General features: G+C 50.9%; 50 protein-coding genes, 4 tRNA genes and 1 pseudogene (2 of these 55 running past the window's edge). 45 read left to right on the top strand and 10 right to left on the bottom strand.

Going from position 1 to position 57,671, the window contains the following annotated elements; genetic code table 11:
• The 3 genes in view from C2M34_RS09205 to C2M34_RS09195 are tightly spaced (at most 9 nt apart) and all read left to right on the top strand, a layout consistent with a single transcriptional unit that may run on beyond the window.
• Nucleotides 1-65, top strand: partial view of a YdbH domain-containing protein gene (locus C2M34_RS09205; protein ID WP_158681410.1) — the final stretch only. 2,371 nt of this gene lie to the left of the window's left edge; the window shows 65 of its 2,436 coding nt (coding positions 2,372-2,436); its start codon lies beyond the left edge, outside the window; the stop codon is at nt 63-65.
• 4 nt (nt 66-69) lie between these two features.
• Entirely contained in the window at nt 70-255 is a 186-nt protein-coding gene (locus tag C2M34_RS09200; RefSeq protein ID WP_425416044.1) for a YnbE family lipoprotein, read from the top strand.
• A gap of 9 nt (nt 256-264) precedes the next feature.
• On the top strand, nt 265-585 hold the full coding sequence (locus tag C2M34_RS09195; protein ID WP_105200832.1) for a YdbL family protein: 321 nt from the start codon (nt 265-267) through the stop codon (nt 583-585).
• A gap of 271 nt (nt 586-856) precedes the next feature.
• On the opposite strand, the gene C2M34_RS09190 is transcribed toward C2M34_RS09195, so the two are convergent.
• The gene (locus C2M34_RS09190) at nt 857-1,813 is read right to left on the bottom strand and encodes a methylenetetrahydrofolate reductase (protein ID WP_105200831.1); all 957 of its coding nucleotides are present in this window, start codon (nt 1,811-1,813) and stop codon (nt 857-859) included.
• A 474-nt stretch (nt 1,814-2,287) separates the two neighbouring features.
• Here C2M34_RS09190 and C2M34_RS09185 point away from each other — a divergent pair, with 474 nt between their 5' ends.
• On the top strand, nt 2,288-5,161 hold the full coding sequence (locus C2M34_RS09185; protein WP_105258591.1) for a M16 family metallopeptidase: 2,874 nt from the start codon (nt 2,288-2,290) through the stop codon (nt 5,159-5,161).
• Between the two features lie 51 nt (nt 5,162-5,212).
• Here C2M34_RS09185 and srmB read toward each other — a convergent pair whose 3' ends face one another.
• Nucleotides 5,213-6,445: an ATP-dependent RNA helicase SrmB gene (srmB, locus tag C2M34_RS09180; RefSeq protein ID WP_105200870.1), complete on the bottom strand. Its 1,233-nt coding sequence runs from the start codon at nt 6,443-6,445 to the stop codon at nt 5,213-5,215.
• A gap of 38 nt (nt 6,446-6,483) precedes the next feature.
• Here srmB and C2M34_RS09175 point away from each other — a divergent pair, with 38 nt between their 5' ends.
• Together C2M34_RS09175 and C2M34_RS09170 are read left to right on the top strand one after the other, a co-directional pair.
• Complete coding sequence (locus tag C2M34_RS09175) at nt 6,484-6,714, top strand: hypothetical protein (protein WP_158681409.1); 231 nt, start codon at nt 6,484-6,486, stop codon at nt 6,712-6,714.
• Between the two features lie 32 nt (nt 6,715-6,746).
• Nucleotides 6,747-7,208, top strand: coding sequence for a hypothetical protein (locus tag C2M34_RS09170; RefSeq protein ID WP_105258589.1), 462 nt, complete (start codon nt 6,747-6,749; stop codon nt 7,206-7,208).
• A gap of 21 nt (nt 7,209-7,229) precedes the next feature.
• Here the strand turns inward: C2M34_RS09170 and fldB are convergent, their stop codons facing one another.
• Complete coding sequence (gene fldB, locus C2M34_RS09165; RefSeq protein ID WP_105200829.1) at nt 7,230-7,748, bottom strand: flavodoxin FldB; 519 nt, start codon at nt 7,746-7,748, stop codon at nt 7,230-7,232.
• Nucleotides 7,749-7,839: 91 nt separating this feature from the next.
• Between fldB and xerD the strand changes: the two genes are divergently transcribed.
• The 20 genes from xerD to C2M34_RS09065 all read left to right on the top strand — a co-directional run bounded on the left by xerD (nt 7,840) and on the right by C2M34_RS09065 (nt 27,412).
• The gene (gene xerD, locus C2M34_RS09160; protein ID WP_105200828.1) at nt 7,840-8,754 is read left to right on the top strand and encodes a site-specific tyrosine recombinase XerD; all 915 of its coding nucleotides are present in this window, start codon (nt 7,840-7,842) and stop codon (nt 8,752-8,754) included.
• A 112-nt stretch (nt 8,755-8,866) separates the two neighbouring features.
• Nucleotides 8,867-9,604: a bifunctional protein-disulfide isomerase/oxidoreductase DsbC gene (gene dsbC, locus C2M34_RS09155; RefSeq protein ID WP_105200827.1), complete on the top strand. Its 738-nt coding sequence runs from the start codon at nt 8,867-8,869 to the stop codon at nt 9,602-9,604.
• Nucleotides 9,605-9,858: 254 nt separating this feature from the next.
• On the top strand, nt 9,859-11,592 hold the full coding sequence (gene recJ, locus C2M34_RS09150) for a single-stranded-DNA-specific exonuclease RecJ (RefSeq protein ID WP_233997969.1): 1,734 nt from the start codon (nt 9,859-9,861) through the stop codon (nt 11,590-11,592).
• A gap of 147 nt (nt 11,593-11,739) precedes the next feature.
• A protein-coding gene (gene prfB, locus C2M34_RS09145; RefSeq protein WP_105258588.1) for a peptide chain release factor 2 occupies nt 11,740-12,838 on the top strand; the annotation gives its coding sequence in 2 pieces (ribosomal slippage) (nt 11,740-11,814 and nt 11,816-12,838; 1,098 coding nt in all).
• Between the two features lie 28 nt (nt 12,839-12,866).
• Nucleotides 12,867-14,402 carry a lysine--tRNA ligase gene (gene lysS, locus C2M34_RS09140; protein ID WP_105200825.1) on the top strand — a complete coding sequence of 512 codons (1,536 nt, stop codon included), beginning with the start codon at nt 12,867-12,869 and terminating at the stop codon, nt 14,400-14,402.
• Between the two features lie 295 nt (nt 14,403-14,697).
• Nucleotides 14,698-14,886 carry a hypothetical protein gene (locus tag C2M34_RS09135; protein ID WP_105258587.1) on the top strand — a complete coding sequence of 63 codons (189 nt, stop codon included), beginning with the start codon at nt 14,698-14,700 and terminating at the stop codon, nt 14,884-14,886.
• Nucleotides 14,887-15,062: 176 nt separating this feature from the next.
• Nucleotides 15,063-15,155 (top strand) — tRNA-Ser (locus C2M34_RS09130).
• A 37-nt stretch (nt 15,156-15,192) separates the two neighbouring features.
• Nucleotides 15,193-15,269 (top strand) — tRNA-Arg (locus C2M34_RS09125).
• A 47-nt stretch (nt 15,270-15,316) separates the two neighbouring features.
• Nucleotides 15,317-15,393: transfer RNA gene (locus C2M34_RS09120), tRNA-Arg, on the top strand.
• A 43-nt stretch (nt 15,394-15,436) separates the two neighbouring features.
• Nucleotides 15,437-15,513: transfer RNA gene (locus C2M34_RS09115), tRNA-Arg, on the top strand.
• 505 nt (nt 15,514-16,018) lie between these two features.
• Complete coding sequence (locus C2M34_RS09110) at nt 16,019-16,486, top strand: Sbal_3080 family lipoprotein (RefSeq protein ID WP_234398782.1); 468 nt, start codon at nt 16,019-16,021, stop codon at nt 16,484-16,486.
• A 1,256-nt stretch (nt 16,487-17,742) separates the two neighbouring features.
• A complete protein-coding gene (locus C2M34_RS09105; protein WP_105258585.1) occupies nt 17,743-18,201 on the top strand; it encodes a hypothetical protein in 459 nt (152 codons plus the stop codon).
• Nucleotides 18,194-18,547: a threonyl-tRNA synthetase gene (locus C2M34_RS09100; protein ID WP_105258584.1), complete on the top strand. Its 354-nt coding sequence runs from the start codon at nt 18,194-18,196 to the stop codon at nt 18,545-18,547. The genes C2M34_RS09105 and C2M34_RS09100 overlap by 8 nt, the downstream gene beginning before the upstream one ends.
• 929 nt (nt 18,548-19,476) lie before the next feature.
• Nucleotides 19,477-20,892, top strand: coding sequence for an SH3 domain-containing protein (locus C2M34_RS09095; protein ID WP_105258583.1), 1,416 nt, complete (start codon nt 19,477-19,479; stop codon nt 20,890-20,892).
• The gene (locus C2M34_RS09090) at nt 20,889-21,998 is read left to right on the top strand and encodes a dipeptide epimerase (RefSeq protein ID WP_105200820.1); all 1,110 of its coding nucleotides are present in this window, start codon (nt 20,889-20,891) and stop codon (nt 21,996-21,998) included. Before C2M34_RS09095 ends, C2M34_RS09090 begins: the two co-directional genes overlap by 4 nt.
• The gene (locus tag C2M34_RS09085; protein ID WP_233997968.1) at nt 21,995-22,762 is read left to right on the top strand and encodes a L,D-transpeptidase family protein; all 768 of its coding nucleotides are present in this window, start codon (nt 21,995-21,997) and stop codon (nt 22,760-22,762) included. The genes C2M34_RS09090 and C2M34_RS09085 overlap by 4 nt, the downstream gene beginning before the upstream one ends.
• An 18-nt stretch (nt 22,763-22,780) precedes the next feature.
• Nucleotides 22,781-24,439 (top strand): sodium:solute symporter, encoded by a 1,659-nt coding sequence (locus tag C2M34_RS09080; RefSeq protein ID WP_105258604.1) that lies wholly within the window; start codon nt 22,781-22,783, stop codon nt 24,437-24,439.
• Entirely contained in the window at nt 24,432-25,292 is an 861-nt protein-coding gene (locus C2M34_RS09075; protein WP_158681408.1) for a BadF/BadG/BcrA/BcrD ATPase family protein, read from the top strand. The genes C2M34_RS09080 and C2M34_RS09075 overlap by 8 nt, the downstream gene beginning before the upstream one ends.
• 13 nt (nt 25,293-25,305) lie before the next feature.
• Nucleotides 25,306-26,250, top strand: a complete 945-nt coding sequence (murQ, locus tag C2M34_RS09070) for an N-acetylmuramic acid 6-phosphate etherase (protein WP_105258581.1) — start codon at nt 25,306-25,308, stop codon at nt 26,248-26,250.
• Nucleotides 26,243-27,412 carry an exo-beta-N-acetylmuramidase NamZ family protein gene (locus tag C2M34_RS09065; RefSeq protein ID WP_105258580.1) on the top strand — a complete coding sequence of 390 codons (1,170 nt, stop codon included), beginning with the start codon at nt 26,243-26,245 and terminating at the stop codon, nt 27,410-27,412. Before murQ ends, C2M34_RS09065 begins: the two co-directional genes overlap by 8 nt.
• A 52-nt stretch (nt 27,413-27,464) precedes the next feature.
• Here C2M34_RS09065 and C2M34_RS09060 read toward each other — a convergent pair whose 3' ends face one another.
• Entirely contained in the window at nt 27,465-28,310 is an 846-nt protein-coding gene (locus C2M34_RS09060) for a MurR/RpiR family transcriptional regulator (RefSeq protein ID WP_105258579.1), read from the bottom strand.
• Between the two features lie 361 nt (nt 28,311-28,671).
• On the opposite strand from C2M34_RS09060, the gene pbp4b reads away from it, so the two are divergent.
• Nucleotides 28,672-31,125, top strand: coding sequence for a penicillin binding protein PBP4B (pbp4b, locus tag C2M34_RS09055; protein WP_105258578.1), 2,454 nt, complete (start codon nt 28,672-28,674; stop codon nt 31,123-31,125).
• 196 nt (nt 31,126-31,321) lie between these two features.
• Here pbp4b and C2M34_RS09050 read toward each other — a convergent pair whose 3' ends face one another.
• A complete protein-coding gene (locus C2M34_RS09050; protein WP_105258577.1) occupies nt 31,322-34,339 on the bottom strand; it encodes a carboxypeptidase regulatory-like domain-containing protein in 3,018 nt (1,005 codons plus the stop codon).
• Between the two features lie 293 nt (nt 34,340-34,632).
• Complete coding sequence (lysA, locus tag C2M34_RS09045; protein WP_234398780.1) at nt 34,633-35,856, bottom strand: diaminopimelate decarboxylase; 1,224 nt, start codon at nt 35,854-35,856, stop codon at nt 34,633-34,635.
• Nucleotides 35,857-35,986: 130 nt separating this feature from the next.
• Here lysA and C2M34_RS09040 point away from each other — a divergent pair, with 130 nt between their 5' ends.
• The 3 genes from C2M34_RS09040 (at nt 35,987) to C2M34_RS09030 (ending at nt 39,335) form a co-directional block, all read left to right on the top strand.
• Nucleotides 35,987-37,366 carry a Na+/H+ antiporter NhaC family protein gene (locus tag C2M34_RS09040; RefSeq protein ID WP_105200811.1) on the top strand — a complete coding sequence of 460 codons (1,380 nt, stop codon included), beginning with the start codon at nt 35,987-35,989 and terminating at the stop codon, nt 37,364-37,366.
• A 94-nt stretch (nt 37,367-37,460) separates the two neighbouring features.
• Entirely contained in the window at nt 37,461-37,967 is a 507-nt protein-coding gene (locus tag C2M34_RS09035; RefSeq protein WP_105213747.1) for a DUF3087 domain-containing protein, read from the top strand.
• A 174-nt stretch (nt 37,968-38,141) separates the two neighbouring features.
• Nucleotides 38,142-39,335: an NRAMP family divalent metal transporter gene (locus C2M34_RS09030; protein ID WP_105258603.1), complete on the top strand. Its 1,194-nt coding sequence runs from the start codon at nt 38,142-38,144 to the stop codon at nt 39,333-39,335.
• Between the two features lie 2 nt (nt 39,336-39,337).
• Here the strand turns inward: C2M34_RS09030 and C2M34_RS09025 are convergent.
• Together C2M34_RS09025 and C2M34_RS09020 are read right to left on the bottom strand one after the other, a co-directional pair.
• Nucleotides 39,338-40,536, bottom strand: a pseudogene (locus C2M34_RS09025) (vWA domain-containing protein).
• Nucleotides 40,536-41,381 carry an AAA family ATPase gene (locus C2M34_RS09020; protein ID WP_105200809.1) on the bottom strand — a complete coding sequence of 282 codons (846 nt, stop codon included), beginning with the start codon at nt 41,379-41,381 and terminating at the stop codon, nt 40,536-40,538. Before C2M34_RS09020 ends, C2M34_RS09025 begins: the two are co-directional and overlap by 1 nt.
• Nucleotides 41,382-41,522: 141 nt before the next feature.
• Between C2M34_RS09020 and C2M34_RS09015 the strand changes: the two genes are divergently transcribed.
• The 11 genes from C2M34_RS09015 to rpoS all read left to right on the top strand — a co-directional run bounded on the left by C2M34_RS09015 (nt 41,523) and on the right by rpoS (nt 49,154).
• Complete coding sequence (locus tag C2M34_RS09015; protein ID WP_105213745.1) at nt 41,523-41,999, top strand: DUF2947 family protein; 477 nt, start codon at nt 41,523-41,525, stop codon at nt 41,997-41,999.
• 79 nt (nt 42,000-42,078) lie between these two features.
• Nucleotides 42,079-42,735, top strand: a complete 657-nt coding sequence (locus C2M34_RS09010; protein WP_233999506.1) for a hypothetical protein — start codon at nt 42,079-42,081, stop codon at nt 42,733-42,735.
• Nucleotides 42,735-43,025 (top strand): cell division protein FtsB, encoded by a 291-nt coding sequence (gene ftsB / locus C2M34_RS09005; RefSeq protein ID WP_105200806.1) that lies wholly within the window; start codon nt 42,735-42,737, stop codon nt 43,023-43,025. The genes C2M34_RS09010 and ftsB overlap by 1 nt, the downstream gene beginning before the upstream one ends.
• Before the next feature lie 17 nt (nt 43,026-43,042).
• A complete protein-coding gene (gene ispD, locus C2M34_RS09000; protein ID WP_105258575.1) occupies nt 43,043-43,741 on the top strand; it encodes a 2-C-methyl-D-erythritol 4-phosphate cytidylyltransferase in 699 nt (232 codons plus the stop codon).
• The gene (ispF, locus tag C2M34_RS08995) at nt 43,738-44,217 is read left to right on the top strand and encodes a 2-C-methyl-D-erythritol 2,4-cyclodiphosphate synthase (protein ID WP_105200804.1); all 480 of its coding nucleotides are present in this window, start codon (nt 43,738-43,740) and stop codon (nt 44,215-44,217) included. Before ispD ends, ispF begins: the two co-directional genes overlap by 4 nt.
• Nucleotides 44,214-45,320 carry a tRNA pseudouridine(13) synthase TruD gene (gene truD / locus C2M34_RS08990; RefSeq protein ID WP_105258574.1) on the top strand — a complete coding sequence of 369 codons (1,107 nt, stop codon included), beginning with the start codon at nt 44,214-44,216 and terminating at the stop codon, nt 45,318-45,320. The genes ispF and truD overlap by 4 nt, the downstream gene beginning before the upstream one ends.
• Nucleotides 45,298-46,056 carry a 5'/3'-nucleotidase SurE gene (gene surE, locus C2M34_RS08985; protein ID WP_105200802.1) on the top strand — a complete coding sequence of 253 codons (759 nt, stop codon included), beginning with the start codon at nt 45,298-45,300 and terminating at the stop codon, nt 46,054-46,056. The genes truD and surE overlap by 23 nt, the downstream gene beginning before the upstream one ends.
• On the top strand, nt 46,046-46,684 hold the full coding sequence (locus C2M34_RS08980; RefSeq protein ID WP_105200801.1) for a protein-L-isoaspartate(D-aspartate) O-methyltransferase: 639 nt from the start codon (nt 46,046-46,048) through the stop codon (nt 46,682-46,684). Before surE ends, C2M34_RS08980 begins: the two co-directional genes overlap by 11 nt.
• A gap of 9 nt (nt 46,685-46,693) precedes the next feature.
• Entirely contained in the window at nt 46,694-47,272 is a 579-nt protein-coding gene (locus tag C2M34_RS08975) for a YqaA family protein (protein ID WP_105213741.1), read from the top strand.
• An 18-nt stretch (nt 47,273-47,290) separates the two neighbouring features.
• Nucleotides 47,291-48,112, top strand: coding sequence for a peptidoglycan DD-metalloendopeptidase family protein (locus tag C2M34_RS08970; RefSeq protein ID WP_105258573.1), 822 nt, complete (start codon nt 47,291-47,293; stop codon nt 48,110-48,112).
• 64 nt (nt 48,113-48,176) lie between these two features.
• A complete protein-coding gene (gene rpoS, locus C2M34_RS08965) occupies nt 48,177-49,154 on the top strand; it encodes an RNA polymerase sigma factor RpoS (RefSeq protein ID WP_105258572.1) in 978 nt (325 codons plus the stop codon).
• Nucleotides 49,155-49,226: 72 nt separating this feature from the next.
• Here the strand turns inward: rpoS and mutS are convergent, their stop codons facing one another.
• Nucleotides 49,227-51,821 carry a DNA mismatch repair protein MutS gene (gene mutS / locus C2M34_RS08960; protein WP_105258571.1) on the bottom strand — a complete coding sequence of 865 codons (2,595 nt, stop codon included), beginning with the start codon at nt 51,819-51,821 and terminating at the stop codon, nt 49,227-49,229.
• A 24-nt stretch (nt 51,822-51,845) separates the two neighbouring features.
• Between mutS and C2M34_RS08955 the strand changes: the two genes are divergently transcribed.
• Together C2M34_RS08955 and recA are read left to right on the top strand one after the other, a co-directional pair.
• Entirely contained in the window at nt 51,846-52,352 is a 507-nt protein-coding gene (locus tag C2M34_RS08955) for a CinA family protein (RefSeq protein WP_105258570.1), read from the top strand.
• A gap of 93 nt (nt 52,353-52,445) precedes the next feature.
• Nucleotides 52,446-53,495: a recombinase RecA gene (gene recA / locus C2M34_RS08950; protein WP_105190628.1), complete on the top strand. Its 1,050-nt coding sequence runs from the start codon at nt 52,446-52,448 to the stop codon at nt 53,493-53,495.
• Between the two features lie 129 nt (nt 53,496-53,624).
• Here the strand turns inward: recA and C2M34_RS08945 are convergent, their stop codons facing one another.
• Complete coding sequence (locus C2M34_RS08945; protein ID WP_105200866.1) at nt 53,625-54,782, bottom strand: DcaP family trimeric outer membrane transporter; 1,158 nt, start codon at nt 54,780-54,782, stop codon at nt 53,625-53,627.
• Nucleotides 54,783-55,086: 304 nt separating this feature from the next.
• On the opposite strand from C2M34_RS08945, the gene acs reads away from it, so the two are divergent.
• Both acs and C2M34_RS08935 read left to right on the top strand, forming a co-directional pair.
• Nucleotides 55,087-57,027, top strand: coding sequence for an acetate--CoA ligase (gene acs / locus C2M34_RS08940; protein WP_105200795.1), 1,941 nt, complete (start codon nt 55,087-55,089; stop codon nt 57,025-57,027).
• A gap of 92 nt (nt 57,028-57,119) precedes the next feature.
• Nucleotides 57,120-57,671, top strand: partial view of a response regulator transcription factor gene (locus tag C2M34_RS08935; RefSeq protein WP_105200794.1) — the 5' portion only. Its footprint extends 102 nt past the window's final position; the window shows 552 of its 654 coding nt (coding positions 1-552); it begins with the start codon at nt 57,120-57,122; its stop codon lies off the right edge, out of view.

Raw genomic sequence — 57,671 nt, 5'->3', positions numbered from 1 at the left:
GAGCGCTGCGCTTAAGTGACGAAATCACCAAAAGAGTAGAGCGAGAGTATCAAGCGAAGGAGTAAAGCAATGAGTACGCGAATGCTGGTGGCCTTGGTCGGCGCGTTAACCTTAATGGGATGTACCCATAAGGTCGAGGTGGAAAGTAAAGAGCCGATCACCATCAACCTAAATGTTAAAGTGGATCATGAAATCCGCGTTAAAGTAGACAAAGAGCTCGATGAGCTTTTCGGTGACGACAGCGAGCTATTTTAGGAGGTGAATATGAAACTAGTTAAATGGACCATGTTACTCAGTGCGACCATGTTGGCCTTTAGTGCTTGGGCGCTAACCTTAGATCAGGCTAAGGATCAGGGCATCGTCGGTGAAACCAGTACTGGTTACCTGGAGTTGGTGCACACCTCTGCCGAGGCGCAGCAGTTGATCACCGAGATCAATGCTAAGCGAAAGGCCAAATACCTGGCCATGGCCAAGAAAAACGGCATTAGCCTAAGTCAGGTTGAAGCTCTGGCCGGTGCTAAAGCCATTGAAAAGACTGCCGCCGGACACATGGTTAAGGTCGATGGCCAGTGGCGTAAAAAGTAACAACCAAGCACCTATAAAAAATAAAAAAAAACAGCGCTATGCAGAACATGGCGCTGTTTTTTTATGGGCAAAAGAAGGTTACCAATTCACTTAAATAGCTAATCATTCTAGCGGGCTAAATATCATGCTAACTGTGTTGGAATTTTTCTATGTAGAATAACTACATAAGAAAAATCCCGCCTTGTTATCATATCATTTATCCAGCGCTATCTCTGATCACATACTTAACAGAATTGGTATGATGGGTAAATCGCTAATGTTAGCTTACGGCTTAAGCGATAAGGCGCTCGGCCAGGCTCAGCTCCATGGTTGCTTTAAGCAAACGGTAAAGATTAATCGACGCATCGATCTCTTCTTTACGGTTGGTTAAAGACTCAATATTCAAGCCTAAAGGTACGCCTAAATGGGCACAGCTGCGCAGAATTAAATCCAGGTTCTCGCGGCAAATCCGCACCGATTCACTTAGGGTGTTGTCTGCATCGAGCATGCGCCACTTGGTCGCTTCGGGCACGGAAATGCCTAACCACTCCATAAAGTCCAAGGTGGTTTCACCGCCGCAGGGCGTAAAGGTCAGAATAATACGTTGCGGTGTCAGACCTTGCTGGCGACAACTGCGGGCATAACTGGTGATCAAATCTATGGTCGCTTGCGCATTGTAGACAGCTTGCGAGATAAAGAACTTACAACCTTGCTCTGTCTTCGTCAGCAGACGCTCGTGTTCATTACCCTTGCTGGCATGGCGCTCGGCTATGGTTACACCACCTAAAAAGAAATCATGGTCGTGTGCATCAATATGGGTATAAGCATCATTTAGGCTTAGTTTAACTTCACCGGTTGAGGATGGGCTGCCGACCAACACCAGGTTATTAAGTTTATATTCCTGATAGGTGGTATCTAACCACTGATTAAACTCACCGGCGCTGCGCTGGGCAACGCTCTTATAAGTGATCACATCGAGTTGCGACAAGCGACGTAGTAAGCCACTGTAATGACGTGGGTCTATGGTTTCTTTAAACGGGAAAGGGCGAGGTACATTGGTGCGACTGCTTTCATCCTGAATGTCATAAACGATAACACCGTCGTATTCGATTTCATGCAAGCGACCCAATAGCTTCTCGGCAATGGCTTGCAGCTTACCATCGTCCGTACCTGTCTTCGGTGGTGTAGTGCCGATAAGGTATACCCCTTGGCGGGGGTCTTCAATTTTCTCTTGCAGTGTTAGCGCCATGATCCTCATTCCCATATGCGGTTAATGGAATCACTATAACAGCCATTTAGACGTCTAAACAGCTTTTTTCTGGTGAAACTTACTCATGAATGTTGAATTTCATTCATGTTGCCTTGTAGGTCGGCCTTCCAGGCCGACAAATATGCACCATTCTCACCTTGTCGGCGCACAGCACTGACCTACAAATGACTTTCTCAACTGCGGTCTCCAAATTAAGATCTTGTCGCGTTGGCGACGGCAACCAAAGAGGGAGTTCATAACCATCGTGCATATAATTCGTCCATGAAGCTGGGTTCCTGTCGGCATCCCTGCCTCCACCTCCGAGCGCTGCGAAGCGGGGCTTCGGTCACTCGTCGCCCCTTTGACACATTTGTTTACAGCAAAATGAGCCGTCGGTTACGCGCATTGGGTGAATTTATTGCATAATGGATTGGATCAAAAATCAGATAACAATCAGACTTAAAGGATAGGAAGATGAAACTATCGGTTATTGCCTCAGGCATTGCCCTGGCGCTTGCGCTAGGCGGATGTCAAAGCACGCAGACAACGCAAACAAGTACCGCTGCGGCAACGGCGCAACAGAACAATAAAGTATTTGCCCAGGACTATGTATTAGAAGAGCTAGACAATGGTCTGCGGGTGATGGTGGTAAAAACCGATTATCCCGATGTGGTGTCGCTGCAGATCCCTGTTTCTGTAGGTTCACGTAACGAGGTAGAAGAAGGCAAAACAGGTTTTGCTCACTTCTTCGAGCACATGATGTTTAAGGGCTCGGAAAAATTCCCGGAAGATGTCTACGCCGATATCATGAAAAACTCAGGTGTTGATAACCGCGCATACACCACCAATGATTACACCAACTACCACCTTAATTTCTCTAAGCAGCATTTAGACAAGGTGCTGGAAATCAAGGCCGATGTCTTTCAAAACCTCAGGTACAGCGAAGAGCAGTTCCGCACCGAGGCGCTGACGGTTAAGGGCGAATACCTTAAGAACAATGCCAGCCCAATTCGCAAACTGTTGGCGGCGGTGCGCAAAGAAGCCTTCGATAAGCACACCTATGAGCACACCACCATGGGCTTCTTTGAAGATATCGAAGCCATGCCGGATCAAAGTGAATACGGCCAAACCTTCTTTAAACGTTTCTACAAGCCAGAGTATGTGTCTCTAGTTATCGTCGGCGATGTTGACCCTAAAGAAACCATTGCCATGGTGAAAAAGCACTGGGGTAACTGGCAGCGTGGCGACTATCAGGCCGATATTCCGGTGGAGCCAAAGCAAGCAGCACCGCGTTATGTGCATGAGCAGTATGAGGGCTTACCGGGTCACTGGCTGTTGGTTTCTTACAAGGGCACCGAGTGGAACCCCAATACCAAGGACCGCGCCGCATTGGATCTGCTGTCACAGCTTTACTTCTCTGAAAACTCAGAGCTATACCAACAGCTGGTGGTAGAAAAGCAGATTGCCTCGCAAATGTTTACCTACAACCCGGAAACCAAAGATCCGGGCTTATTGCATGTATTCGTTAAGGTGGATGACGAAGAGAACCTGGCAGTGGTGCGTGATGCCATTAATCAAACCTATGCCCAGGCGCGCACCGAGCTGGTAGATGAAGGCAAGTTGGCGGCATTGAAATCAAATGCTAAATACAGCTTTATTAACAGCCTGGACTCATCGCAGGCGATCGCATCAACGCTTGCCAGCTATATGCACTTCGAGCGCGACCCTGAGGTGATCAACGCCCTGTATCAAAGTGCCGACAGTGTCAGTGCTGAAGATATTCGTGCCATTGCTAATAAGTACTTCACCGACAACAACCGCACTACGGTCACCATGTCGGCCAAGGATGCAGTCGCAGGTTTTGACGCCGAAGTGCAGCTTGATACCTTGGTAACTGATATCAACAATAAGCCGACAGAGCAGCTATTTACCGTGCTGGATAAAACCAACAGCTCGCCACTGGTTGACGTAAACTGGTTATTCTACACCGGCGCTGCGGCCGACCCTGAAGGTAAAAAGGGTGTGGCGGCCTTAACTGCGGCCATGCTGGCCAAGGGCGGCAGCCAGTCGATGAGCTACAAGGAAATTCAAAAAGCCCTTTACCCAATTGCCGGCAGCTTTGCTTATCAAATCGATAAGGAAATGATCTCACTGCATGGTCGCATCCACAAGGATAACGCCGAGCAGTGGTATGAGCTGGTCAGCGACCAACTGCTAGACCCGGGCTTCCGTGAAGACGACTTCGCTCGTTTAAAGAAAGAGTTGATCGACGGCATTGAGTCTGGCCTTAAAGCCTCTAACGATGAAGAGTTAGGTAAAGAGGTGCTCTACGCCGAGCTGTATCAGGGCCACCCTTATGGCGCCTACAACTACGGTGACTTGTCTGACTTAGAAGCCTTGACCCTGGATGATGTTAAAGCTTTCTACGCGAAGAACTTCACTCAGCGTAATCTGCATCTGGGCCTTATTGGTGCCGTGCCTGAAAAGGTGAAAGCGCAGATGATGAGTGACCTGCAAGGGTTGCCAGCCGGTGATCAAGCCCGCCTAGATATCCCGGATGCGCCTGCACTGAGCGGCCATCATGCCACCATTATTGAAAAGAGTGCTAAGTCGACCGCCGTGTCTTTTGGTTTCCCAATTGAGACTACGCGTTCAAGCAAAGACTGGACGGCGTTGTGGTTGGTTCGTTCCTTCCTGGGTGAGCACCGTAACTCAAATGCCAAGCTGTATGAGCGTATTCGCCAGGTGCGTGGTATGAACTATGGTGACTACGCCTACATCGAGTACTTCCCGCGCGGCATGTTCCAAACCAAGCCGGATGCTAACCTAGGTCGCTCCGAGCAGATCTTCCAGGTCTGGTTGCGTCCGCTGCGCTCAAATAACGATGCCCACTTTGCTACCCGTACCGCACTGCGCGAGCTGGATAAGCTGATCAGCCAGGGTATGAGCGAGGCAGACTTTAACGCTACCCGTAACTTCCTGACTAACTTTTTGCCGCAGTTGGTGGCAAGCCAAAACCGTCAGCTAGGTTACGCCTTAGACAGCCAGTTCTATGGCACTGATAACTTCGCCGACTATGTGCGCTCACAGCTGGAAACACTCACTGTGGCGGATGTAAACCGCGTTATTCGCGGGAACCTGCAAACAGATAATATTCATTATGTGTTTGTCAGTGGTGATGGTGAAGATATGAAGGCGCGTTTAGCGAACGAGCAGGTTTCACCGCTTAAATACAACACCGAAAAACCAGCGGAACTAGTGGCCGAAGATAAACAAATCGAAAGCTACAAGCTGGCTATTCCAAGCAAAAACATCAAGGTTGTGCCTTTGGAAGAAGTGTTTAAGTAATTAGAACCGAGACAATAAAAAGCCGCTCAATCGAGCGGCTTTTTTAATGGGTTATTTCTTTTTTGCCTTGGACTTGGCTTTTTTGCGTTTGGCCTTCATCTTTTCCGGATCTTTTTTCTTCTTCGGCGGCAGCTTGGCTTCTTTGTGCTGCGGCTCCAGACCTTTGATCTTACGACGCTTTAGCACCTGATCCGTGTAGCGTTCGATTTTACCTAACATGGCCACTTCATGGGCTTCAACCAAGGAGATGGCGGTGCCTTTTTTACCGGCGCGGGCAGTACGGCCAATGCGGTGTACATAGACATCGGCGCTGCGTGGCATATCGAAGTTGAACACATGGCTGATGTCGTTAACATCAATACCACGGGCGGCAACATCTGTGGCAATCAAGATCTTGGTGCGACCGCTGTGGAAGCTGGCCATGGCCGCCATACGTTTATCCTGTGGCATTTCACCGCGCAACCAGGTGGTCTTGATATCATGAGTGAATAACTCGCCAACCAGCTTTTCCAGGCGCTCACGGGTTTTCACAAAGACAATGGCTTTTTCAACACTCTCTTGCTGTAGCAAGTTCACCAAGAGCTTGAGTTTATGGTCGTAATCATCGGCCAGGTGCACCCATTGCAAAATCTTACCGCGCTCAGAACGTGAAGGCGATGCCTCCAGTTGTGCCGGCTCGTTTAAGATGCGCTCGGAGAACTTGGCGACGCTGTCACCTTCAAGGGTGGCAGAGAAAAGCATACATTGACGGCGGTTTTTCGCTTCTTCACAAATGCGCAGCATTTCCTTACGAAAACCCATGTCCAGCATGCGGTCCGCTTCGTCCAAAATCAGCAGCTCTACATCTTCGGCGTGGAAGTTTTCTGTGTCCAGATATTCCATCAGGCGCCCCGGTGTGGCGATCAGGATATCGTTATTCTTTTCAAAGATCTCTTTATGCGTGCCGTAGTTGATACCGCCGGTAACCACACCGATTTTTAAATGTGTGTCTGCCGCCAGCTTTTCGCATTGCTCATGTACCTGGTAGGCCAGCTCACGGGTTGGGGTCATGATCAAGACGCGGGCGAAACCTGGGTTACGACGCGGATGGTCCAACAGGTACTGAATGGCGGGGATCAAAAACGCCGCGGTTTTGCCGGTGCCGGTCGGGGCGCAGGCAAGGACATCACGGCCTTCCAGCGCTTCTGGAATAGCCAGTTGCTGAATGCTGGTGGGCTTAGTAAAACCTAGGCTGTCAATGGCGTTGAGTAGCGCGGTATCAAGATCAAAATCGGCAAATTGCATAAAGGAGTCAAAATGATGGACAATTAAGGCAATTATACGTGGCACATGCTCAAACACAAAGGTCTAAAGTGGCAGGTTTTCAGTTTAAACAGTTTTCTATCGCGCAATGCAGCACCGCCATGAAGGTTTCCACCGACGGTATTATGCTCGGAGCCTGGGCGGAGCTGGGCTCGGCGCAGCAAATATTGGATGTTGGCACGGGCACCGGATTGCTGGCATTAATGTGTAAGCAGCGTGCGCCCCACTCTGATGTGCGAGCCCTGATATAGAGCCGGATGCCTGCGCCCAGGCAAGGAGTAATGTGGCGGCAAGTCCCTGGCCGGAGATAGAAATAACGCAGGGCGATGCCCAGCATTTTGACAGTGAGAGCAAGTTTGATCTGCTGATCAGTAATCCGCCTTATTTTGATAACGCCTTAAAAGCACAAGACGATAAGCGTAATCTGGCGCGTCATACCGACAGTCTGCCGTTTTCGGCGCTGATAGACCTATGGCAAAGGGTAGGCCATGTAAACACTGAGTTGGCGGTGATCCTTCCTCGTGAGCAAGGACAAGAGTTAGTAAAGTTAGCTGAGCAGGCGGGCGGGCATTTACGGCGCCTGTGCGAAGTAAAAAGCACCGAGCGCAAAGAAGTCAGTCGTTGGCTAATGCAATTTAGCTGGCAAGCGGGGGTGTGTGAAAAGCAGCTGCTGGTGATCCACGCAGGCGACGATTACAGTGAGGACTATCGCCACCTGTGCCGTGAATTTTATTTACGCTTCTAAAGTTTACAAAGCCTAAGTAGCTTACAGCTCGGCGTATTCGGTCATGATCTGCTCCACCCAGGTGGCAATACGATCATCGCTTTTTTCGTACTGACTGTCTTCATCCAGGGCCAGACCGACAAAGTGTGAGCCATCTTCTGTCAGCGCCTTAGAGGCTTCAAACTCATATTCATCGCTGTTGGGCCAGTAACCGATAAATTGCACCCCTTGTGGCGCGATTTCATCATGGAGCATGCCCAGCGCATCCTGGAACCACTGGCCATAGCCTTGTTGGTCCCCCATACCGAGCAGGGCTACCACCTTGCCCGCCAGGTTTACATCCTTGATATCATCCCAGTGCGACTCCCAGTCTTCCTGAATTTCGCCGAAGTCCCAGGTGGAAATACCAAAAATGACAAAATCATAATTTTCGGCTGTTTTCAGCGGTTCATCTTTAATATTAAAGAGATCAACAACGTCTGCACCGATAATGTCGCGGACTTTTTCCGCCGCTATTTCTGTGTAGCAGGTGGTCGAACCGTAAAATAAACCAATCTTCATTGTTTTCACATCGCTTGTCATTGATAGGGCGAAGTCTAACGTATCGTGCCCCGAGTATCTATCTGATATGATGCAATTAACCTAAATCTGCATGGCCATTGATGTGAGTAAGCAGCCGCCAAACCCGGATAACCTAGAGCATATTGAGCAATTTTTGGATGCCTTGTTTCTTGAAAGCGGCGCCAGCGACAACACCTTGTCCGCCTATCGCACCGATTTAAAAAAATTCAGCGACTTTATCGCCCCCCAAGCCTTGCTTGATGTAGATACGCAAGAGGTGGAGCAATATCTGGCCTATCGGGTTGATCTCGGCTTAAGCCCGCGCAGTACGGCGCGCAGTATCAGTGCCTTAAAGCGCTTTTATCAACATCAGATCACCGACAAGCGTTTGACGCGCTCGCCTTTGGAAACCATTAGCCGCCCTAAGGCCATGCAATCCTTACCAAAAACCCTGAGCGAGGAAGATGTGGAGGCGCTACTGGCAGCCCCCGATTGCGAGGATGCCATGGGCCTGCGCGACAGAGCCATGTTAGAGTTGCTTTATGCCACAGGACTGCGTGTCAGCGAACTGATCGGTCTGAGATTAGAGCATGTAAACCAGAATCAGGCGGTGGTCTTTGTAAAGGGCAAGGGCGGTAAAGAGCGCCTAGTGCCCATGGGCGAAGAAGCGCTCGATTGGCTGGCGCGCTATTTGAAATTTTCCCGCCCGGCATTGATAAAACATGCCACGGATTTTGTCTTTGTCTCCAAGCGCGGTATCGGTATGACAAGGCAAACCTTTTGGCATCGCATTAAACACTATGCTATGTTGGCGAACATTAAATCAGATCTGTCGCCGCACACCCTGCGTCATGCCTTTGCAACTCACTTGCTTAATCATGGTGCCGACCTGCGAGTAGTGCAGATGATGCTGGGTCACAGCGATTTGTCGACCACACAGATATATACGCATGTGGCCAACGAACGACTAAAATTAGTGCATCAAACTCATCACCCTCGGGCTTAGGTCACGGGCTTAGCTAGTTGGCTTAGGTTGAGGGCATAACGCGTAGGGCGTGAATTTTATCGCTGATTCACGGTCTAGGTAGTATGACTAGAAGTTTTTAGAGACATATATTATGAAAAAAGTATTTATCGCACTGGCCCTGGCCGGTGTTAGTGCGGCAACCAGCGTCAGTGTTTCGGCGGCGCAATCGGTGGCTGAAGGTAACAGTGCAGTGAAAGCCCAGTTTGCACAATTGGGTCTGAACGCCAAGAAAGTAAATACCACGCCTCTGGACGGTGTGGTTGAAGTGATCACCAACCGCGGCGTATTTTATGCCAGTGACGACGGCCGTTACTTGTTGCAGGGCACCCTGATTGATGTCAAAAACAAAGAAAACCTGACCGAGGCGGCGCTAAGCGGTGTGCGTCTTGAAGGGGTGGAGCAATATAAAGATTCGATGATCGTCTACAAGGCCGACAAAGAAAAAGGCAAGATCACCGTATTTACCGATATCACCTGTGGTTACTGCCGTAAGTTGCATCGTGAGTTAGAGGATTACCTTGAAGCCGGTATTACGGTTCAGTATCTGGGCTTCCCTCGTGGCGGCATGGGTTCACAAGGCTATAAAGATCTTATGAATGTCTGGTGTGCCGAGGATCAGCAAAAAGCCCTGACCGAGGCTAAAGCCGGTGCGAAACCGGAAGAAGTGAAGCAGTGTAATGCCCCAGTGGCGGAGCACTACCAGCTAGGACAAAGCTTTGGTATCAGTGGTACGCCGGCAATAATCCTGTCTGACGGCAGTATGATCCCTGGCTATCAACCGGCTGCCGCCATCAGTGTTGCCATTGACCAGATAAAATCTAAATCTTAATAAGATCATTACTGGGTCTGCTTAGCTAGAGCGCACTAGTTGCTTTAGCGGCAGGCCTGTTTTTTTGTCTTTATAGTAATTCTGTTAAGTATGGGAGCAGATATAGCGCTGGATAAATGATGTGCTAACAAGGCAGAATTTTTCTTATGTAGCTATTCTACATGGAAATATTCTAACGCAGTGAGCATGATATTTAGCCCGCTAGAATGCTTAGCTAGGTAACAGAATTGCTATTAAAAATATGGAGTCGAGCCTTGCAGGCGCAAACTACCATTACCGCCCGTCAGCGCGTAGATGATTCTCATCTTAGCGCTCAATTACACCCAGTTATTCGTCAACTCTATGCGGCACGGGGAGTCAGCGACCCGGCGCAGATAGATAACAGCGTCACCACCTTGCATGACTTTCGCTTATTTCGCGATATAGACAAAGCCGCAGAGCTGCTGTTTACAAGTCTGCAAAAGCAGGAAAAGGTACTCATTGTCGGCGACTTCGATGCCGATGGCGCCACCAGTACCGCGACCCTGATGCAGGGCTTACAGATGTTTGGCTTTACCCGGCTCGATTACCTGGTGCCCGACCGCTTTAACTTTGGTTATGGTCTGAGTGTTGAGCTGGCGGAGCATATTATTACCCTAGCGCCGGATCTGGTGATCACGGTCGACAGCGGTATTTCCTGCATCAACGGCATAGCCCGGGTCAAAGAAGCGGGTATCAAGGTACTGGTTACCGACCACCACTTGCAGGGTGAGCGCCTGCCCAATGCCGATGCCATAGTGAACCCCAATCGTCACGACTGTCAGTTTCCATCCAAGTCCATTGCTGGCGTGGGTGTCGCCTTTTATCTCTTAATTGCCTTTCGCCATGCCCTGCGTGAAGCGAATTGGTATGAACAACAAGGACAGGCAGAGCCGAATTTAGGTAATTTGTTGGACCTGGTAGCACTGGGCACGGTCGCTGATGTGGTGGCGCTCGATGCCAATAACCGCACCTTGGTGTATCAGGGGTTGGCGCGCATTCGCAGCGGTCGTACCCGCCCGGGTATCGATGCCTTGATTGAAGTGGCCAGACGCAACCGCGCTCGTTTAAGCGCCAGCGATTTTGGCTTTGCCCTGGCGCCGCGTTTGAATGCCGCCGGGCGCTTGGATGATATGAGCCTAGGTATCGCCTGTTTATTGGCGCCTGAGCTCAACCAGGCCCGGCGTATTGCCGGTGAACTCGATGCCCTGAACGCTGAGCGTAAGGAAATCGAGCAGGGTATGCAGCAAGAAGCGCAGGCAGCGCTGAGCAGACTTTCTTTGGGCACGAATCAGGCTCCCGATGCCCTGTGTTTGTATCAACAGGACTGGCACCAAGGGGTGATAGGCATTCTTGCCGGGCGCTTAAAAGAGCAGCACCACAGACCTACCGCCATCTTTGCCGCTGGAGACAATGGTCAGCTTAAGGGCTCATGTCGCTCTATTGACGGCGTGCATATGCGCGATGTGCTGGCTCATATCGATGCCCAGCATCCGGGTTTGATCATCAAGTTTGGCGGTCATGCCATGGCCGCGGGCTTAAGCATAGAAGAAGCCCGCTTTAGCGAGTTCCAGCAGGCTTTTGTTGCCGAGGTGGCCAAAGAGCTTACCGAGGAAGCCAAGGAGTGCGTCTTGCTTACCGATGGTGAATTGCCGGCGGATTGCTTCTCACTCGATTTTGCCGAACTGCTGCGCCAGGCCGGCCCTTTCGGCCAGCATTTTCCCGAACCGGTGTTTGAGCACACCTTTGAGCTCTTGCAACAAAGGATCGTGGGGGAGAAGCACCTGAAGCTGGTGTTGCGCCATCAAAGTGGTCGGGTTGTCGATGCCATTGCCTTTAATATCGATGTGCGTGCCTGGCCCGATACTCAGGTGCGTTATGTACATCTGGCTTATCAGCTCGATATCAACGAGTTCCGTGGTCAGTTCTCGCTGCAATTAATAGTGCGGGAAATGCAAAAACGCGGCTGATCACACGGCCCAAACCAGGGCCAATAAAATTGTACTAATTCGTATAAAAGCGCTAATAAATTCGACAATTATTTGTTAAAATCGAGCGCTTTTATCGACGCGCCAATTTTAAGCGGGCGTGAGTCTATTTTTTGCGGAGTAACATGCATGTTTGAAGTGAATCCTGTGATTAACCAAATCAAGGAAATTCGCGAACGTACTGAGCTTCTTCGGGGGTATCTTTGACTATGCTCACAAGAAAGAGCGTTTAGAAGAAGTTAATGCCGAACTTGAAGATCCAGCGGTGTGGAATGAGCCAGAGCGCGCTCAGGGCCTAGGTAAAGAAAAATCGAGCCTGGAAGCCATTGTTGAGACCATAGAGAAACTCGAAACTGGTACCGACGATGTTGAAGGCCTTGTTGAGCTGGCGGTTGAAGCCGAAGACGAGGAAACCTTTGCCGAGGCGCAAGCCGAGCTTGAAGAGCTTAACGCCCACCTGGAACAGCTTGAATTCCGCCGCATGTTTAGCGGTGACCAGGACAGCAATGATGCGTATCTGGATCTGCAGGCAGGCTCAGGCGGCACCGAGGCGCAAGACTGGTGCAACATGTTGCTGCGTATGTACTTACGCTGGGCCGAAGCGAAAGGCTTTAAGGCCGAGATCGTGGAAGCAACCGACGGTGATGTGGCCGGTATCAAGGGCGCCACGGTGAAGATCAGTGGTGAATATGCCTATGGCTGGCTGCGCACAGAAACAGGCGTACACCGTTTAGTGCGTAAGAGTCCGTTCGATTCGGGTGGTCGTCGTCATACTTCGTTTGCCTCGGCATTCGTTTATCCCGAGATCGATGACAACATTGAAATCGATATTAACCCGGCCGATTTGCGTATCGATGTATACCGTGCATCGGGAGCCGGTGGTCAGCACGTTAACCGTACCGAATCTGCGGTACGTATTACTCACTTGCCGACCAATACCGTGGTGCAGTGTCAGAATGACCGCTCGCAGCACAAAAACAAAGACCAGGCGATGAAACAGCTTAAAGCCAAGCTGTTTGAGCTTGAGTTGCAAAAGCAAAATGCCGAGAAGCAAGCGCAGGAAGATGCCAAATCAGACATCGGCTGGGGCTCACAGATTCGCTCTTATGTCCTTGATGATTCGCGTATTAAAGACCTGCGCACCGGAGTTGAGAACCGTAATACCCAAGCCGTATTAGACGGTGATCTCGACAAGTTTATTGAAGCAAGCCTGAAATCAGGGCTGTAATTTAACGCCAAATTAATAGAGCTAGAAAATGACAGATCAAATCCAAGACGAAAACAAATTAATTGCAGAGCGTCGCGCCAAGCTCGACGCTATTCGCGAAAATTGTAGTGCAAACGGCCACCCGAATACTTTCCGCCGAAAACACTACACAGCTGATCTTCAAGCAGAATTTGGTGATAAATCGAAAGAAGAACTGGTAGAGCTAGACCATCAAGTTGCCGTTGCCGGTCGTCTTCTTGCCAAGCGTGGTCCTTTCCTTGTTCTTCAGGATATGAAAGGCCGCATTCAGGCATATGCTTCAAAAGACGTACAAAAAGATCTGAAAGAAAAATACGGTCAGCTTGATATCGGCGACATCATTGGCGTGTCTGGTCCATTGCATAAATCGGGTAAAGGCGACCTTTACGTTGATATGCAGGAGTATGAACTACTGACCAAGTCACTGCGTCCATTGCCAGAGAAGTTCCACGGCCTGTCGGATCAGGAAACCAAATACCGTCAGCGTTATGTGGATCTGATCACCAACATGGATACTCGTGAGACCTTCCGTATTCGCTCTAAGGTAATTGAAGGTATTCGTCGTTTCCTTGCCGATCGTGACTTTATGGAAGTGGAAACGCCTATGCTTCAGGTTATTCCTGGCGGTGCATCGGCACGTCCATTCGTAACCCACCATAATGCCCTGGATATCGATATGTACCTGCGTATCGCCCCTGAGCTTTACTTGAAGCGTCTAGTGGTAGGCGGTTTTGACCGTGTATTCGAGATCAACCGTAACTTCCGTAACGAAGGTCTGTCAACGCGCCACAACCCAGAATTCACCATGATTGAATTCTACCAAGCGTACGCGGATTACAATGACCTGATGAACATCACAGAAGACATGCTACGTACAGTGGCACAAGATGTGTTGGGCACAACAACGATTGTAAACACCACGAAGAATGCCGATGGCGAAGTGGTTGATAGCGTAGAATACGATTTCGGTCAGCCGTTCACGCGCCTGAGCATGGCCGATGCCATCATGAAGTACAACCCAGAGTTCGATGCGGCGGTATTTGCCGACCCTGAGAACCACATGGAACAGCTGATTGCGTACGCTAAGCAAGTACACGTGAAGATCCCTGAAAACTGCGTATGGGGTGCGGGCAAGTACATGTGTGAAATCTTCGAAGAGACGGCTGAGCACATGCTTATTCAACCTACCTTCATCACAGAATACCCGTGGGAAGTATCACCACTGGCCCGTCGCAACGACGACAACCCATTCGTGACTGACCGTTTCGAGTTCTTCGTCGGTGGTCGTGAACTTGCCAATGGTTTCTCTGAGTTGAACGATGCCGAAGATCAGGCTGCACGTTTTGCCCGTCAGGTAGAAGAAAAAGATGCCGGTGATGATGAAGCCATGCACTTCGATGAAGACTATATCCGCGCCCTTGAATTCGGTTTACCACCGACGGCGGGTGAGGGTATTGGTATCGACCGTCTAGTGATGCTATTCACTGACTCACCAACGATTAAAGACGTGATCTTGTTCCCGCATATGCGCCCAGAGCAAGACTAATTAATAACGTCTAACTCTTAAAAACGCGGCTAAGGCCGCGTTTTTGGATCTTACTTGTGCGATATATCGCAAAAACCAACTTGTTAAGGCCTAAAAACACTGTCATAGACTATCAAAATATATCTATCTGCTTGATTTTCATTGGCTTTATTTTTATCTTGGTAAAAACAAGCTTTTATTCCTACTGTGCGCCTAAAGTAAATGCACTACAATTTTCTGCTAGTACCTAGAGCCCTTTAGCGCTGTAAGAGAAGTCGGTCAAAAAGTGCGTAATAACGACAATAGGAATAATGTAATGGATTACGAAGAGTTTTTGCCCCAAATACCCAAGGACGACAAGCGCGCCGCTTACTATCGCGCCTGCATTATCGAGTTTGAACGTCAGGGTTACTGCGATCAGATTTTACGCGAGCTGGACAACGACTTGGACGACAAGGCAAAAACACAGGGCATTCCTTTATTGGTAGTGGGTAACGGCGCTTAATCTTCCAAGCCTGTTTGCGGCGGGCAAAAGAATAAAAGTAGCGAGATAATGGCCCATTAAGGCCATTTTTTATGCCATAAATAGCCAGCTGCGCAATCTCTGAGCAGATAGGCTGATTTTCATAGAAAAGTGTTTGACATATTTGCTCAAGCCTTTATTATACGCCCCACAAAGACGGAGAGGTGGCCGAGTGGCTGAAGGCGCGCCCCTGCTAAGGGTGTATAGGGTTTGTAGCCCTATCGAGGGTTCGAATCCCTCCTTCTCCGCCATTTATTTTTAAATGGTGTTGTTTTTGTATTTAGATATGGACGCATAGCTCAGCTGGATAGAGTACCTGGCTACGAACCAGGCGGTCGGAGGTTCGAATCCTCCTGCGTCCGCCATCTTTCTTCAAGATGGTCTATTATCTAAAGTCACTTTTTTATGAAACGGACGCATAGCTCAGCTGGATAGAGTACCTGGCTACGAACCAGGCGGTCGGAGGTTCGAATCCTCCTGCGTCCGCCATAATTCAAGTGACAAATTAGAACCTAAGGTTCAAGAACATAACGGACGCATAGCTCAGCTGGATAGAGTACCTGGCTACGAACCAGGCGGTCGGAGGTTCGAATCCTCCTGCGTCCGCCACTTCTTTCTTAAGAAGTGAGAAGAAACCAACGAAAGTTGGTTTTTTTATGCCTGAAATTCAAGAATTCCCGCTTTTCCTCAAGATTCCTTTTTCAAATTCAACATTCTCGTTTATTGGTTGATAATAGCCTTCAAGTTTAGATCTTGTCGCGTTGGGCGACGAGTGACCGAAGCATCGCTTCGCAGCGCGAGTGAAACTATTCACTCGCTTATTTCCACTTTCAGCCTGCCTCGGTAAACCTAACTGCGCATCCATGCTCCGTTGTCTCGAGCATGCTCCGCAACAAAAACTGAGTTCGAAAGCGCGAATCTAAACGGGAGGAACGATACCTTTTAGTTTGGTATTAAGTTCTCAGTATTGGCGCGATATTTACTTTGTTACTCACTAAAGAACGTAACTAGATAAAAATCAATAGCACCCCCTTGCTCGTTCGGCCGTGGTAGAATTAGTGCAGAATTAACATGTATAAAGGAAATAAATACAATGTTCAAAAGATGTACTTCTATGTTTACGGCGTTACTCCTAACTGGTTGTGCCAATAATGCCGTTGTTGAGCTGCAAAAATTAGATGCAAATGCTATCGGAAACAAAAATATACTAGTGATTGACGATGGCAGAACTAAAGACTCTATTCGACACGTTATTACGAGCAAGCTTGATGAGCATGGCTTTAAATATAAAGTCGTAGAAACATCTCAATCCAATTCAGCAAGTTCACAAGAGCCTAAGCTTATATACTCCGCTAATTGGTGGTGGGATGTTGCTACCTACATGAGGTATTTGAATGTTGAAATCGTGGATAATGGAACAGTGATTGCGCTCGTTAAAATCGATACAGTGATGTGTGGAGGGTTTGATAAATTCGGCTCCGCTCAGCAAAGAACGGAATTGAGTTTGGATCTTCTACTAAGTGACCTGAGTAAAGAAGAAGCGAATAAGTTAATTTGTCTCGGTGGTGAGAGCAATAACTAAAATCCTTATAGGGTCAATGCGAGTGTATTGGCCTTTTTGTTGTCGGGCCGGTTTGTAGGTCGATGCTCTGCGTCGACAAAGATGCCTTTGGATAGCTTTTGTCGAGCTCTCGTTGTAGGTTGGCCTTTTAGGCCGACAAAGGGCAACAATGCAGCTTCAGGGGTGAATTACTTGCACTGAGGGTTGTTTTGTCGCGTTGGGTGAGCGCGTTAAGAAAATAGTCTGGTGGACTATTTTTAGCAAGCGAACGCCTTGAGCCAGCGAGGGGCCGGAGACGACAACCAAAGAGGGAGTGATTCGACTCCCTCTTTGGAAACTCCGCGAACCCGTGATTCGCTGATGCTTGCGAACTCAGCGTTTTGTTAAACGTTCCGTTTAGTCATTGAGGCGATTTAACAGCACATCCCTGTACTGATAAATCTAGCTCGGCGATCCCGCTCCTCACAGAGTTCATCGCCTTCAAGCGGCGCGAATGAAACTATTCACTCGCTTATTTCCGCTTTCAGCCTGCCTCGGTAAACCTAACTCGATATCCCTATCTCGTTGTCTCAATCACGCTCCGCAACAAAAACTGAGATCGAAAGCTCGAATCTAAACGGGAGGCTCGATACCTGTAGGTCAGGTTTCAACCTGACAATTTTTGTCGGCCGCCGACTGCGGCAGGAATTGATAGATCTTGTCGCGTTGGCGACGGCAACCAAAGGGCGGTTTGCGCCAACCGCCCCTTGGAACCCCAAGGCGCCCGTGATTCGCTAATGCTTGCGAACTCAACGTTTTGTTAAACGCTGCGCTTAGCTTTCGACACGGTTTAACGAGGCGTCCTGCCTCGGTAAACCTAACTTGATATCTCTATCTCGTTGTCTCAAGCACGCTCCACAACAAAATCTGATTTCTCCAGCGCGAATCTAAACGGGAAGTGGCGATCCCTGTGAGTGCGGTTTGGAATCCAAAGGCAATGCTCCTTGGTCTCGTTATGTAATGTAATAAAACGGCTCGACTATCTAGGGTCAAGTAATAACTCTATGAAAATAAAGCACATAATAAATTACATAACGAGCTCTACATGGCTCGATTAAGTGAGGGCTCGGTTTTAATTGCACACCTGTTATTGTTAGCAATCAAAATGGCTGGTAACTTTCTGGTATTATTGAATAAAATTTTATTTAGCATGAAAAACCTAGGTTGTGGATAACTTCCTTAACCGGGAATTCTCACTAAGACGCTGTTAGATGATTTAAGGAAGCATAGAGGTATTTATGAGTGATGGAATAATTGCTGAAGCAACTTATGTGTGTACAAATTGCGGCCATGAACATAATTTGAAACAAGACGAAATTATTTTTGAAGCTGAGTCAGGCTCCGAAAGAGGTATGGGCGAAGAGAACCATTACGCTGCATATGTTGACCTTCCTTGCGATAACTGTGATCAAGAAATCCATTTAACGTTTGAAGTCTGGGAATACCCTACAGGAATTGTTAATTACACTAATCACAAAGCTAGTGGCGCAGAAATATTGGATGTTGATTTCAGCATTTATCACCGGCCACCCACACCGGAAGAAGAATCAGATGATAACTCAAGGGTATTAGGCGCGGCAGCCGGAGGCGCTATATTCGGTGCTTCTGTTGGTGGCCCATTTGGTGCGATATTAGGCGGTATTATTGGTGGTCTAATTGGTGATTCAGTAAAAAAAGGAGGGAAAGGAAATGGATAAAGCCATATTTATTCCCTCCGCTTTGATTGGTGTTATATTGATTGCGATCTATGCATTCAGGTGCCATAAGGCGAAAAAAGAATTTAATCAGGCTGTTATGGTTAATGCAATTCTTCAAGCAAGTGGTGTAGTTTGTGGCATTCTTTTAGTTGCAGGAACGATCAATGAAGATGCCAGAAAACTCCTAAAAGAAATCGATCTGTATATTTTCATTGCTGGTATGGTTGTATTAGCAGCGTCACTGAAAGGAATCTATTCAGATATATTCCTATCCACAAAAATAAGCGATTCAAAATCATCTAACAAGTCAAGTAAGTCGGACACGGCAAGCCGCGCCGCTTCTTGAAGCGTTAAAGTCCGCTTTTTGTACTAAACAGCCTAACAGATTGCGATAACTTTTCTGTAGAACGCTGGTGTATCAGTCTAATCCCCTTACATTGCATCCGAAACGGGATGCGAGAAGAGTAATCGCCCGTTGGCTTAAAGCGGAAATTAGAGAGTGAATAGTTTCACTCTCGCCGCTTGAAGGCGACGAGCTCTGTGAGGAGGGGGACTGCGGGCGAAAACATGCCCAGGGCATGGCTAATAGCGGAAACTAGGGAGTGAACAATTTCACTCCCGCCGCTTGAAGGCGACGAGCTCGGCGAGGAGAGGGGCCGTACTGTGCATGTTGGTTACGTTCATTTCTCGTAGCGCGTTGAGGAAATAATGCAATGTGGGGGTGTCCTAGGAGTTCTTAGGGGCGACGAGTGACCGAAGCACCGCTTCGCTGCGCGAGGAGGTGGAGGCATGGCTGAAAGCGGAAACAAGAGAGTGAATAGTTTCACTCTCGCCGCTTGAAGGTGACGAGCTCTGTGAGGAACGGGGACGCCGACAGGAACCCTGCTTCATGGATGAATTATTAGCACTATTCTTCCTATTTCCTCTAAGTCGTAGTCGGCGACCCGACAAGATCTCTCTTTTAGAAGCTGTGTTGGCGCAAAGCACCGGCCTTGTATCTACAGGTTGGGATTTGCCGTCATGCTGTAGGTAATAGGGCAATGCAAGAGCACGTTGCCGAAAGGGCCGACAAGAAAGCTCGTCGGCCTTGCAAGGCTAAAGCCTCGCCTACAGTACCTAGATAAAAATGCCTCAAGGCATTCGCCTGTTGTTGTTTTTAATAAAATATTCCTAACAAATATTTCCTTTGAAATATTTGTTTCCCCTGCGACTATACAGTAATCTCATGTATTAAAACCTGCGACTTAACGCCGAAGGCGAAGGGGAGAGATAACAATGAACAACAAAGCCCAATCTATTCTCACTGCTGCCATTGCGGCGGCCTTGCTGCTGTCCAGTCAGGGTCTGGCTTACGCTCAGCAAACGGCGCCCTTTGTCAGTGATGTGCCCTTGGTTCAGCCGGCCATGCTCTCTCCCGCTTTTTGGTTAAAACAGCAGGCGGATAACGCGCCGCTGATGAGCGAGCGGCAAATTCAGGCCTTTAACCGCAAGCTGATTGCCAATAATCCCTATGTTACAGATCCGCTCACCTATGCGGATGAGCTCTCCCGTGACGAGCTGAGCCAACACCTGGAAAAAGCCAGTTCAACACCTTCCAGCCCAAGGTTTTATACCGATGGCCGCCAGCTGACGGACGAGGACTTTGCGCGCTATCACGGTAACACCAATAAGACCCAGGTGCAGGACAAGAATCAGGTGCGCTTTGGCATGGTGGTTGAGCGCACGTCGTTACGCACCTTTCCCACCGATGATCGCGTGCTAAACGCGGAAATGGATGCGGATTTGGATCGCTTCCAGGAAAGTGGCGCCTTCCCGGGTGAGGCGGTGGCGGTGCTGCATGAAAGCGCGGATGGGCTCTGGTATCTGGTGGCCACCTACAACTACACCGCCTGGGTGAAAAAGTCGGCCATCGCCGTGGGGGATAAAGACACCATTGTTGATTATATGCGGGCCAAGGATTTCATCATTGTCAGCGGTGATAAGGTGGACACCAGCTTTGTGCCTAATAAACCACGGGTTTCCGAGGTGCAACTGGATATGGGGGTGCGCCTGGCGCTGATGCCACAAGAGCAAATTGAGCACCTCACTCACGGCCAAAACAGCTTTGCCAGCTATATCGTCAAGCTGCCGGTGCGCAATGAGGATGGCTCTTTGGCCTTTGAAAAGGCGTTATTGCCGCGCTCCAGCGATGTGAGTCTGGGTTATTTGCCGCTTACCCGGCATAACCTCATTGCTCAGGGGTTTAAGTTTTTAGGCGAGCGTTATGGCTGGGGGCACGACTACAACGCCCGGGATTGCACTGGTTTTGTCGGCGAGATTTATAAAACCTTTGGCGTGATGATGCCGCGTAATTCTTCATGGCAGGGCAAGGGAGAGTACGGTTATAACTGGCGCTTTGATGACGATGCCACGCTGGAGCAAAAGCAGCAGGTGCTGGCACAGATGCAGGTCGGCGACCTTATCTATATTCCTGGCCATGTGATGATGTATATCGGCGATTATCAAGGCCAGCCCTATGTGATCCATGACGTAAAAGGGCTTGGCTACTTAAAAGGCGATGGCGGATTTTACGATGGCGAGCTCAATGGCGTATCCGTGACGCCCTTGTTACCCCTGTATTTAAATGCCGATACCTCCTATTTAGATAAAACCTATGCCATTAAACGTATCGCTCCGGGCGGTGCACTATGATCATTAAGTCGGTACGCTTTGCCCGCTTGTCGGTGCCCTTGCACACCCCGTTTAAAACGGCGCTGCGCACGGTTTCCAGCATAGAAGACCTGGTGGTCATAATCGACACCCAGTGTGGCAAAAGGGGTTATGGCAGCGCACCGAGCACGCCGGTGATCACCGGCGACACCCACCAATCCATAATAAGCATTATCAACACAGTCCTTGCGCCTCAGCTTATCAATCAGGATGTGCGCAATATCAATGCCCTGTGCGATCGTTTGGCCGCTGCCGTAGTGGCCAACTCCAGTGCCAAAGCGGCGCTGGAAATTGCCTTGTATGATCTGTGGGCGCAAGGTTTGGGCGTGCCCTTGTATCGCGCCTTGGGCGGTGATCAAGGCGAGCTTAAAACCGATGTCACCATCAGCGTAGATGCCATAGATAAAATGCTGAGCGATTGTGATATCGCCTTGGCTAAAGGCTTTGATGTGCTGAAAATCAAAATAGGCAATGACCTTGAGCAGGATATTCAACGGGTGCGCGCTATCGCCCGGCATGTGGGCAACAAGGCGGCGCTGCGCCTGGATGTGAATCAGGGCTGGGATGCCAAGCAAGCGGTGCGCGCACTGCGGGCCATAGAAAGCGAAGGCATAGTCCTGGAGCTGGTGGAGCAGCCGGTAAAAGCCAATGACGTTGACGGCCTTGAGTATATTAGTGCGCGGGTCCAGTCTAAGATCATGGCCGATGAAAGTGCCTTCTCACCCAGGCAGGTGATCACCCTGCTGGAGCGTGGCGCCGTGGACATTATCAATATTAAGCTGATGAAAAGCGGCGGTATCAGTCGTGCCTTGCGGATTGCCGATATCGCCGCCACCTATGAGCGCCCTTGTATGATCGGTTGTATGCTGGAAGGCAGTATTGCCGTTGCCGCGGCGGCACATCTGGCGGCGGCCAAGGCCAAGCAAATCGGCCTGATAGATTTAGACGGTCCAGCTCTTGGCCAGTACGACCCAGTGCAAGGCGGAACCCGCTTTTGCGGGCCCGCTATCACCCTAAATACTGGTCCTGGCCTGGGAATTACCGGCATCGAGGGTCTTATCCAACTACCCAATGGAGTATGGCAATGAATAACACACTAACCAGTCTGATCATGCTGATCGCCAGTGCCTGTAGCGGCCCGGCCTGGGCCAAGGCTGAGCCCGAGCCCATTAAAGATGACAACCGCCAACTGGCGGTGGTGGTGACCGACTCCTGGACGGATATCCAAGGTGAAATGACCTTGTTTGAGCGCGGCGATGATAACCAGTGGCACGCCATAGGGGAGCCTGGCGCCGTGGTGATTGGTCGCACCGGCCTGGCCTGGGGCATTGGCTTACATGAGCTCCAGCAAGGTCAGCAGAAGGTTGAGGGAGATGGCAAGGCGCCCGCCGGAGTATTTCGTTTGGGGAATGCCTTTGGTTATATGGATGCGCTTACCACCGGCCTGGATTATCACCCCATGGACGCGGGGGATTACTGCATCGATGTGAACGGCTCGCCCTATTACAACCAGTTGGTGAATACCAAGGTGGTGGGTGAAAAGGCGGTAGAAGGCTCATCCGAGGCCATGCGCCGCGATATTCACAGCCAGGACGATTTATACAAAAAGGGTATTATCGTTGCCCATAACCCGGAGAATATCAGCGGTGCCGGCAGCTGTATTTTTATGCATTTATGGCGCGCCGCGGATAAGCCTACGGCGGGGTGTACGGCCATGGCCGAGGCGGATATGGATGCCCTGTTGCGCTGGCTGGATAAAGACAAACAACCCCTGATGGTGATATTGCCGCGCATGGAATATGCGCTAAAGCAAACACTCTGGCGCTTGCCGCCCTTAGGGCCACAAAAATAATAACAAGGCGGGTTGATGATAAACGCACATTATGAAGCGCTCGACTGGCTGGTATTCGGCGCCTATGCCTTGCTCATCGCGCTTACGGCCTGGTGGTTTAACCGCAAAAAGGCTAACACCTCGGCGGAGTATTTTCTCGGTGGTAATGCCATGCCGACCTGGATGGTGGCGGTGTCTGTGCTGGCCACCTCGCAATCGGCGGCCACCTTTATCGGTGGCCCGGATCAAGGCTATCAAGGAGATTTGTCCTATTTGGCCACCAATATAGGCGCCTTTATTGCGGCCCTGGTGGTGGCTCAGGTGCTTATTCCACGCTTTTATCAATATCGTGTTTATACCGTTTATGAGCTGCTGGAGCAGCAGGTGGGCCCCAAGGCCAAGCGCCGCGCCGGCCTGATGTATTTGTTCGGGCGGGTGTTTGCCAGCGGTGCGCGCCTGTATATGGCCGCCATTGCCGTGGCCATGATCCTCTATGGCAATATCGCCGCCAGCAGCGTCATTATGGCCACCCTGGTGCTGGTGATCATAGGTCTTGCCTACAGTATTTTTGGCGGTATTCGCACCGTCATCTATTCCGATGTGATCCAGTGCTTGGTGTACACCAGTGCCGCCGTGTGCGTGATTGTCAGTTTATGGCTGGCGATCCCCGCCGATTTCTCAACCATTATCGAGGCGTTGCAAAACCCGGGGCCGGAGCAGGGCTCCAAGCTGGCCTTGTTTAAGTTTGACCTGGATTTTTCCGCTGCCGGGGTGTTTAACATGGCGTCGGTACTGACCGGCTTTGTGCTCTTAAACATTGCCGCCTTCGGTCTGGATCAGGACATGACGCAGCGGGTGTTGACCTGTAAAGACGCGCGCTCCGGCAGTCGCGCCATTATGCTGTCCATCGCCATGGTGATCCCTGTGATGTTCTTGTTTATCGTCATTGGCCTGCTGTTGTTTGTGTTTTATCAGCGCCCCGACATCATGCTGGGGGCCACCGAACGGGCTGTCCATGGAGCCAATGTCGGGCAATTCCAGGGTGAGAAGATCACCGTCTTTATGCACTATGTTCTTAATGAAATTCCCGCCGGAGTAAAGGGCCTGGTGACCATAGGCATCGTTGCCGCCGCCATTTCCACCCTGAACTCAGGGCTCAGCTCCATGGCCTCCGTGGTGGTGCAGGATATCTACCGACCCTGGCATGAAAAGCGTCAGCGCCAGCAGGGCGACGCACAAAAAGAAGATCATCATTATGTGCTGGTGGGGCGCTTTGCCATGTTGGGAGTGTCACTGGCGCTGGGCTCCATGGCCGTTCTTTGTTACTTCTGGCAGCAATATTCGCAAATGCCGCTGCTGAAATTTGCCCTGAGTGTCATGGTGTTTTCGTACTCTGGCCTGTTGGGCGTGTACTTCACTAGTCTTTTCCTCGGACGCGGCAGCGAAGCATCGGTGTTCGCAGCCCTGATAGTCGGCTTTGTGGCCACCTTGTTGATGCAACCCTATGTGCAAGAGATGCTGTTGCCGAGCCAGTGGCAGTTTAATCTAGGTTTTACCTGGCAGCTGTGTATCGGCACCGCGTTAGCCACCCTGGTCTGTGCCTTTGGTCGCAAGCCCGAAGCGGCAGGCCAGGCAGTGAGCGCGGCGACTAATCAATCAAGCAATAATCCCATCAATCATGAGGTGCGTCATGGCTAACTGGGTACTGGCCATAGATGGTGGCGGCACAAAAACGGCATTACGCCTGTATGACTCGGATGGTCAGGTGGTGCAAGAGCATAGAGGGCCGGGCTCATCACTGGGTCATGACTTGCTATTGGGCTGTGATACCCTGTGTGCTCAGGTGGCAAGCATACTTCACGATGCGGCCATATTGCCGAGTCAGGTCAATTGCGTTGCCGGTGTTGCCGGCGCCGGGAATCCGTATAATCAAGCGCAATTACGCAGCCGCTTACAGGCACTTGGCTTTGCCGAGGTTACGGTGGTCAGCGACGCTATTACCTCCGCCTATGGCGCCAATTTGGGCGCCCCGGTGGCTTGTGTTGCCCTTGGCACCGGCAGTGTCGGCACCCGTTTACTGGCAGATGGCAGCGCGCACTTAGTCGGAGGCTGGGGCTTTACCCTGGGCGATGAAGGCAGCGGTGCCCGTTTGGGAGCCATGTTGGTGCAGGCCCTGATGCAGGCGCTGGACAAACAACAAGCGCTTACCCCCTTGCTCGAGGTGCTGGCGCAAAGAGTCGGTCACAGCCGCGAGGCGCTGAGTCAGTGGCTAAGCGGTGCTAAGGTAGGGGACTATGCAGGCCTGAGTGAGCTGGTGTGGCCCTATCAAGGGCGCTGCGATATGGCCGCAGAAATACTGCAACGTCATGCCCGGGCGGTTGAGCAACTTATCCGCGCTACCCGCGGAGAATATGATTTGCCTGTGGTATTGTTGGGCGGTTTAGCCGACAATACGATCCCATTATTGGCACCCTGGTGTCAGGCCCTGGTGCAGCGCGCGCGGGGTTCGGCTCTGGATGGCGCCTATTTGCTGGCATTAAAGAATTTATAACTGGATCAAGTACATGAGTTTACCAAGTGACCATAGCTCTGAGTTATTGCGAGAGTTAAATACCATAGTTTCTGAGGGACAAAACCCGCAAACCCTGGATATTGACCTCTTACCCAGCGAGGCCATTCTTCGTAAACTGAATGATGAAGATCAAAAGGTTGCCCCGGCGATCAGGGAAATTATCCCGGCTATCGCCAAGGCGGTCGACGCCATAGTTGATGCCTTTGCTAAGGGCGGCCGCCTTATCTATATCGGCGCCGGAACCAGTGGCCGTTTAGGGGTGCTTGATGCCGCCGAATGTCCTCCCACCTTTAGTGTTGAACCCGGTCAGGTAGTGGGCATTATCGCCGGTGGCGAGCGGGCGATTCAAAAGGCAGTGGAAGGGGCAGAAGACAATGCCGCCATGGCAATTGAAGACTTACAAAAACACCAGCTAAAAAGTGACGATGTGCTGGTGGGTATTGCTGCCAGTGGTCGCACGCCTTATGTGGTATCGGCGCTCAATTATGCCCGTGAGCAAGGCTGTGTAACCGTAGGGATCAGTTGCTCGCCAAATTCCGCTGTGCTTAATGCCGCAGATATCCAGCTGGCCGCCGTGGTCGGCCCAGAAGCGCTGACCGGCTCAACGCGCATGAAATCGGGCACTGCGCAGAAGCTGGTGCTTAATATGCTCAGCACCGCCAGCATGATCCGCTCCGGTAAGGTGTATCGCAACCTGATGGTGGATGTGAATGCCAGCAACGATAAGCTCAAGGCCCGTGCCGTGCGTATCGTAATGCAGGCCACCGAATGCACCGAGCAGGAGGCGGTCGAGGCACTGGCGCAGAGCGAGCATAGTGCCAAGCTAGCGATTTTAATGCTGTTGACCGGCAAAACCGCGAGTGAGGGCAAGGCCTTGCTGGATAACAACAAGGGTTTTTTACGCTCGGCGGTGCAAGAGGTTGAAGGCGATGCTTAAGCGCCTGTTGGCAGCCTTTGCCCTATTGATTTTACTTAGCAGTGCCTGTGCTCAGGCCGACCAGCAAGATATCCAGGTTGGCGCCAGTCGCTTTGAGCACTACCTGCCCTTACTCAAGGGGAAGCGGGTTGGCCTGGTGGTTAACCAAACTTCTACCTTGGGCGACACCCACCTGGTGGATGCCTTGCTGGCCAAGCAGGTTAAGATCACCACCATTTTCGCTCCAGAGCACGGCTTTCGCGGTGATCAAGATGCCGGCGCCCACATAGATTCGGGCATAGATACCAAAACCGGCCTGCCCATCATTTCTATTTATGGCAAGAACAAGCAGCCCAGCGCAGAGGCGATGAGCCAGGTCGATGTGGTGCTGTTCGATATTCAAGACGTGGGTGTGCGCTTTTATACTTATATCAGCTCCATGCACTATATGATGCAGGCCAGCGCCGCGGCCAAGGCCGAGTTTATCGTGCTCGACAGGCCCAACCCCAATATCGCCTATATCGACGGGCCGATACTGGAGCCGGAGTTTCGCTCCTTTGTTGGCATGCACCCGATACCCGTTTTGCATGGCATGACGGTGGGTGAGCTGGCGCAAATGATAGTGGGTGAAAACTGGCTGGAGAAGGGAGTGAATCCCGAGCTCACAGTGATCCCCGTGGCGAATTACGCTCGTGATAGGGGTTATTCTTTGCCGATAAAACCCAGCCCCAACCTGCCCAACGATCAGGCCATAGGTTTATATCCGTCGCTGTGTTTCTTTGAGGCGACGCCGGTCAGCATCGGCCGCGGTACGGATTTCCCGTTTCAGGTGTTAGGCCATGATAAGGTGGTTCTAGGCGAATTTACTTTTTCCCCACGTTCCATTGTTGGTGCTGCCAGCTCCCCTAAACTGGAAGGTCTGGTGGCCAAGGGCTTAGATCTACGCCAAAGCCAGGTCAGGGGCCTGGATTTGGGTTGGCTGATTGCCGCCCATAAGCGTTTTGCGGAGCAGGGCGAGGTGTTCTTTAGTAGTGCCGGGTTTATGGATAAGCTTGCCGGTACGGATGCCCTGCGCTTAGCGATAGAGTCTGGTCAAAGCGAGGCTGAGATAAGAAAGAGCTGGCAAGCAGGCCTGGATGCCTTTAAAGCGGCGCGGAAAAAATACCTGCTGTATCCAGAGTGAGTAGTTGGAGATAACAAAAAAGGCCCAGTTGGGCCTTTTTTGCTTCTGTGTTTTAACCTTCACGGAATGCTTTTACCACATCGTTGGAATGCTCCAACAACTTACGCCCCGGACGCGTCGCCTGAGTAAGGGCGATAAAGAGAATATCGATCACAAAGTCCTGCGCCGTGCGCGCCAGAATAGAACTCAGACGAATCGACTCTTCCTCGGCCACAGAATAGAGGTTCACCGAAGCGCAATCTGCCACCGGGCTGGAGCCAAACTTGGTCACCGCAATCACGGGGCAATTATTCTGTTGAGCCTGATGCGCAGCTTCTGCCACTTCCCGGGTTTTACCCGACTCACTGATGGCGATAACCAGGTCGTCCTTGCCCAGGGTCGACACATAGGCCAGTTGGGCATGACCGTCCGCTTCGGCGATGGCGGCTATGCCTAACTTTTGCAGCTTATAGGCAAAGTCTTTGGCCACCAAAGCCGAACCACCGAGGCCACAAATGGCAACGCGACGGGCATTTTTAAGTAAGGCCACCGCCTGCTCTACGGACTGGGCTTCATTGAGGTTCTTTGTTTCGGTTAATACCGCCATCTTGCTGCTTAACAGCTTTTCGGCAATCTGCTCTAGGCTATCATTAAGGGTGATCTTACCGTGCAGCTTAGGGGCAGGAGACTCTGAGTTGAGGGCGTCAATAACCGCCAGCTTAAAGGCGGGGAAGCCCTTATACCCGAGCTTTTGGGCAAATTTAACCACGCTCGATTGGCTTACGCCCACCACCTTGGCCAACTCAATGGAGGAGAGGTCGCGAATAGCATTCGCACTGTTCAGCGTAAAATCGGCCAGTTTGGCTTCGCTACTGGAAAAAGACTTACGCAGTGCTTTAATTTTTACAAATGTCGACATAAGAAGTTACTTAGTATTGTTAGGTTTCTCTGTCTTATGGATACCTTTGAACGCTTGGTACACATGTTAACAACGACGTAATGGCAAAGTGTAACTCAATATTCCAAATAAAAGGAATAAAAAATTTTTATAAGAAGGCCCAACGAGGTCGAGTAAAAAAGCCTCGTTCTAAGCCTTGGTTCATATTTTCTAGGCTATTTTTATTACCTTTTAAGCACAGGGGAAGTTAAGTTTAAGAATATATATTCCATTAATTTTAAATTGAAAGAAATAAAATATTATTATACGGTTAGAGGGTTGTTGTTGCGTTTATAAGTTCAAGACACTGTGCTTAAGCATAGTTTTTTCGCTATAGGTTGGTATGGATAAAGAATCTTTGCAGATGCGCTGTAAGAGTCTGCTGTCGTTGCCCTTGTTATTTTTACTGAGCAGTTGCAGTTCAGGCTACGATTTCAAGCAGTCACATAATTATTCCAAGCGCATTAAATTTTTGGTGATGCACTACACAGCGATTGATTATGAAAAGTCTGAGCGCGTGTTGGTGGAAAAAGGCGGTTTAAGCGCCCATTACCTGGTGCCCGAAAGTCAGGATCCCAGCTATGGTGAGCGCGATCTGCAAGTTCTTCAGCTGGTGAAAGAGCAGGACAGAGCCTGGCATGCGGGGAATAGTTATTGGCAGGGGCGCACCGATCTTAATGACCACTCCATCGGTATTGAGGTGGTGAATGTCCCCAGTTGCAGCGACAGGGCGCCGAGTATGGAGCCGGAGATTTCCACCATTGAATATGGTGCTGAGCCGTTTTGTGTGTTCCCCGATTATGATCCCAAACAAATCGAATTATTAATCGCCCTTAGTCAGGATATTCTCGCTCGTAATCCGGATATTGGCCCGACCCAGGTTGTCGGGCATGCGGATATAGCACCGGGGCGAAAACTCGACCCGGGTCCACGTTTCCCTTGGTATCAGCTTTATAAGGCGGGCATAGGTGCCTGGTATCAACAGCAGGATGTGGAATATTACTGGCGCCACTTTAGCGCCGCGCCGCCTTCTGTGGCCGTGATACAGCAAGCGCTGGCGGATTATGGCTATGGGATTGCGGTGACCGCCCGGCTCGATCAGCAAACACTGGATGTACTTAAGGCATTTCAAACACACTTTTTGCCCTGGCAGGTAAATGCCCAGGCGGATGCGAAAACGGCGGCGGTATTGTTCGCTCTGCTCAAACGTTATAAGTCGAAAAAGGCGGATAAAAACTTTGCACTTTACCAGGAGTTGGTCGAGCAACCACAGGAGTTTGCCGCCTTGGGTCATGAGCAGCTTTATATCCAGTACCCACAGCCGGATGTCAGCTCGCGGGTCGATGTAAACAACAAATACCAGTTTAAGTCCTATCGCCGCCGTGGTGAGATCATCATAGACAACATCAGCGCCGAACGCGCCGAAATCATTATTAATGGCGAAACCATTAATATCGCTCGGCCCTTAAAGGCCGGGCACAGCTACCGCTATTCGCTGGCAAGGCGCACCCGCGATGGGATAAATACATTGCATATAAAGTCGGTCTTTCCCGAGGATGCCGAGCTGCGCATCCGTATTCCCGCACCCGAGCTAAAACCCAACCCGGGGGCGCTCAACTTTGCCGCGGTGGATGCCTTAATTGAACAAGAGGTTGAGCTGGGCTTCCCCGGCGCCGTGCTTGGCGTGGTACACAAGGGCGAGCTGGTTAAGCTCAGCGCCTATGGTTATGCCCGTGCGCACCACGGCAAAGAATCTGTAGCCGCACAGCCCATGGCAGTCGATACCCTGTTTGATCTTGCCTCTAATACCAAGATGTTTGCCACCAATCTGGCATTGATGCATTTGGTGTCGCAGGGACGCCTGGATGTTAATAAGCCCATTAGCCATTATCTGGCGGAATATACCGGGCAGGGACGCGAGGTACGGTTGGTAAAAGACCTGCTTACTCACAGCGCAGGTTACCCGGCGGTGGTGGACTTTCATCGCGCCGATAATCACCTAGGCAGGCCATTTTATTCCCTTAATAGCGAGCGCACCAAACAGCTGTTAATCCGTGGCGTGCCCTTTGAGATGATGCGGGCTCAGCGTCACCTCTACAGTGATGTTGACTATATGCTGCTCGGTGTTTTGATTGAACGTATTACCAACATGCCCCTTGATGCCTATGTGGAAAGCCGCTTGTTTGCCCCCTTAGGGCTCAATACCCTGGTATTTAATCCGCTGCAAAAGGGCTTTATGCCTTCGCAGATAGCGGCTACCGAGATTGAAGGCAATACCCGCGGTGGCCGGGTGAATTTCGAGGGCGTGCGGGATTATGTGCTCCAAGGCGAGGTGCATGATGAAAAGGCGTTTTACTCCCTGGCCGGGGTGGCCGGACATGCGGGCCTGTTTGCCGATGTGCAAAGTGTGGCAAAACTCACACAATTGTTGCTAAACCGGGGTAGTTATGGTGAAGTGCAGTTAATCAGGCCCGAGGTGGTCGATCAGTTTATTAAGCCCACGGCAACGGATGAAAGCTATGGCCTGGGCTGGCGTCGCGCCGGCAATGGCGCGCGCATATGGCATTTTGGTCCCTACGCCAGCCCAAGGGCATACGGACACACGGGCTGGACCGGCACGGTAACTGTAATAGACCCGGAATATGATCTGGCCATAGTGCTGTTTACCAATGCCCGCCATAGCGAAGTGACCGGCTCGCAAAGCGACTATAGATTTAAAGGCAAAGAATTTGAAACGGGGAAATACGGTTCGGTGATCACCCGTGTCTATGAAGCTATTTTGGCTCATGGCAAGTAACGACTAACACAGGATACCCCTGCCCGGGTATCGCCCAAAACGGCATCTTTTGATGCCGTTTTTTTATGGCTAAAAGAAGTGCGTAGGCAAAGGGTGCCGGGGACATGGTTTTGATGTTTGTTACAGGGTTAGGAAGTGCGCAGAAAATAAAAAGCGCCCCGAAGGGCGCTGGTCTATCTTAGGTTGTTATCTTAGCTTAGAACGCAAATTTCAATGACAGTTGCACTCGGCGCGGACTGTAATAGTCACGGGGCTCGCCAAAGGTACTGTTAACAAAATAAGGGTCGTTGTTATACCCGGTCTGACGGTCAAACAGGTTAAAAATATCGGCACGGAACTGCAGCGCATAATCGCCATAGACGGTAAAGTCCTGACTGTAGTTCAGATCCAACTGCCAGTGGCTTGCGCTGCGGCGGCTGCCCGCCGGCTCCGCATAGCGGCTGGTGTGGCTGGAGCTGCTGCCATAGAGATTACCATCCCATTTCTCCCAGGGACGACCCGACTGGAAGACAAAATAGGCGCCGATATTGGCTTCCCAGGGAGTGGTGTAGTAGCCGTATACCTTGAGCTTATGTGGCTTATCGCCAGAGAGGGTGCCATAGCGGTAATCCCAAGGATAGCGGCCTATGCCGTCACCATACCAGGAGGAGCCAACAAAGGTGTTGGCATCATTGTTGGCGGTGGTATTATCCTGGTCGAAGTTGCCATAGTAGTGGCTCCATACATAGGAGGCATTTACATAGGTGTTATCGCCCATGTACTCGGCCTCAAGGCTGGCTTCCCAATACTTGGTCTCGCCACCATCCACCTCGGCTATTACATAGGATGAGCCGCCGATTTCATTACGAATATCCTGCAGGTTCTCTATGTATAAGCCCTGAGCGGCAATGTCTGCCGGTACACCCGGGGCATCGATGCCATCATAGTTGGTGAGGCGGGCGTTATTGGGCATATCTTCCCAAAAGTGCAGGCCCTTGCGGTGACGTACATGCGCCCGCAGCACCAGATCTTCACCCACGTATTTGGTGGTTCCCAGGGTGATTTCATTAATGCGACGCGGCTTCATGCCTTCCTGAAACAGCTTACCTGAAGAAGAAGCGCGGGGTTCGGCATAGATAACATTGCCATCGGCATCGAATTCAACGTCAATGGCACTGCGGTTGTTCCTGTCCCAGGAGGCGGCACGAGCCAGGGAGCTGGTTTCCGGGTTGTAGATGGCGAAGTTGGCAAAGACATCATCTTCGTCGGCATAATTCCATTTCACGCCCAGGCGCGGCTGTATCATATCGCTCCAGTCGGTTTCATACATCTTGTACTTATGTCCCGGGGCCAATTCATAGCCGGAGATGGTGCCGGATTTAGGGCGCAGGCCCTGACCATAATAGGTATCGCGACTGACTAACACACCTATATTGTAAGTCCAATCGCCATATTCTATGGTGTCGTTAATCTCGAAGTTCAGAGTCTTGGTTTCGGAGGTGATGGCCGGTGCCAAATCGCCGCTGCCTACCAGGCTCATTTGTTGCACCAGGGCGCGATAAATAACCGGGGTGTCATTGCCTGCTTGTTGGCTCAGATCCAAGCCGCCGACATAGTTAATCCGTCCCCAGCCATTGGAGAAGCGTGTAAGTACCTCCTTACCCTCTGACCATTGCCCGCCAAAGTGCAAGGTGTGATAAGTATCGCCCCAGCTAAATTCATGATCGAGTTCGAGCTCAAATGAATCGCGGTAAAAATCCTGGTCGTCGTACTGCAAGTAGGCACCGACGCCACCGCCGCCCATTTTCATGCCGTTTTCCGTGTAACCGAACTGCTCGATCAGCGCCGCCGCACCGGCATTATAGGCGGCGATTTGCTCTGGGGTATAGTTGTCACTTGGGCCGCGCAGTTCGGGCACATTAAAGTAACCCATTTGATCTAGGTTATCGACATCCAGGGTGCCGCTCAGCGACGGCTGGAAATTAAGCTCTGTATCCGGGCGCGAGCTGCTTTGTAGATCAAAGGTGCTGTACTGAAACGATAAGGTGGTGTTTGAATCTATCAGCCAGGAGCCGTCCAGGGTGAAAATATCCTGATCCGTCTCGCCGCCAACGGACACACTGTCGGTTTCGTATTCACCAATGGAGGCACCTTCCTCGGTCTTATCCGAGATGCGCTGAGAAATATTGAATAACAGGTCGTCACGGGGCGCCCAGGTAAGCTTACCGAAGAACTCATCGCGCTCGCTCTTATAGTTTTTCACATCGCCGTAGGCCGTATCCTTGTTACTGCGCTTTTCCTCGGGACGGTAATAGGAGGTGTAGAAATACAGGGTATCCTCAATCAGCGGGCCGCCCAGGTTAGCTGTTATCCAACTCTTATCCGTTTCATAACTTTCCTGACCAACGGGAGAGGCAACCAGGCTTTTGGGCTGAACCTTGTATTCCACCGAGCCGGTAAACTCGTCTGTGCCAGACTTGGATACTGTGTTGATGGCAAAGCCGCCGGAGCGGTTAAAGTCAACGGCCTTAGCACCGCCTCTGTCCATGGTGACATAGGCAACATCGTGGGTGGAAGGCTCGGATGCCAGGTTTCCAAACATGGGCAAGGAAACATTAACACCATCAAAGCCATAGGAGTTATCCACCCCAGAGCCACCGGCCGACGGGCCGAGGACTGAGTTTTCAGACAGCTCGACGCCAGGCACCAGTTTAAGTAGGTCGCGATAGTCTTGGCCTATGGGCACCCCTTCGATGGCTTTCTCTCCTAAGGAGTTGGTGAGCGAGGAGTTACCTTGGCGATATAAGCGACTGCCGGTAATAGTGATTACCTCGGTCTTGTCGCCGGTCAGGCTCAGTTCCACATCAACCTTAGAGGTCTGCTCTAACAATACCTGCACCGTCATAGTTTGACTGGCGCCGTCTTTATTGGTGAAGGTGAGCTCGTAGGTACCAGGCTTTAACTGTGGCAGATCGAAGCTCCCATCGGCTCCGGTGACCACGGTACGGGCCTTAGGCATAACGCTTGAGCGTGCGGTGACCGTTACCCCGGCCATGGACTGTTCGGTTTGCTCGGCGATAACCGTGCCCTTGATGCCGCCGGTCAAGGCCGCCAGTGCCGGAGCACTGATAAAGGCCGCGGCAATCAGGGTGGAAGTGATCGCTGTTGTAGGTGCCCGCATCGCGCGGCAGCTAGCCTGCGCCAATGCGCTGAGGTTGAAGTGAGTTGGTTTCATTATATCCCCATCCTTATAATAATTTATTTATCGGTTGGACCTTAACCCTGTGATTTCCCCTGTTTTATTAGTGCTAACCTTCCTTTTGTTGCATATATATTAAACAATTGTTACCAGGATTAATCAAGAATATTTTTTTCATGTTATTCTTATTATTAAAAATAAAATATGAATATAACGACGCGAAATGAGCACCATACAGCGGGCGAATTCTTGCTTGCAGGTATGGGGTAAGGCTAAGTATCTATATGAAAGGAATAGTAAAGGTTGGCCAAGAGGACTTGGCCAACCTATCAAAGCCAGGCTGGCAGGGTGTCCATGGCAAGCAGGGCATCAAAGTCAATACGCTCGCGAATAATACTGTATTGGCTGCCTTTCACCAGTACCTCGGGGGCATTAAGGCGGGAGTTGTAATGTGACGCCATCACGGCGCCGTAGGCTCCGGCGCCCATAATGGCGACTAGATCGCCTTGTTCACATTCGCCGAGGGAGCGGTTTTTGGCGAAGGTGTCGCCGGTTTCGCATACCGGGCCGACTATGTCATAAACCGCTTGGCTGGGCTTTTGCTCCACGGTAGCAATATGGTGGTAGGCGTCGTACATGCTCGGGCGGATCAAGTCATTCATGGCCGCATCGAGGATCAAGAAGGTGCGCTCTTGCCCGGTTTTCACGTATTCCACCCGAGAGACCAGGACGCCGGCATTGCCGACCATGGAACGCCCAGGCTCGACTATGATTTTGCAACCAAGGTGGCCAAGGTGCTGTTTGGCATGCTCGGCATAGGTGCGGATGTCCGGCTCATCGCTGTGCTCGCCATAATTAATGCCTAAACCACCACCTATATCTATGATTTTAATGGTGATACCTTGTGCTTTGAGGGCGCTTACTAGCTCCGCAACCTTGGCAAAGGCGGCGGCAAAGGGCTCCAGGTTAATCAGCTGGGAGCCAATATGCACATCCACACCTGTCACTTCTATACCCGGTAAAGACGCCGCTTTAAGATAAAGCTCGGGCGCCAAATCGATATTAATGCCGAACTTATTCTCCGCCAGACCCGTGGTGATCTTGGCATGGGTTTTGGCCTCAACGTCCGGGTTCACGCGAATGGAGATGCGTGCTGTGGTATTCATTTCCACCGCCAGGGCACTGATGCGCTCTAATTCCGGCTCGGACTCAACATTAAACTGCAAAATGCCCTGGGCCAGGGCATAGCGGATTTCCTGCTCGCTTTTACCCACACCGGCGAAGACGATTTTCTCCGCCTTAATGCCGGCGGCCAGCGCGCGGCGGATCTCGCCTTCGGAAACAGTATCGGCACCGGCACCCAATTGCGCCAAGGTGGCTAAAATTGCCTGATTGGAGTTGGCTTTTACGGCATAACAAATTAAGCTATCCAGTCCTGCAAACGCATCGCTGTAGCGCTGATAATTACTGGCAATAGCCGCAGCCGAGTAACAGTAAAATGGGGTGGGGATGTGTTTGGCAAGCTCGCCGATGGTAACATCTTCAACCTGCATGTGCTGATCCACATAAGGAAAGTAGGGAAGTGGCTGCATAACTAAAAAATTACAGTTGAATGAAAACTAATTGAATAATCTATGCTCATTTGCAAGACTATTCAAGCTTTATAATAACAAGGATAACACCATGTCTTGGTATTCCATTTTGCCGCCGCTGGTAGCAATTGCAATCGTCTTTTGGCGTAAAGAAGTGATCATGGCTCTGTTGTTGGCCGTGGCAACATCCGAGTTTTTACTGGCGATAAGTGGCGAGGGTAATACCTTATTCTATACCTTTATCAATACCATAGAGCGTGTGGTCGCGACGGCATCGTCGCCGGGTAACAGCCGAGTCATTCTCTTTAGTGTGCTTATAGGCGCGCTGCTCGCTTATATTCGCGAGTCCGGCGGCGTGGCCGCAACCGTGAACATGTTAATCGGCAAGGGCGTGGCCAAGTCAAAGCGCCAGGTGGGTTTTTTAACCATGTTTTCCGGCATAGCCGTGTTTATCGAGTCCAACCTAAGTGTGTTGACCGCGGGTATTCTTTCGCGCGGTCTTTTCGATAAGTTTAAAATGAGCCGTGCCCGTTTGGCCTATATTATCGACAGTACCAGTGCCCCCGTATGTATCCTGATTCTGCTTAATGGTTGGGGCGCCTATGTGCTCGGGCTGTTGAGCAACTATGAATTGGAGCAATCGGCGGTCAGTATTTTATGGGGCAGTGTTGCCTATAACTTTTATGCGATTATCGCCTTGCTGATCGTCGCCTACACCATCGCCTTTGATAAGGTGCATGGTCCTATGAAGGAAGCGGAGCAAAAGCTGGAACGTTTGGAAGTGAATGTGCCCACCGAGGCCGACAAGGGCACCAAGGCCCGCTTTATGTTGGTGCCTTTATTGACCCTGGTGGTGTCCATGGTCGGCTTTATGTTCTGGACCGGCAATGGTGATATCGCCTCCGGCAGTGGCTCTAAGTCGGTACTTTACGCCACCATCTTATCCTGTGTTGTGGCCTATTTCCTGCTGAGTGCCAGCAAGCTTTTCAGCCACCATAAATTGGTTGAAATGGGCTTTAAGGGCATGGGGGAGTTATTGCCTCTGGTGGCCATAGTCTTGTTATCCATGACCTTGGGCGCCAGCCTGAAAGAGCTGGGAACCGGCGTTTTTGTGGCCTCCCTGGTGGGTGATTACTTACCTATCACCTTGGTGGTGCCCATGCTGTTTTTAACCGGTGCGGTGATCTCCTTTACCACGGGTACCTCCTGGGGCACCTTTGCTATTTTGATCCCCATTGGTGTGCCCTTAATTCAGGCCCTGGGGTTACCTCCTGCGCTGGTGCTCGGTGCTATTTTGGGTGGCGGTGTATTCGGTGATCACTGCTCGCCAATCTCAGATACCAGTGCTGTGTCGGCCATTGCCTCCGGCTGTGACTTGCTTACCCATGTTAAAACCCAGATGCCTTATGCCCTGGTGGGCGGTGCTTTAACCCTGGTTGCCTACTTCCTGGTGAGCCTGGCAATACTTTAAGAGACAGGCTAAGTCGGCGTTAACATAGCGCTATTTATTGCCAACAGGCGGGGGTATAATGCCCCCGTTTTTTATTTTCATTAGGGTGCCCAGCATGACCTTGGAACAGATAGATAAAACCCGCTACCGCAAACATCTTAATATAGTGATAGTCGCCTGTATCGCAGCCTTAGTAGTGGGGAGTTTAGGTATCGCCCGGTTGTTGATCCTTGCCCTGCCAAGCGACAGTGGCAGCCATTTCCATTGGAACCTGCTGGGTGTTGTGGTCAGCTGTATCGCCATAGGTTTTGCTCTTAAACGTGTCGAGCATCATCCCTTTATGACCGAGGTGGTGTATGTATGGCGCTTGAAGCAGGCACTTAATCAGATCACTCGCAAGCTGCGCAAGATTAAGGCGGCGGCGGAGCAGGGCGATGTGCAGGCCATGCATGCGCTGCAATTTAATTACGCCGGTTCAAGGCAGTTATGGCAGCTTGATGATAACACCATCACCATGGATGAATTGGCCATCTCCCAGGCTCAGCTCGATACCCTGGCCGAGCGTTACAATGTCGAAGCCGACGCCAGCCGTTATCAGAGCGAGTACCTTAAACAGCTGTAATCCACATGTAAGGGTAGAGTGCGCCTGTACAGACGGGCGCCTTGCCTAAGGCGCGCAATAAGGCGGTTGAAAACACCCGCCATCTCCCCTAGTCTGGGACTCAATATAACAATTATAAAGAGTGTTCCAGTGCAGTATTGGCAGTATCTCAAGGCCTTAGGGCCAGGCATTTTAATGGCGACCGCAGCAATCGGCGGTTCGCATCTGGTGGCTTCAACTCAGGCCGGAGCCTTATTCGGTTGGCAAATGATAGGGCTTATCCTGGCCGTAAACCTACTGAAGTATCCGTTTTTCCGTTTCGGTGTTGAATACACATTAGTCACAGGCAATAACCTGGTGGCCGGTTATAAGAGCCAGGGTCCCTGGTATTTTTACTGCTTTTTTGCCCTCAATATTATCGCCGCCATAGTCAATACCGCAGGGGTGCTGTTGTTGACTGCGGCGCTGTTGCATTATGTGGTCGGTGGTGCCCTTAGCATGACGGTGCTGTGCATCATTATTCTGCTTTTTTGCCTGACCCTCTTGGTTCTTGGGCATTATCAGGCCCTCGACAGTGCTGCCAAGTGGATTATGGCGGTGCTGGCCATCAGTACCATAGCCGCGCTAGTGATAGCCTTGCTTAAAAGCGGTGGTGTGCCCATGAATGCGGCCGCTGATTTCACCCCGCCCGACCTGCTGTCGCTGACGGCCTTAAGTTTTATCGTGGTCTTAATGGGCTGGATGCCGGCGCCGATTGAAATTTCCGTGGCGAGCTCTTTGTGGTTGCAGGCGAAGCGACAGCAAACCGAGGTGCCTCTAAAGGCAGGGCTGTTCGATTTTAACTTTGGCTTTATCGTCACCGCATTACTGGCACTGGTGTTTTGCTCCCTAGGAGTGCTCATCCAGTATGGCGGCAATACGCAAATAGCCCTAGCCGGGGTGGCCTTTGCCCAGCAGCTGATCGATATGTACACCAATACCATGGGCGAGTGGTCGCGTTGGCTTATCGCTACCGTGGCCTTTTTATGTATGCTGGGGACTTCGTTAACTGTACTCGATGGCTATGCGCGGACCTTGTATACCGGCACCAAGCTGATGCCAAACTGGTCGTTGCCAAAGCATTTAAATACCTGGCTGATCATGCAGGCGGTGGCGGGGATGGCGGTGATCCTGTTTTTCAAAAGCAATTTGAAAGAGATGCTGACTTTTGCCATGACCCTAGCATTTTTAACCACGCCGGTATTTGCCTGGTTGAATATGCGCCTGGTGCGCCAAACCAAGATTAAACAGCCGCTGTGGTTGCGGCTGTTAACCTGGTTGGGATTGATATACCTAGTCGGCTTTAGCCTTGGGTTTATCGGCCTGCAGATTTGGCAGCGCTGGGGATAAATCTAGGTCAGCATTTTTATTGCTGCGCTGATGCCATCCAGGGTCAGGGGAAACATACGGCTTTGTTCGCCCTTGGCCATTAACTGGTCGATCATCTCGATGGAATGATAGTAGCGCCAATGCGTCTGTGGTGTGGATTCAGCCATACCACCTTATCGAAATGCTGGGTGATGCGCTGCAGCCAGGCGGCGCCGGGCTCCTCATTCCAATGCTCCACACTGCCACCGGGGTAGGCGATTTCGTAAGGCCCCATGGTGGCATCGCCGACAAAGATAACCTTGTAATCGCGGCCAAAACGCTGCATCAGGCTGTGGGTGTCAATCTTCTGGTCATAGCGTCGGGCGTTATCCTGCCATACCTGCTCGTAAACACAGTTATGGAAATAGAAAAACTCCAGGTGTTTAAACTCGCCATGGGCGGCGCTAAATAACTGCTCGCACAGTTGAATATGGTCGTCCATGGAGCCACCGATATCGAACAACATGATCACATTGACGGCATTATGGCGCTCCGGTGCCATTTTCACATCCAGCATACCCCCTTGTTTGGCGGTGGCGGCAATGGTGGCGCCTAAGTCCAGGGTATCGCTGGCTCCGCTGCGGGCAAAGCGGCGCAGTTTTTTCAGTGCCAGTTTCATGGTCCGCGAGCTGATATCGGCCTCGCTGTCGAGGTTACGGTACTGGCGTTTATCCCACACCTTAACGGCGCGGCGTTGGCGCGAGCCGGGTTGACCGATTCGCACTCCCTCCGGGTTATAGCCATAGGCGCCAAAGGGCGAGGTGCCGCCTGTGCCTATCCATTTATTGCCGCCGGCATGGCGTTTTTGTTGCTCTTCGAAGCGCTTTCTAAGTTCTTCCATCAGCTTTTCGAGGCCGCCCATGGCCTCGAGTTGGCGTTTCTCTTCGGCGCTCAGCTGTTTTTCAAACTCCTTGCGCATCCAGTCCTCGGGGATCTGGTATTGCGCCTTTAAGGCGTCAAGCAGGTCGATATCCTCAATGCCACAAAAGTAATCGGCGAAGGCCTTGTCGAAGCGGTCAAAATGAGTTTCATCCTTCACCATTATGGTACGGGCGAGATGATAAAAGGCTTCGCTGTCGGCAAACACCACCCCGGCCTGTAATGCACCAATGAGGTCGAGCAACTCTCGCAGGCTTACCGGCAGGCGGTATTTTCTTAAGGTGAAGAAAAACTCGATGAGCATTAGCGGCGACTCATAAAGGCCAGTTTTTCAATCAAGGAAACGTCTTGCTCATTTTTCAATAGAGCACCAAAGAGCGGCATAAGTCCGCCTTTAGTGGCGCTGCCATGTAAAACCTCGGGCGCTATGTCTTCGGCCATCAAGAGCTTAAGCCAGTCCAACAGCTCGCTGGTGGAGGGCTTTTTCTTCAGTCCGTCGACCTGACGCAAACCAAAGAAGACCTCTAAGGCTTCACGCAAGAGCTTTTGTTTGATATCCGGGTAGTGTACGGCGACGATTTTGTGCATTTCCTCGGCGCTGGGAAAATCGATGTAATGGAAGAAACAGCGGCGCAAAAAGGCATCCGGCAGTTCTTTTTCGTTGTTTGAGGTAATGATCACTATCGGACGTTGCTCGGCACGGACGCGCTCACCGGTCTCATAAACGAAGAACTCCATTTTATCGAGCTCTAACAAGAGGTCGTTGGGGAATTCGATATCGGCCTTGTCTATTTCGTCTATCAGCAGCACCGGACGCGGCTCGTTCTCCTTGGCGCCAAAGGCCTGCCACAGCTTGCCTTTAACTATGTAATTGCCGATATCATGCACGCGCTCGTCGCCCAGTTGTGAGTCGCGCAGGCGCGACACCGCATCGTACTCATACAGACCTTGCTGGGCTTTGGTGGTGGACTTGATATGCCATTGGATCAGTTCGCTGCCGATACTTTTCGCCAGCTCTTCGGCTAACAGGGTCTTCCCCGTGCCGGGTTCACCTTTTATCAAAAGCGGTTTTTCTAAGGCGATGGCGGCATTGACCGCCTGTTTCAGGGCGCTACTGGCAATATAATGGTCGGTTGAATCAAAATGCACGTGGAAATTCCTAACACTGGTCAGACATCGAATTAGCCTAGTCTGCCATAGTTGGCATTTACTACCAAGTCGGCTTGTGACAGCGCCGCATGAGATGCGTATAATGCTCCCATTAAACGAGTGCAGCAGGCATAAGCACGAATGAACTATCTTCCTTTGGATGACTACGCCAAGGCGTGGGTGTTTCGACACCAAGAACTTTTAATTCCGGCGCCACAATTGGCGCAGATCAAACCCATGACCGCCACCCGTGCGGCGGTGTTGTGGACCACTTTTATCAGCCGAGACAAAGATCACCCGGACTTTTTCACCGACGCCGATTGGGTCAAACAGGCGCAGCACTGGCCCCATGAAGACGTGTTTTGGGAGCGGGCGTTTGAAGCCGGTGACGCTATTCCCGAGGGGATCCTGGCTCACCTGGACTGGCAGGATAACACTACCGTGTATTTCTGTATTAGTCGTGACGAGGTCATCGAAACTCGTTTCGATGTGTTTAAGCAACACTGGCAGAACTTTATGTTCTTAGCCGATGGCAGCTTCTTAATTGGTAAAAAACGCCCGCAGGTGGTGCAGTTTTTAGAGTCGGGTTTTGCCCGCCTGGGCCAACAGCCAGGGTAATTTATAGAGCCTCCCCATTGCGCTTCTCAAATTTTGCGCAACTATGGTATAAACTTAAGCACAACCAGTGGGAGGCAATGTGCGGCAACAACCATCGCAGCAAGCAGATTTATTTGCACTCGATCAACAGCGAGTGCTGTATGCCGAATTGTGCAATGCCTTCTACGCTCGCGAGTTGCACCGCATAAGTCAGCAATTAACGCATCAAGGCGATGGCACACGCTTGGCCCGTTTGCTCGACAGTCTGCCTTATTACGTGGAACGCGCCGCCTTTCATATAGTTCATGGTCATTGCCCGTTAACCTTGGATGGGCAAAATGGCAGTTGGATAGCCAAACAGGCGAGTAAACCGCCACAAAGCGATAAATCGGCTAATTTAGCCTTCTTTAGCGCTTATGCCGAAGTCGGTATTTTAGTACCATTACTGGTTACGCAGGGGCGATTGCAATTTGTGATGCTCGACACCCTAGATCAAGTTAGCAGCAACCGCTTGCATTGTAATCAGGCGGGCTGGTTTGATCTTGACGGCCAATATCGCGACACGCGATTAAGCTCGGCCCAGGACGTGCAGTTACTGGTACCCAGTAAAAAACATTTTACCCCGGCTTGTTGTGGTCATCGTTGGCAACAATTTAAGGTGACCTCACCACGGACTTTGAGTCTAAGAGAAATGCTATTAACAACACGAATTAACTGGAAAAACTTTAAGCAACCACTGCCGATGAAGGAAAGCTAATGCGATTATTCCAATTAGGTTTGTTGGCATTGTTGCTGTATCTGCAATACTTGTTGTGGTTTGGTCACAACGGCATCGAAGACTATAGCCGTTTAACCAAGGCGGTGGCCAATCATGAGCAAACGAATCAGCAATTAAATAAGCGTAACAAGTTACTCGAAGCCGATATACAAGATTTAAAACTGGACTTGGAAGGGGTGGAAGAGCGTGCCCGCCATGAGCTGGGTATGATCAAGCCCGGAGAAGTGTTTTATCGGGTGTTACCGAGTAAACAATCTGAGTCAAAATAATAACGCAAAGTAGTTATATGAGTGAAAATCACGGCATTATTGCCATAGTGCCCGCCGCCGGAGTTGGCGCGCGGATGCAATCTCAACGCCCTAAGCAGTACTTGCAATTACAGGGCAAAACCGTGCTGGAGCACAGCCTGAATAAGCTCGCCCAGGTGGCGGCGGTAAAGAGTATTACCGTGGCCATAGGCGCCAATGACGAGTATTTCGCCGAGCTGCCTATAGACTCCCAATTTGTGCATACCGTAATTGGTGGCAAAGAGCGCGCCGATTCCGTGCTTGCCGCCCTTGATGCCCTTGAAGCAAATCCACCCCAGTGGGTGCTAGTGCATGACGCCGCTAGGCCCTTGGTGAGCCCCGCCGATATCGAACGTTTAATAAATGAGTGCCAGCACCATGGCGAGGGCGGCATACTGGCCGCCAAGGTGCGCGACACCATAAAGCGCGGTGACAGTCATGTGCAGCAAACCATAGAGCGCGAGTATCTTTATCAGGCGCTGACCCCTCAGTTTTTCCCTTATGCCCAATTGCGCCAGGCCTTGCGTGATGCCTTAGCCTGTGGCGCTACCATTACCGATGAGGCATCAGCGATGGAATGGGCTGGGCACCCGGTGCGTTTAATCGCCGGTCGCAGCGACAATTTTAAGTTGACCACCCCAGAAGATCTGCAACTTGCCGACTTCCTGTTAGGGCAACAAATGACGGAGATTTTATGATTCGAATAGGCCATGGTTTTGACGTACATAGTTTTGGCGGTCATGGGCCGCTTACTATCGGCGGCGTAAAGGTCGATTATGAACAAGGCTTTATCGCCCACTCAGATGGTGATGTGGCTATTCATGCCTTGTGTGATGCCTTGCTTGGCGCCATGGCAATGGGCGATATAGGCAAGCATTTTCCCGATACCAGCGAAGAATTTGCCGGCATCGACAGCCGTATTCTGCTGCGCCGAGTCATGGCCGAGGTGCATGATCGCGCCTTTGTAGTGGCGAATGTCGACCTTACCATAGTGGCGCAAGCGCCAAAAATGCGCCCGCATATTGATGCCATGCGCGCTTGCCTGGCGGCGGATCTGGCGGTCAGTTTAGATCAGGTTAATGTCAAAGCCACCACCACTGAAAAGCTCGGGTTTACCGGACGTAAAGAGGGTATTGCCGCCCACGCGGTAGCGCTTTTGGTGCAGCAACCATGAAGCAAGAGCCTTCAGCACCTAGGCAAAAAGCGCCAGCAGCGGAGCGCACACAAGAGCCATTAGCCTCGCTGCAGTATTTATACGGCAAGCCTACCGCCAAGGCGGTATTTAAGCGCCTGCCGGAAGACTTTATGGTTGATGAAGAGCTGGGCTTTGAGCTTGATGGCAGTGGCGAGCACGTGTGTTTGCATGTGATCAAGCGCGGTATCAATACCGTCAATGTAGCCAAGAAAATCGCGAAATTTGCCAAGGTAGCGCCGCGTGAGGTCAGCTACGCCGGACAAAAAGACCGCCAAGGTGTGTGTTCACAATGGTTTAGCGTGCCCGTGCCCATTAAACAGGAGCTCGACTTTAGCGCCCTCAACGACGAGCAAATTTTTGTTGCCAAGCAAGTGCGCCATGGTCGCAAGCTGCGTACCGGATGCCATAAGGGCAACCGTTTTACCATAGTGCTGCGTGAGGTGAGCGAGCCACTGGCTGTGCTCAGTCGTATCAATGCGGTGCGCCAAGGAGTGCCTAATTACTTTGGCGAGCAACGCTTTGGTCACGATGGCCATAACCTGGTGATGGCCGAGCGTATGTTTGCCGGCGAGCAAATCCGCGATCGTAAACTAAGGTCTATGGTGATCTCTGCCGCCCGCTCTTATATTTTTAACCAGATAGTCAGCCTGCGTGTGGCTGAGCATGGTCTTGCCAAAACCCTGCAACATGAAGTCTTTATGCTCAGTGGCAGCAACGCATTTTTTACCGATGCCATCACCCCGGATAACATTACCCGATTGGTGGAAGGTGACATCGAGTTGTCGGCGCCCCTGGTGGGTAAGGGCGATAAGGGCTTGGTTGAAGAAGAGCAACATTGGTTGCAGCCTTATCATGACTGGTGTCAGGGTTTGGCGGAGATAGGTTTAAAAACCGAGCGCCGCATGTTGCGCTTATATCCGGAAAACTTACAGGTAAAAATGCCCACGAGCGATTCGATTGAATTGAGCTTTTCACTGAAAAAAGGGTGTTTTGCCACTGCGTTGTTACGAGAATTGGTGGATTACCGCCAGTGCGAAAACAGTATTGCAAGGAGTCATGATGAAGATATTGCTGAGCAATGATGATGGCGTACATGCCAAGGGCATAGCGGCCCTGCATCGGGCCTTAAAGGAGATTGCCAGCGTCGATGTGGTCGCCCCGGATCGCAATTGCAGCGGCGCCAGTAACTCGCTCACATTAATGAATCCATTGCGGGCGCAAAAATTAGAGAATGGCTTTATCAGTGTCAATGGTACCCCCACTGATTGCGTTCATGTGGCCCTCAATGCGCTCTTGCCTGAGCAGCCGGATCTAGTGGTGGCCGGCATTAATCATGGTGCCAATTTAGGGGATGACACCCTGTATTCGGGCACGGTAGCCGCCGCTACCGAAGGGCGCCATATGGGTCTGCCCGCCATCGCCGTGTCCCTGGTCGGCCATGATTGCAAACACTTTGAAACTGCCGCTAAGGTGACGGTGGATATAATCACCAAGTTGAGAAGTCACCCCTTACCCAATGACCAAATCATCAACATCAATGTTCCCGATGTCCCTTACGACGAACTCAAGGGCGTTAAGGTCACCCGCTTGGGCGCCAGACATAAGGCCGAAACCATGACAGTACAGCGTGACCCTTGGGGTCGTGTCGTGTATTGGTATGGTTCTCTTGGGCCTGAGCTTGATGCCGGTGAGGGCACGGATTTTGCGGCCATTCGCCAAGGCTATGCCTCGGTTACGCCCTTGAGCGTAGACATGACAGCTAAAGAAAGCATTGCCCCTTTACAGCATTGGTTAGCGGAGCTGGAAAATGATCACTAATTATCAGCGTAGCGCCGGCTCTTTGGTCAAGCTGCTGGCTCAGGAAGGCATTAGCGATGAGCAAGTGTTAGAGGCGATGGCAAAAACGCCGCGCCATTTGTTTATCGATGATGTATTGCAACATAAGGCCTATCAAAATACCGCCCTACCTATCGGCCAGGGGCAAACCATTTCTCAGCCTTATATTGTGGCGCTGATGACTCAGGTATTACGCCAGCACGGGGTGCGCGATAAGGTACTGGAAATTGGCACCGGCTCGGGCTATCAAAGCGCCATATTGGCGCAGTTGTTCGATAAGGTGTACTCGGTTGAGCGCATCAAGGCCCTGCAATGGCAGGCGAAACGACGCTTACATCAGCTCGACTTGTATAATGTGACCATGAAACATGGCGATGGCTGGAAAGGCTGGGCCTCGCAAGCGCCGTTTCAGGGTATTATCGTCACCGCCGCGGCGAAAAGCGTGCCGCAGCAGTTGCTGGAGCAGCTCGATGAAGGCGGGGTCATGATAATTCCCATTGGCGATGCAGAGCAAAAATTGATGCTGTATACTCGCTGCGAAAATGAGTTTAAACAACAAGTCATAGCCCATGTACGTTTCGTACCCTTGGTGCCTGGCGATATAATTTAAGGATATTCTTTGCGCCTCTTTACTGCTTTGTACGACGCCGCGCTGCGTTGGGCAAGACATCGCCATGCTGAGCGTTATCTTGCCGGAATGAGTTTTGCCGAATCTGTTATTTTCCCCGTCCCACCGGATGTTATGTTGGCCCCCATGTGCTTGGCCAAACCTGGTTCGGCCTGGCGCTTTGCTTTGTTGACTACCTTGGCGTCAGTGATCGGTGGCATCCTAGGGTATGCCCTGGGATATTGGCTTTTTGAGCCTGTTGTTGAGCCCTTGATTGCTTCCATGGGTTGGCAGGATAAGTTTGATCATGCCCTGGCCTGGTTTAAGGAATACGGCATCTGGGTGGTGTTTATCGCCGGTTTCTCGCCCATTCCCTATAAGGTCTTTACCATAGGCGCAGGCCTGTTGCAGATGGCATTTTTGCCTTTTTTACTGGCCTCGGCCATAGGTCGTGGAGCGCGTTTCTTCCTGGTGGCAGCGCTGATGAAATGGGGCGGCGCACGCATGGAAGAAAAGTTGCGCCAGTATGTGGAAGTTCTAGGCTGGCTTGTCGTGGGCCTGGCAATCGTTTTATATTTAGTGCTCCGCTAGCTAATGGAAGGGCGCTGCATGAGTTTCAAAAACACCAGTTTATTACTGCTGGTTTCTTTTGTTATCAGCGCCTGCACCTCCCGTACTGGGCCGGCACCAGTTTCCTCCCTGGAAACTGGTCAGGCCAAAGTGACACGTAAAATTCATATAACCGGTGAGCATTACCGGGTGCAAAAAGGCGATACCCTCTACTCTATTGCGTTTAGTGCAAAAAAGGACGTTCGCGAAGTCGCGCAAATAAACGGCATTAAACCTCCCTATACCATTTATCCCAATCAACTCATTTACCTAGAATCACAGTGGCTAAAAAAGAAAAAGCAGGAAAGATACCTTAATTCGAGTAAAAAGCCTAGAGAAACAAGACAAAAAACAGGCGGAAATTTCAAGAAAGAGGTTGCTAAGCCAGTGCAACGGGAGTATGTTCAAAATGCAACTAGTAAAAAAAATGTTAGCAAATCATCAGGAGTTGCTAACAAACTAAAGTGGAAATGGCCCACCCAGGGGAAAGTAACGCAAGGTTTCTCCAACCGTGAGAATGGCTTCAAGGGATTGCAAATAGCGAACAAAACAGGAACGGCTATCTCGGCAGCGGCAGACGGTGTGGTTGTTTACGCTGGGGACGCGCTCAGGGGATACGGTAATTTAATCATAGTGAAACATAATGATGATTATCTTAGCGCCTATGCGCACAACTCGCGTTTACTAGTAAAAGAAAAACAGGATGTCAAAGCTGGGCAAAAAATAGCGGAAATGGGCAGTACTGAATCTTCTATCACTGCACTTAGGTTTGAAATACGGTATAGAGGTAAGGCGGTCAATCCGGCAAATTTTTTACCCTAGCGCGACGGGCAATAAGAGTAATTTAGTGTAAGGATATATCTGAATTACACGGGAGGGTATTCTGATGGGTCAAACTGTAAAACTAGAAAGTACGCATGACAATAGCAATGATTCGGACGTTCTTGATGAGCCAAAAGAGGAGCTTCTTGAGGAGGTTGAGGACGATAGTGACGATGAATTGTTTGCCAAAGACGACAATGTCAAAAACCTCGACGCCACGCAATTATATTTAGGTGAAATTGGTTTCTCGCCGCTGCTAAGCGCCGAAGAAGAAGTCTATTTTGCCCGCAAGGCGCTGCGCGGTTGTGAAGCATCACGCAAACGCATGATCGAAAGTAACTTGAGGCTGGTAGTAAAAATCGCCCGCCGTTACAACAATCGCGGCCTGGCATTACTGGCTCTGATTGAAGAGGGTAACCTGGGTCTGATCCGAGCGGTGGAAAAGTTTGACCCAGAACGGGGTTTTCGCTTTTCAACCTATGCCACCTGGTGGATACGCCAAACCATAGAGCGGGCGATCATGAATCAAACCCGCACCATACGCCTACCTATTCACGTAGTTAAAGAACTTAACGTCTACTTACGCACCGCCCGCGAGTTAACGCAGCAATTGGACCACGAGCCGACCGCCGAAGAAATAGCCGAGCGTTTGGATAAACCGGTGGAAGACGTAACTAAGATGTTGCGTTTGAACGAAAAAATTTCTTCCGTCGACACCCCGATCGGGGGCGATAATGACAAGGCATTGCTCGATATCATTGCCGATGAAAAGGGCCGCGGCCCAGAAGGGGAAGTGCAGAATAACGATATTAACAGTCATATTGTGCACTGGCTCGATGAGCTAAACCCGAAGCAAAGGGAAGTGTTAGCACGTCGCTTCGGTTTACTGGGCTATGAGCCTTCTACATTAGAAGATGTAGGCCGTGAAATTGGCCTGACCCGTGAGCGGGTACGGCAAATTCAGGTAGAAGCGCTGCGCCGTCTTAAAGACATGCTGCAACATGAAGGGCTGAATACCGAAAGCTTGTTCGAACAGATATAACTTCCCTAAGTTATTAAGATAAGAAAAAACGCCGCTAAATTAGCGGCGTTTTTGTGTTTTTAGATGGTCACTTTACAGCGACTTTAAATGATACAGGGCATCTAACGCCTGACGAGGAGTAAGCTCATCGGGATTGATCTCACCAAGCGCCACTTCGAGGGCGCTGGGCTCGGGCTCAGAGGGTAAGAGCTCAAGTTGATTTGCACCATTGCCGTTTGCTTGGCCATTGCCATTAGCGTTTAAGGCCGGCTGCTGCTCCAGCTGTTTAAGCTTGCGTTTGGCGTTGGTGATCACCGCCTTAGGCACACCGGCTAAAGCCGCCACCTGCAGGCCGAAGCTCTTACTGGCCGGCCCTTCCAATACCTTATGCATAAAGGCTATGGTGTCGTTGTGCTCAATGGCATCTAGGTGCACATTGACCAGTCCCGACTCCTGCTCCGCCAGTTCGGTGAGCTCAAAATAATGGGTTGCGAACAAGGTTTTGGCATTGATCTTATGCGCCAGGTAATCCGCCGTGGCATAGGCCAGGGAGAGACCGTCATAGGTGCTGGTACCGCGGCCAATTTCATCCATTAATACCAGAGAATGCTGACTGGCATTATTTAAAATGGTGGCGGTTTCCGTCATCTCCACCATAAAGGTTGAGCGCCCGGAGGCCAGGTCATCGCTGGCGCCGATACGGGTAAATATACGGTCTACTGTGCCTATATTAGCGCTCGCAGCGGGCACATAACAGCCGATATGAGCCATCAGCACGATCAGAGCAGTTTGGCGCATATAGGTTGATTTACCACCCATATTTGGGCCAGTTATCATCAACATGCGACGCTGATTATTAAGTTCTATGGGGTTGGCGATAAAGGGGTCGCGCATCACCTGCTCGACCACAGGGTGGCGACCTTCGCTAATGCTGATGGCATCGCCTTCATCAAGCGCCGGCTTGCAATAGTTCAGGGTCAGCGCCCGCTCGGCAAAGTTATTGAGTACATCGAGCTCACTTAGGGATGCCGCTAAACGCTGTAAGCGCTCCAAGTGCGGGGCGATTAGTGTGAATAACTCTTCATAAAGCTGCTTTTCCAGCGCCAGGGCCTGAGACTGACTGCCTAACACCTTGTCCTCATGCTCTTTAAGCTCGGGAATAATATAGCGCTCGTTGTTTTTCAGGGTTTGACGGCGAATATAATGCGCCGGCACCAGGTGCGAGTTGGCGCGGCTAATATCGATATAAAAGCCATGCACCTTGTTGTAGCCGATTTTTAAGGTGCTGATCCCAGTAACTTCGCGCTCACGCTCTTCCATGGCTTCGAGTACATCGGTGGCACCTTGGGAGAGGTTGCGCCAATGGTCGAGCTCTTGGTTATAGCCTTCGGCAATCACGCCGCCGTCGCGAATAAGCACCGGCGGGTTATCGATAATGGCGCGCTCAAGCAAGTGCAAAAGCTCATCGTTGGGCTCACAGGCGTTGGCGATTTGTGCCAGACGTCGTTGCGAGGCGGTGCCGAGCAGGCCCTTTAATTCCGGCAACTGTTGCAGCGCCGCGCGTAAACGGGACAGATCTCTGGGCCGGGCGTTGCCCAATGCTAAGCGAGCTACGATACGCTCGATATCGCCGACATTGCGCAGCAAGGGATGGAGCTCAAGGTGCCAGCCCTGGTCGATCAGGGTTTCGATGGCATCAAGGCGTTGGCTCAACTCGTCGCGGCAGCGTATCGGGTTATGAATACGGCGCTTAAGCAGGCGCGAGCCCATGGGCGTGGCGGTTTTATCCAAAACGGCCGCCAGGGTGTTTTCAATGCCACCGCCAAGGTTTTGGGTGAGCTCGAGGTTTTTTCGGGTGGCGCTGTCGAGCACCACGGCTTGACTGTCTTGCTCCAGGCTGATGGCATTGATATGGGGCAATGCGGTGCGCTGGGTGTCTTTTACGTATTGCAGCAAGCAACCGGCTGCCACTAATCCCAGTTTGGCATCATTAACACCAAAACCAATCAGGTCTTGGGTGCCAAATTGCTGGCACAGGGAAGTGATGGCGGTGTCCAGGTCGAACTCCCATTCCGGGCGACGGCGCATGCCCTTGATATGCTCAATAAGCCTGATATCGCTGAAGCTTTCCGAATACAGCAGCTCAGCGGGGTTAAGGCGTTGCAGGGTCGATTTAAAGGCGTCGGCGTCGGCACACTCGACGATATTAAAACGTCCGGAATTAATATCCAGATACGCCACACCAAAATAGTCGCCAGTGCCTTGGCACACACTGACCAGCAAGTTGTCCTGACGCTCGTTAAGCAGGGCTTCGTCGGTTACCGTGCCCGGGGTGACGATACGCACTACCTTGCGTTCAACCGGGCCCTTGCTGGTGGCCGGATCGCCAACCTGCTCGCAAATGGCCACGGATTCGCCAAGCTGTACCAGGCGTGCCAGATAGTTTTCTACCGCATGATAGGGTACACCCGCCATAGGGATTGGATCGCCACCGGCTTTTCCTCGGTAAGTCTGCGAAATATCTAATAATTCTGCTGCGCGAATGGCATCATCGAAAAACACTTCATAGAAGTCCCCCATGCGATAAAAAAGTAAAATATCGGCATGTTGTGCCTTAATGCGCAAGTATTGCTGCATCATGGGGGTTTGTTGTTTTATATTATCTTCACTATAGAGATTTGCCGACATGCACTCACTCGAATAAGGATGGTTATGAACTTACAACAAAGGTTTACTGCCAATACACAAACCCTTGCCGCGCAACTGGGCGTTATTTTAACGGATAAGCAGATGATGATCACTACCGCTGAGTCCTGTACCGGCGGCGGTATTGCTTATGCCATTACCGACACCCCTGGAAGCTCGCGTTATTTTGCCGAAGCCGCGGTGACCTACAGCAATGAGGCTAAGCAAGAGCGCCTGGGTGTATCAGCGCAAACCCTGGCCCAATTTGGCGCCGTCAGCGAACAAACTGTGGTGGAAATGGCCCGCGGCGCAGCCCATGCGGCACAGGCGGATGTCGCCGTGGTGACCTCGGGCATTGCCGGTCCGGATGGCGGCAGCGAAGATAAGCCGGTGGGGTTAGTATGGTTTGCCGTGTACTTTGATCAGCAGGTCTATACCGAAGAGCGCTATTTTATGGGGGATCGCGCCTATGTACGCGAGCAGGCTATCAGTCACGCCCTGAGCATGGTGGTAAAAATTTTAGAATCTGCTTGATACTGTAATTTCATACAGTATACTAAGGTTCATTAAGTCAAGCGTTAATACCAAGCATTATGAGCTTGGCGGTCAATGATTTTGGAGAAAATAATGAACGATAACAAGCAAAAAGCCTTAAGCGCTGCGCTTTCACAAATTGAGCGCCAATTTGGTAAAGGCTCAATCATGAAGCTAGGCGACAGCCAGGCTTTGGACGTTGAAGCCATTTCTACCGGTTCACTGGGTATTGATATTGCCTTGGGTATTGGCGGTCTGCCTACCGGCCGTGTAGTGGAAATTTATGGTCCGGAATCATCGGGTAAAACCACATTGACCTTGCAGGTTGTTGCTCAAGCCCAGCGCCAGGGTAAAACTTGTGCCTTCGTTGACGCCGAGCACGCCCTTGACCCGGTTTATGCCGAGAAGCTAGGCGTAAATGTTGATGAGCTACTTGTTTCTCAGCCGGACACGGGTGAGCAGGCGCTGGAAATTTGTGACATGCTGGTACGTTCGGGCGCCGTTGATGTAGTGATCGTCGACTCGGTAGCCGCACTAACACCAAAAGCAGAAATTGAAGGTGAAATGGGTGACAGCCACGTTGGTTTGCAGGCCCGTTTGATGTCACAGGCATTGCGTAAGCTCACCGGTAATATTAAGCGTTCAAACACCTTGTGTATCTTCATCAACCAAATCCGTATGAAGATAGGTGTGATGTTCGGCAACCCGGAAACCACCACAGGTGGTAACGCGCTGAAGTTTTATTCATCGGTTCGCCTTGATATTCGTCGCATCGGCTCGGTAAAAGACGGTGACGAAGTAGTAGGTAACGAAACCCGCGTTAAGGTAGTGAAGAACAAGGTAGCACCGCCGTTTAAGCAAGCCGAATTTATCATCATGTATGGTGAGGGTATCTCTAAAGAAGGTGAGCTTATCGACCTGGGCGTGAAGCACAAGTTGATTGAAAAATCAGGTGCCTGGTATAGCTACAATGGCTCGAAAGTAGGCCAGGGTAAGTCGAACTCGATTAAGTTCTTAAAAGAGAATGTCGAGATCGCCAATGAGATCGAAGGCAAGCTACGTGAAATGCTGTTGCTAAAGGCCACCATTAAGCCGGAAGAGGGTGAAGTAAACTCGCTTGCCGAAGAGGTGGATGCCGAGTAAGGCGTAAAGAATAAGAGTAAGTAAAACCAGCCCCAGGGCTGGTTTTTTTATGCCTGTTCTATGACGTTAGAAAAATAAAAAAGCCGCCTCCCTTATAAAGGAATGGCGGCTTCTCTATGCTGAACGCAGTTAAAATGCGTACTTGGCGGAGAACTGCAGACGGTCTAAGTCGCCATCTGCACCACTTTCGGTTTCGCGCTCGGCATGCTTAAACTCGACCCCGAAGGTGAGTTTTTTCACCGGTGAGTACAGCAGGTTAGCACTGTAGCTTACGCTGCTTTCGGTGGGGTCGCCGCTATACGCGAGTAGGTGGGTATTGTTATCGGCACTAAAGAAAGAATATAGGAAGGTAGAGCGCAGTTGCTCGTTCCAGTGGTGCTGATAGCCGATAAAGCCTGAGGTAGAGTCTATGGCATCCAAGCCATCACCATCGTAAACGGCGCCATGGGCCACGTTTAAGCCAATATAGCGACCCAGACCCTTACCATGGGTCAGCATAAATTTAATGCTGTCTTGACCCAGGTTATAACGCCCGGAAACACTGACACCATAAGAGGTTTCATCTTCGTCGGCGCCGCCTTGCTTGTAAGTGAGCTGGCGAGCCAAGCCGGTAACCACGATTTGGCCCCAATCGGCGTTATGGTTATAACGGGCGGTGAAATCCGGTAGGCTGGCATCGTCGGTTTCGACACGGGCGCCGTTAACCGTAATGGTGCTTTCCGGGTTTTCAACGGAAAAGGCCCAGTTACCGATACTGTAGCGTGCCTGCGCCTGACGTACGAACACGGTACCTTCTGCCGGGCCAACAAAATCCAGGGTTTCCGGTAGGGCAGAAACGTTTTGGAAGTTTGACCAAGCCTGACCAAAGAGCCAGCCATCATAAGTGATATAAGCCTGACGAATACGCGGAGAGTAAGAGTTGGTAACGCGTTCGTTACCGCCAATAGAGGCAATAAAATCCAGCTCTATTTTGGTATTTATGTTCTTGCCGTTGTCTAGTTTGGTGCTGGTACCAAAGTTAAAACGGGATTGGCGCGCATGCATATCAAATACCGCATCGCTGCCATCATCATCGCCAACCGGCGTGGTGCTGGGCACATAAAAGTCGCGGCCAATGCTGTCGCCGGAAATGGTTCCAGCCGAGTAGTCGCTCCACATGGCATCAAGCTTAATATAGCCGCCGTAGCTGACTTCTGTATTGCCTATGGTGGCAGCCTGGGCACTGCCAATTGCCGTACATACCGCAAGTGCAGTCAGTGTTTTCATCATTAATTTTTGTGTTGTCATCATCTTATCCTGTTGCAAGCTAGCTCAGAGAAAATGGTCCTTGATGGCTTTTTAGGCAATTATCTATTGGTCGTACGACTAAGGTATAGCGAGCGAAAAGGATGACCTTTTATCTGAGAGAGCCCGAGGCTAAGGACGCCCTTGTGGGCTCATTTGACTAAGTATTTCGCGCCATTTTTAGCAGGCGTTTTGGCGAAAACAGTGCTGTTTATAAAGATTTTATACTAAGGTCTAATACTGCAAGACGTGGCCCTGGGTAATGCTGTGGGCAGGCCTAAAGGCAACAAAAAATATGGAGACGGTTATGTCACAGAGCATTTATCCGGTTTTTGAAAACATCAAAAACAACGCATTAGTCGATAACGAAAAATACCAAGCTATGTATCAGCAATCCATCGACGACCCAGAAGCATTTTGGGCCGAGCACGGCCAGCGTCTAGATTGGATCACCCCTTACTCAAAAGTTAAAAATACCTCTTTCGATAAAGGCCATATCAGCATCAAATGGTTTGAAGACGGGCAACTAAACGCTTCTTACAACTGTATTGACCGCCATCTAAAAGATAAAGCCGATAAAACCGCGCTGATTTGGGAAGGGGATGACCCTAGCCAAAGCGAGCACATCAGCTATCAACAAGTTCACGACGAGGTGTGTAAACTGGCCAATGGCCTGCGCAAGCTCGGCGTACAAAAGGGCGACCGCGTTGCCATCTATATGCCGATGACACCACAAGCAGTCTACGCCATGCAGGCCTGTGCCCGCATTGGTGCGGTGCATTCCGTGGTGTTTGGTGGCTTCTCACCTTCGGCCATTGCCGATCGTATTAAAGACAGTGGCGCCAAGGTAGTGATCACTTCCGACGAAGGTCGCCGCGGCGGCAATTGTGTTCCGCTTAAAGCCAATGTTGATGAAGCGGTGAGCCAAGCCGGCGTCACTACGGTAGAGCATGTGATTGTGCATCAGCTGACCGGTGGTGAGGTGCAGTGGAATGATGTTGATATCTGGTGGCATGACCTGGTTGCAGACTTACCAAGCACATGCGAGCCGGAAGTGATGAATGCCGAAGACCCGCTCTTTATCCTTTATACCTCGGGCTCGACGGGTCAACCTAAAGGTGTTGTACACAGCACAGGTGGTTACCTGGTTTACAGCTCCATGACGCACGAATATGTATTCGACCTGCATGAGGACGATATCTACTGGTGCAGCGCCGATGTGGGTTGGATCACAGGTCACAGCTATATTGCCTACGGCCCTATGGTGAATGGTTGTACTCAGGTTATTTTTGAAGGCGTGCCTACTTACCCAAGTGCTGGCCGCATGGGTGAAATCGTCGATAAACATCAGGTTACTATTTTATATACCGCACCGACTGCCATTCGTGCGCTTATGGCTAAGGGCGACGAGCCTACCGCCAGCTCAACGCGCACCAGTTTGCGTGTATTGGGCTCTGTGGGTGAGCCAATCAACCCCGAAGCCTGGGCCTGGTATTATGAGCGTATTGGTAACAACCAGTGTCCTATCGTCGATACCTGGTGGCAAACGGAAACCGGCGGCATCATGATCACGCCATTGCCGGGCGCTACCGATATGAAGCCGGGCTCGGCAACCAGACCTTTCTTTGGTATCGCCCCGGCGCTATTTGACGCCGAAGGCAATACCCTTGAGGGAGCCGTGGATGGTAACCTGGTTATTCTTGATAGCTGGCCGTCGCAGGCACGTACCGTATATGGCGACCATGAGCGCTTTGAGCAAACTTATTTCTCTACTTATCCGGGAGTGTACTTTACCGGTGACGGTTGTCGCCGCGATGAAGACGGTTATTACTGGATCACAGGTCGTGTTGACGATGTACTGAACGTGTCTGGCCACCGCCTAGGTACGGCTGAAATTGAAAGTGCACTGGTTGCCCATGAGGCCGTGGCCGAAGCGGCTGTGGTGGGCTATCCGCACGATATCAAAGGCCAGGGTATTTATGTGTATATCACCCCTAACGAGGGTGTGGTGGTGAGCGACGAGCTGACCAAAGAGGTGCGTAATTGGGTTCGTAAAGAGCTTAGCCCTATTGCCTCGCCGGATATGATCCAATGGTCGCCGGGTCTGCCGAAAACGCGCTCGGGTAAGATTATGCGCCGTATTTTACGTAAGATCGCCGCAAATGAGCACCAGCAGCTGGGAGATACCTCAACTCTGGCCGATCCAAGTGTGGTTGATGAGCTTATTGAAAACCGCTTGAATCGTTAATTAATCGTTAAGAGCTTGATTAAAGAATGATTCTAAACGTAGACTATCGGCTATTACCTTAGGTAATGGCCGATTTTTTTTAGGAGCGCAGCATGAGTCAGTTTTTAATAGCGGACGATCACCCATTATTTAGAGAAGCCCTGAAAGGCGCGCTGACCAAGCAATTTGAGCCCTTGGAAGTGTTAGAGTCGGATACCTTCGACACCACCTTGGCGGTGCTTGATAAGCATGACGACCTGGATATCTTGCTGCTGGATTTGCATATGCCGGGCAATGGCGACTTGTACGGCCTTATCCGTATTCGTGAAGATTATCCCGATTTACCCATAGCCGTGGTCTCTGGCAGTGAGGACTTGCAGGTAGTGTCTAAGGTCATGGGTTATGGCGCCATGGGCTTTATTCCCAAGTCGTCATCGGCTCAGGAAATCGCCGACGCCATCAATGAAATCCTCGAAGGTGAGGTGTGGTTGCCTGCTGATATCAAAGACAAGGTGGAAGCCATCAGTGGTGAAGACAAGCAGCTTGCGGCCCAGGTTGCATCATTAACGCCACAGCAGTATAGAGTTTTAAGTTATTTACACGAAGGTTTGCTCAATAAGCAAATCGCCTATGAGCTGAATATTTCCGAAGCCACGGTGAAGGCG

Source organism: Pseudoalteromonas sp. T1lg88, from assembly GCF_002964765.1.
In the GTDB taxonomy this organism is placed as follows: Bacteria; Pseudomonadota; Gammaproteobacteria; order Enterobacterales; family Alteromonadaceae; genus Pseudoalteromonas.
The sequence above is the reverse complement of the archived record's forward strand: the minus strand, read 5'-3'. Positions and strand labels throughout refer to the sequence as shown.

Bases quoted from the DNA above. Each gene is read 5' to 3' on its own strand.
- C2M34_RS09200 (WP_425416044.1), top strand. From the start codon at position 70: ATGAGTACGCGAATGCTGGTGGCCTTGGTCGGCGCGTTAACCTTAATG.
- C2M34_RS09195 (WP_105200832.1), top strand. From the start codon at position 265: ATGAAACTAGTTAAATGGACCATGTTACTCAGTGCGACCATGTTGGCC.
- C2M34_RS09190 (WP_105200831.1), bottom strand. From the start codon at position 1,813: ATGGCGCTAACACTGCAAGAGAAAATTGAAGACCCCCGCCAAGGGGTA.
- C2M34_RS09185 (WP_105258591.1), top strand. From the start codon at position 2,288: ATGAAACTATCGGTTATTGCCTCAGGCATTGCCCTGGCGCTTGCGCTA.
- srmB (WP_105200870.1), bottom strand. From the start codon at position 6,445: ATGCAATTTGCCGATTTTGATCTTGATACCGCGCTACTCAACGCCATT.
- fldB (WP_105200829.1), bottom strand. From the start codon at position 7,748: ATGAAGATTGGTTTATTTTACGGTTCGACCACCTGCTACACAGAAATA.
- xerD (WP_105200828.1), top strand. From the start codon at position 7,840: ATGGCCATTGATGTGAGTAAGCAGCCGCCAAACCCGGATAACCTAGAG.
- dsbC (WP_105200827.1), top strand. From the start codon at position 8,867: ATGAAAAAAGTATTTATCGCACTGGCCCTGGCCGGTGTTAGTGCGGCA.
- lysS (WP_105200825.1), top strand. From the start codon at position 12,867: ATGACAGATCAAATCCAAGACGAAAACAAATTAATTGCAGAGCGTCGC.
- C2M34_RS09135 (WP_105258587.1), top strand. From the start codon at position 14,698: ATGGATTACGAAGAGTTTTTGCCCCAAATACCCAAGGACGACAAGCGC.
- C2M34_RS09110 (WP_234398782.1), top strand. From the start codon at position 16,019: ATGTTTACGGCGTTACTCCTAACTGGTTGTGCCAATAATGCCGTTGTT.
- C2M34_RS09105 (WP_105258585.1), top strand. From the start codon at position 17,743: ATGAGTGATGGAATAATTGCTGAAGCAACTTATGTGTGTACAAATTGC.
- C2M34_RS09100 (WP_105258584.1), top strand. From the start codon at position 18,194: ATGGATAAAGCCATATTTATTCCCTCCGCTTTGATTGGTGTTATATTG.
- C2M34_RS09095 (WP_105258583.1), top strand. From the start codon at position 19,477: ATGAACAACAAAGCCCAATCTATTCTCACTGCTGCCATTGCGGCGGCC.
- C2M34_RS09090 (WP_105200820.1), top strand. From the start codon at position 20,889: ATGATCATTAAGTCGGTACGCTTTGCCCGCTTGTCGGTGCCCTTGCAC.
- C2M34_RS09085 (WP_233997968.1), top strand. From the start codon at position 21,995: ATGAATAACACACTAACCAGTCTGATCATGCTGATCGCCAGTGCCTGT.
- C2M34_RS09075 (WP_158681408.1), top strand. From the start codon at position 24,432: ATGGCTAACTGGGTACTGGCCATAGATGGTGGCGGCACAAAAACGGCA.
- murQ (WP_105258581.1), top strand. From the start codon at position 25,306: ATGAGTTTACCAAGTGACCATAGCTCTGAGTTATTGCGAGAGTTAAAT.
- C2M34_RS09065 (WP_105258580.1), top strand. From the start codon at position 26,243: ATGCTTAAGCGCCTGTTGGCAGCCTTTGCCCTATTGATTTTACTTAGC.
- C2M34_RS09060 (WP_105258579.1), bottom strand. From the start codon at position 28,310: ATGTCGACATTTGTAAAAATTAAAGCACTGCGTAAGTCTTTTTCCAGT.
- pbp4b (WP_105258578.1), top strand. From the start codon at position 28,672: ATGGATAAAGAATCTTTGCAGATGCGCTGTAAGAGTCTGCTGTCGTTG.
- C2M34_RS09050 (WP_105258577.1), bottom strand. From the start codon at position 34,339: ATGAAACCAACTCACTTCAACCTCAGCGCATTGGCGCAGGCTAGCTGC.
- lysA (WP_234398780.1), bottom strand. From the start codon at position 35,856: ATGCAGGTTGAAGATGTTACCATCGGCGAGCTTGCCAAACACATCCCC.
- C2M34_RS09040 (WP_105200811.1), top strand. From the start codon at position 35,987: ATGTCTTGGTATTCCATTTTGCCGCCGCTGGTAGCAATTGCAATCGTC.
- C2M34_RS09035 (WP_105213747.1), top strand. From the start codon at position 37,461: ATGACCTTGGAACAGATAGATAAAACCCGCTACCGCAAACATCTTAAT.
- C2M34_RS09030 (WP_105258603.1), top strand. From the start codon at position 38,142: ATGGCGACCGCAGCAATCGGCGGTTCGCATCTGGTGGCTTCAACTCAG.
- C2M34_RS09015 (WP_105213745.1), top strand. From the start codon at position 41,523: ATGAACTATCTTCCTTTGGATGACTACGCCAAGGCGTGGGTGTTTCGA.
- ftsB (WP_105200806.1), top strand. From the start codon at position 42,735: ATGCGATTATTCCAATTAGGTTTGTTGGCATTGTTGCTGTATCTGCAA.
- ispD (WP_105258575.1), top strand. From the start codon at position 43,043: ATGAGTGAAAATCACGGCATTATTGCCATAGTGCCCGCCGCCGGAGTT.
- ispF (WP_105200804.1), top strand. From the start codon at position 43,738: ATGATTCGAATAGGCCATGGTTTTGACGTACATAGTTTTGGCGGTCAT.
- truD (WP_105258574.1), top strand. From the start codon at position 44,214: ATGAAGCAAGAGCCTTCAGCACCTAGGCAAAAAGCGCCAGCAGCGGAG.
- surE (WP_105200802.1), top strand. From the start codon at position 45,298: ATGAAGATATTGCTGAGCAATGATGATGGCGTACATGCCAAGGGCATA.
- C2M34_RS08980 (WP_105200801.1), top strand. From the start codon at position 46,046: ATGATCACTAATTATCAGCGTAGCGCCGGCTCTTTGGTCAAGCTGCTG.
- C2M34_RS08970 (WP_105258573.1), top strand. From the start codon at position 47,291: ATGAGTTTCAAAAACACCAGTTTATTACTGCTGGTTTCTTTTGTTATC.
- rpoS (WP_105258572.1), top strand. From the start codon at position 48,177: ATGGGTCAAACTGTAAAACTAGAAAGTACGCATGACAATAGCAATGAT.
- mutS (WP_105258571.1), bottom strand. From the start codon at position 51,821: ATGTCGGCAAATCTCTATAGTGAAGATAATATAAAACAACAAACCCCC.
- C2M34_RS08955 (WP_105258570.1), top strand. From the start codon at position 51,846: ATGAACTTACAACAAAGGTTTACTGCCAATACACAAACCCTTGCCGCG.
- recA (WP_105190628.1), top strand. From the start codon at position 52,446: ATGAACGATAACAAGCAAAAAGCCTTAAGCGCTGCGCTTTCACAAATT.
- C2M34_RS08945 (WP_105200866.1), bottom strand. From the start codon at position 54,782: ATGACAACACAAAAATTAATGATGAAAACACTGACTGCACTTGCGGTA.
- acs (WP_105200795.1), top strand. From the start codon at position 55,087: ATGTCACAGAGCATTTATCCGGTTTTTGAAAACATCAAAAACAACGCA.